At 38.2% G+C, this 57,671-nt stretch carries 49 protein-coding genes and 1 pseudogene (2 of these 50 cut by a window edge); 38 read left to right on the top strand and 12 right to left on the bottom strand.

Features of this window, described 5'->3' with window-relative positions; all coding sequences use genetic code 11:
• The 3 genes from PMI13_RS01430 to PMI13_RS01420 all read right to left on the bottom strand — a co-directional run.
• Positions 1 to 1,095, bottom strand: partial view of a Ca2+-dependent phosphoinositide-specific phospholipase C gene (locus PMI13_RS01430; RefSeq protein WP_007839894.1) — the 5' portion only. It extends 117 nt beyond the left edge of the window; only the first 1,095 of its 1,212 coding nucleotides appear in the window; it begins with the start codon at positions 1,093 to 1,095; the stop codon falls past the left edge of the window.
• A 15-nt stretch (positions 1,096 to 1,110) separates the two neighbouring features.
• Positions 1,111 to 3,960: a TonB-dependent receptor gene (locus PMI13_RS01425; RefSeq protein ID WP_007839893.1), complete on the bottom strand. Its 2,850-nt coding sequence runs from the start codon at positions 3,958 to 3,960 to the stop codon at positions 1,111 to 1,113.
• A 162-nt stretch (positions 3,961 to 4,122) separates the two neighbouring features.
• The gene (locus PMI13_RS01420) at positions 4,123 to 5,226 is read right to left on the bottom strand and encodes an AraC family transcriptional regulator (protein WP_007839891.1); all 1,104 of its coding nucleotides are present in this window, start codon (positions 5,224 to 5,226) and stop codon (positions 4,123 to 4,125) included.
• Between the two features lie 210 nt (positions 5,227 to 5,436).
• On the opposite strand from PMI13_RS01420, the gene PMI13_RS01415 reads away from it, so the two are divergent.
• The gene (locus tag PMI13_RS01415) at positions 5,437 to 6,063 is read left to right on the top strand and encodes a chloramphenicol acetyltransferase (protein ID WP_007839890.1); all 627 of its coding nucleotides are present in this window, start codon (positions 5,437 to 5,439) and stop codon (positions 6,061 to 6,063) included.
• Positions 6,064 to 6,163: 100 nt separating this feature from the next.
• Positions 6,164 to 7,372 (top strand): MFS transporter, encoded by a 1,209-nt coding sequence (locus PMI13_RS01410; protein ID WP_238536256.1) that lies wholly within the window; start codon positions 6,164 to 6,166, stop codon positions 7,370 to 7,372.
• A 41-nt stretch (positions 7,373 to 7,413) separates the two neighbouring features.
• Here PMI13_RS01410 and PMI13_RS01405 read toward each other — a convergent pair whose 3' ends face one another.
• Positions 7,414 to 7,788, bottom strand: coding sequence for a winged helix-turn-helix transcriptional regulator (locus PMI13_RS01405; RefSeq protein ID WP_007839888.1), 375 nt, complete (start codon positions 7,786 to 7,788; stop codon positions 7,414 to 7,416).
• Between the two features lie 168 nt (positions 7,789 to 7,956).
• Between PMI13_RS01405 and PMI13_RS01400 the strand changes: the two genes are divergently transcribed.
• From PMI13_RS01400 to PMI13_RS01385, 4 genes are all read left to right on the top strand, one after another.
• Positions 7,957 to 8,886, top strand: coding sequence for an alpha/beta hydrolase (locus PMI13_RS01400; RefSeq protein ID WP_034669534.1), 930 nt, complete (start codon positions 7,957 to 7,959; stop codon positions 8,884 to 8,886).
• Between the two features lie 2 nt (positions 8,887 to 8,888).
• Positions 8,889 to 10,052: an MFS transporter gene (locus PMI13_RS01395; protein ID WP_007839886.1), complete on the top strand. Its 1,164-nt coding sequence runs from the start codon at positions 8,889 to 8,891 to the stop codon at positions 10,050 to 10,052.
• Between the two features lie 71 nt (positions 10,053 to 10,123).
• Complete coding sequence (locus PMI13_RS01390; protein ID WP_007839885.1) at positions 10,124 to 10,822, top strand: DsbA family oxidoreductase; 699 nt, start codon at positions 10,124 to 10,126, stop codon at positions 10,820 to 10,822.
• A 184-nt stretch (positions 10,823 to 11,006) separates the two neighbouring features.
• Positions 11,007 to 11,528, top strand: coding sequence for a GNAT family N-acetyltransferase (locus PMI13_RS01385; RefSeq protein ID WP_007839883.1), 522 nt, complete (start codon positions 11,007 to 11,009; stop codon positions 11,526 to 11,528).
• Positions 11,529 to 11,607: 79 nt separating this feature from the next.
• On the opposite strand, the gene PMI13_RS01380 is transcribed toward PMI13_RS01385, so the two are convergent.
• Positions 11,608 to 13,008, bottom strand: coding sequence for a serine hydrolase domain-containing protein (locus tag PMI13_RS01380; RefSeq protein ID WP_238536255.1), 1,401 nt, complete (start codon positions 13,006 to 13,008; stop codon positions 11,608 to 11,610).
• Positions 13,009 to 13,201: 193 nt separating this feature from the next.
• On the bottom strand, positions 13,202 to 14,296 hold the full coding sequence (locus PMI13_RS01375) for a Fe(II)-2OG oxygenase family protein (RefSeq protein WP_007839879.1): 1,095 nt from the start codon (positions 14,294 to 14,296) through the stop codon (positions 13,202 to 13,204).
• A gap of 215 nt (positions 14,297 to 14,511) precedes the next feature.
• Here PMI13_RS01375 and PMI13_RS01370 point away from each other — a divergent pair, with 215 nt between their 5' ends.
• From PMI13_RS01370 to PMI13_RS01330, 9 genes are read left to right on the top strand one after another with little or no spacing between them, the layout of a single operon-like run.
• Complete coding sequence (locus tag PMI13_RS01370; protein ID WP_007839878.1) at positions 14,512 to 16,038, top strand: pyridoxal phosphate-dependent decarboxylase family protein; 1,527 nt, start codon at positions 14,512 to 14,514, stop codon at positions 16,036 to 16,038.
• Positions 16,010 to 18,451 carry a GNAT family N-acetyltransferase gene (locus PMI13_RS01365; RefSeq protein ID WP_007839877.1) on the top strand — a complete coding sequence of 814 codons (2,442 nt, stop codon included), beginning with the start codon at positions 16,010 to 16,012 and terminating at the stop codon, positions 18,449 to 18,451. Before PMI13_RS01370 ends, PMI13_RS01365 begins: the two co-directional genes overlap by 29 nt.
• Positions 18,429 to 19,745, top strand: a complete 1,317-nt coding sequence (locus PMI13_RS01360; protein ID WP_007839874.1) for a lysine N(6)-hydroxylase/L-ornithine N(5)-oxygenase family protein — start codon at positions 18,429 to 18,431, stop codon at positions 19,743 to 19,745. The genes PMI13_RS01365 and PMI13_RS01360 overlap by 23 nt, the downstream gene beginning before the upstream one ends.
• Before the next feature lie 7 nt (positions 19,746 to 19,752).
• Positions 19,753 to 21,567, top strand: coding sequence for an IucA/IucC family protein (locus PMI13_RS01355; RefSeq protein WP_007839872.1), 1,815 nt, complete (start codon positions 19,753 to 19,755; stop codon positions 21,565 to 21,567).
• Entirely contained in the window at positions 21,564 to 22,967 is a 1,404-nt protein-coding gene (locus tag PMI13_RS01350) for an MATE family efflux transporter (RefSeq protein WP_007839870.1), read from the top strand. The genes PMI13_RS01355 and PMI13_RS01350 overlap by 4 nt, the downstream gene beginning before the upstream one ends.
• 1 nt (position 22,968) lies before the next feature.
• Positions 22,969 to 23,214: an acyl carrier protein gene (locus tag PMI13_RS01345; RefSeq protein ID WP_007839869.1), complete on the top strand. Its 246-nt coding sequence runs from the start codon at positions 22,969 to 22,971 to the stop codon at positions 23,212 to 23,214.
• A gap of 5 nt (positions 23,215 to 23,219) precedes the next feature.
• On the top strand, positions 23,220 to 24,608 hold the full coding sequence (locus PMI13_RS01340; RefSeq protein WP_007839868.1) for an AMP-binding protein: 1,389 nt from the start codon (positions 23,220 to 23,222) through the stop codon (positions 24,606 to 24,608).
• On the top strand, positions 24,595 to 27,012 hold the full coding sequence (locus tag PMI13_RS01335; RefSeq protein ID WP_007839866.1) for a TonB-dependent receptor: 2,418 nt from the start codon (positions 24,595 to 24,597) through the stop codon (positions 27,010 to 27,012). Before PMI13_RS01340 ends, PMI13_RS01335 begins: the two co-directional genes overlap by 14 nt.
• Before the next feature lie 3 nt (positions 27,013 to 27,015).
• On the top strand, positions 27,016 to 28,221 hold the full coding sequence (locus PMI13_RS01330) for a PepSY-associated TM helix domain-containing protein (protein ID WP_007839859.1): 1,206 nt from the start codon (positions 27,016 to 27,018) through the stop codon (positions 28,219 to 28,221).
• 70 nt (positions 28,222 to 28,291) lie between these two features.
• Here the strand turns inward: PMI13_RS01330 and pdxR are convergent, their stop codons facing one another.
• Positions 28,292 to 29,779 (bottom strand): MocR-like pyridoxine biosynthesis transcription factor PdxR, encoded by a 1,488-nt coding sequence (gene pdxR / locus PMI13_RS01325; RefSeq protein ID WP_007839847.1) that lies wholly within the window; start codon positions 29,777 to 29,779, stop codon positions 28,292 to 28,294.
• 64 nt (positions 29,780 to 29,843) lie between these two features.
• On the opposite strand from pdxR, the gene PMI13_RS01320 reads away from it, so the two are divergent.
• The 5 genes from PMI13_RS01320 (at position 29,844) to bioA (ending at position 34,640) form a co-directional block, all read left to right on the top strand.
• On the top strand, positions 29,844 to 30,461 hold the full coding sequence (locus PMI13_RS01320) for a hypothetical protein (protein WP_007839845.1): 618 nt from the start codon (positions 29,844 to 29,846) through the stop codon (positions 30,459 to 30,461).
• Between the two features lies 1 nt (position 30,462).
• Complete coding sequence (locus PMI13_RS01315; protein WP_007839844.1) at positions 30,463 to 31,578, top strand: aminotransferase class I/II-fold pyridoxal phosphate-dependent enzyme; 1,116 nt, start codon at positions 30,463 to 30,465, stop codon at positions 31,576 to 31,578.
• A gap of 3 nt (positions 31,579 to 31,581) precedes the next feature.
• Positions 31,582 to 32,196: a dethiobiotin synthase gene (gene bioD / locus PMI13_RS01310; RefSeq protein WP_007839843.1), complete on the top strand. Its 615-nt coding sequence runs from the start codon at positions 31,582 to 31,584 to the stop codon at positions 32,194 to 32,196.
• The gene (bioB, locus tag PMI13_RS01305) at positions 32,193 to 33,167 is read left to right on the top strand and encodes a biotin synthase BioB (protein WP_007839842.1); all 975 of its coding nucleotides are present in this window, start codon (positions 32,193 to 32,195) and stop codon (positions 33,165 to 33,167) included. Before bioD ends, bioB begins: the two co-directional genes overlap by 4 nt.
• A gap of 183 nt (positions 33,168 to 33,350) precedes the next feature.
• Positions 33,351 to 34,640, top strand: coding sequence for an adenosylmethionine--8-amino-7-oxononanoate transaminase (bioA, locus tag PMI13_RS01300; protein ID WP_007839841.1), 1,290 nt, complete (start codon positions 33,351 to 33,353; stop codon positions 34,638 to 34,640).
• A gap of 53 nt (positions 34,641 to 34,693) precedes the next feature.
• Here bioA and PMI13_RS01295 read toward each other — a convergent pair whose 3' ends face one another.
• Positions 34,694 to 34,936 (bottom strand): winged helix-turn-helix transcriptional regulator, encoded by a 243-nt coding sequence (locus tag PMI13_RS01295; RefSeq protein WP_007839840.1) that lies wholly within the window; start codon positions 34,934 to 34,936, stop codon positions 34,694 to 34,696.
• A 186-nt stretch (positions 34,937 to 35,122) separates the two neighbouring features.
• On the opposite strand from PMI13_RS01295, the gene PMI13_RS01290 reads away from it, so the two are divergent.
• Positions 35,123 to 35,878 carry an MBL fold metallo-hydrolase gene (locus PMI13_RS01290; protein ID WP_007839839.1) on the top strand — a complete coding sequence of 252 codons (756 nt, stop codon included), beginning with the start codon at positions 35,123 to 35,125 and terminating at the stop codon, positions 35,876 to 35,878.
• A 52-nt stretch (positions 35,879 to 35,930) separates the two neighbouring features.
• On the opposite strand, the pseudogene PMI13_RS01285 reads toward PMI13_RS01290, so the two are convergent.
• A pseudogene (locus PMI13_RS01285) lies at positions 35,931 to 37,133 on the bottom strand (CynX/NimT family MFS transporter).
• A gap of 464 nt (positions 37,134 to 37,597) precedes the next feature.
• Between PMI13_RS01285 and PMI13_RS01280 the strand changes: the two are divergent.
• The 5 genes from PMI13_RS01280 (at position 37,598) to PMI13_RS01260 (ending at position 45,535) form a co-directional block, all read left to right on the top strand.
• The gene (locus PMI13_RS01280) at positions 37,598 to 39,445 is read left to right on the top strand and encodes a chloride channel protein (RefSeq protein ID WP_007839834.1); all 1,848 of its coding nucleotides are present in this window, start codon (positions 37,598 to 37,600) and stop codon (positions 39,443 to 39,445) included.
• Positions 39,446 to 39,884: 439 nt separating this feature from the next.
• Entirely contained in the window at positions 39,885 to 41,063 is a 1,179-nt protein-coding gene (locus tag PMI13_RS01275; RefSeq protein ID WP_007839832.1) for an acetyl-CoA C-acyltransferase, read from the top strand.
• A gap of 1,250 nt (positions 41,064 to 42,313) precedes the next feature.
• The gene (locus PMI13_RS01270) at positions 42,314 to 43,258 is read left to right on the top strand and encodes an aldo/keto reductase (RefSeq protein ID WP_007839830.1); all 945 of its coding nucleotides are present in this window, start codon (positions 42,314 to 42,316) and stop codon (positions 43,256 to 43,258) included.
• Between the two features lie 258 nt (positions 43,259 to 43,516).
• Complete coding sequence (locus PMI13_RS01265) at positions 43,517 to 44,452, top strand: NADP-dependent oxidoreductase (RefSeq protein WP_007839828.1); 936 nt, start codon at positions 43,517 to 43,519, stop codon at positions 44,450 to 44,452.
• Between the two features lie 162 nt (positions 44,453 to 44,614).
• Positions 44,615 to 45,535 carry a DUF3078 domain-containing protein gene (locus PMI13_RS01260; protein ID WP_007839827.1) on the top strand — a complete coding sequence of 307 codons (921 nt, stop codon included), beginning with the start codon at positions 44,615 to 44,617 and terminating at the stop codon, positions 45,533 to 45,535.
• A 148-nt stretch (positions 45,536 to 45,683) separates the two neighbouring features.
• Here the strand turns inward: PMI13_RS01260 and PMI13_RS21655 are convergent, their stop codons facing one another.
• A complete protein-coding gene (locus tag PMI13_RS21655; protein ID WP_007839824.1) occupies positions 45,684 to 45,809 on the bottom strand; it encodes a hypothetical protein in 126 nt (41 codons plus the stop codon).
• A gap of 155 nt (positions 45,810 to 45,964) precedes the next feature.
• Positions 45,965 to 47,233, bottom strand: coding sequence for an NAD(P)/FAD-dependent oxidoreductase (locus tag PMI13_RS01255; protein WP_007839822.1), 1,269 nt, complete (start codon positions 47,231 to 47,233; stop codon positions 45,965 to 45,967).
• Between the two features lie 229 nt (positions 47,234 to 47,462).
• On the opposite strand from PMI13_RS01255, the gene PMI13_RS21375 reads away from it, so the two are divergent.
• From PMI13_RS21375 to PMI13_RS01240, 3 genes are all read left to right on the top strand, one after another.
• Entirely contained in the window at positions 47,463 to 47,678 is a 216-nt protein-coding gene (locus PMI13_RS21375) for an aldo/keto reductase (RefSeq protein WP_007839820.1), read from the top strand.
• A 302-nt stretch (positions 47,679 to 47,980) separates the two neighbouring features.
• Positions 47,981 to 48,670, top strand: coding sequence for a hypothetical protein (locus PMI13_RS01245; RefSeq protein WP_007839818.1), 690 nt, complete (start codon positions 47,981 to 47,983; stop codon positions 48,668 to 48,670).
• A 106-nt stretch (positions 48,671 to 48,776) separates the two neighbouring features.
• The gene (locus PMI13_RS01240) at positions 48,777 to 49,442 is read left to right on the top strand and encodes a hypothetical protein (protein ID WP_007839817.1); all 666 of its coding nucleotides are present in this window, start codon (positions 48,777 to 48,779) and stop codon (positions 49,440 to 49,442) included.
• 32 nt (positions 49,443 to 49,474) lie between these two features.
• Here the strand turns inward: PMI13_RS01240 and PMI13_RS01235 are convergent, their stop codons facing one another.
• Positions 49,475 to 50,707, bottom strand: coding sequence for a hypothetical protein (locus PMI13_RS01235; RefSeq protein WP_156104412.1), 1,233 nt, complete (start codon positions 50,705 to 50,707; stop codon positions 49,475 to 49,477).
• 354 nt (positions 50,708 to 51,061) lie between these two features.
• On the opposite strand from PMI13_RS01235, the gene PMI13_RS01230 reads away from it, so the two are divergent.
• The 9 genes in view from PMI13_RS01230 to PMI13_RS01195 are tightly spaced (at most 26 nt apart) and all read left to right on the top strand, a layout consistent with a single transcriptional unit that may run on beyond the window.
• On the top strand, positions 51,062 to 51,733 hold the full coding sequence (locus PMI13_RS01230; protein WP_007839813.1) for a DUF4255 domain-containing protein: 672 nt from the start codon (positions 51,062 to 51,064) through the stop codon (positions 51,731 to 51,733).
• An 11-nt stretch (positions 51,734 to 51,744) separates the two neighbouring features.
• Positions 51,745 to 53,697 (top strand): phage tail sheath C-terminal domain-containing protein, encoded by a 1,953-nt coding sequence (locus PMI13_RS01225; RefSeq protein WP_007839811.1) that lies wholly within the window; start codon positions 51,745 to 51,747, stop codon positions 53,695 to 53,697.
• Between the two features lie 26 nt (positions 53,698 to 53,723).
• Positions 53,724 to 54,161: a phage tail protein gene (locus PMI13_RS01220; protein ID WP_007839805.1), complete on the top strand. Its 438-nt coding sequence runs from the start codon at positions 53,724 to 53,726 to the stop codon at positions 54,159 to 54,161.
• Between the two features lie 10 nt (positions 54,162 to 54,171).
• Positions 54,172 to 54,630, top strand: coding sequence for a phage tail protein (locus PMI13_RS01215; RefSeq protein WP_007839803.1), 459 nt, complete (start codon positions 54,172 to 54,174; stop codon positions 54,628 to 54,630).
• Positions 54,631 to 54,641: 11 nt separating this feature from the next.
• Entirely contained in the window at positions 54,642 to 54,815 is a 174-nt protein-coding gene (locus PMI13_RS21735) for a DUF5908 family protein (protein ID WP_007839802.1), read from the top strand.
• Positions 54,812 to 55,579 carry a CIS tube protein gene (locus PMI13_RS20480; protein ID WP_007839801.1) on the top strand — a complete coding sequence of 256 codons (768 nt, stop codon included), beginning with the start codon at positions 54,812 to 54,814 and terminating at the stop codon, positions 55,577 to 55,579. The genes PMI13_RS21735 and PMI13_RS20480 overlap by 4 nt, the downstream gene beginning before the upstream one ends.
• A gap of 8 nt (positions 55,580 to 55,587) precedes the next feature.
• Positions 55,588 to 57,252 (top strand): phage baseplate assembly protein V, encoded by a 1,665-nt coding sequence (locus tag PMI13_RS20475; RefSeq protein WP_007839799.1) that lies wholly within the window; start codon positions 55,588 to 55,590, stop codon positions 57,250 to 57,252.
• Between the two features lies 1 nt (position 57,253).
• Entirely contained in the window at positions 57,254 to 57,541 is a 288-nt protein-coding gene (locus PMI13_RS01200; RefSeq protein WP_007839797.1) for a PAAR domain-containing protein, read from the top strand.
• A gap of 14 nt (positions 57,542 to 57,555) precedes the next feature.
• Positions 57,556 to 57,671, top strand: the start of a protein-coding gene (locus tag PMI13_RS01195; protein WP_007839791.1) for a GPW/gp25 family protein. The gene runs 301 nt beyond the window's last position; the window shows 116 of its 417 coding nt (coding positions 1–116); its start codon is at positions 57,556 to 57,558; the stop codon falls past the right edge of the window.

Genomic DNA, 57,671 nt, shown 5'->3' with positions numbered 1-57,671 from the left:
AGAAACCACCTGAGCTCCACTGGAAAATGCTGCTTTTTCCCTGGTCCGGTCATTTACTTTAGCTTCATAGGTTTCTATGTCTGATCGTGTTCTTACAAGATAGCCTTCTTTTACCACCTTTTGGATTTCATTTTGTCTTACAATCGCGTTATCATAAAGGATGAATGCAGAATAGTCTTTTCCGGGAACAGATTCGATAAACATCATCCTTCCTTTAAGCCCCGGATGTTCCGTTAAATAAGGCGATTCGCTGTTACTGATTCCTGCACTGGAAGGTAATAAAATAAAAACAAATTTTCCTCTTGATTCATTTACTGTAGGCCAGTTGTTATGAAGTACGGCTTCATTCAGGGTATTGTATTTACCTTTAACATCATCCGGTGTAATGATTTTATTTCGTCCCAATACTGAAACAACGTTTTTATCCAGGTCATCAAATGCTTTTTTATCAAATTTCAGAACTTCCGCAGCATTTGGGAAAATGGGAAGCCCGGAATCTTTAGCCTCTATCTGGATGAAAATGGGGATATGATCCGGGTTTTTATCAGACCAGTCTTTTAAAGCCTTCAATGCTTTTTTAAAAGTTGTATAATGTGTTCTGAAATCAAGATCCGCCATGTGCAATACCTTAAACCCCGGCTTGTCTAAGTCTTCAGTGGAATAGGGCTCAAGGTCGGTTATTCCCTGTTTCTTCAAAATTTCGTAAGAAGCGGGTTTATTAAATCGGTTTCCTGTAGGATCATAGTAAACATCTATCTCAATGTTTCTCATACCGGCATTGAGCTGTTCATTGAAGTCGGGATGATTATAGTTCAGGGCTTCTGCAAAATCCAATCCGTTAGGGTGATATTCTTTAAATTTAGCTTTTTCATCGGCAGGCATGCTATCAAAAAATGAATCTTTGAATTTAGCCATAATACCGGTTGCCAGTTTAAGGACTTTTGGATCTACTGGCTTTGCATAGCTGTTGTGGGTCCCCAAAACCTGGATCTGATTGATTTTAAGATCTTTTGGATAGCCACTGAATTCTTTTTTGTTCTGGGCAACAGCCATAGCAGATAATAATCCGAATATGGATATTATTATTTTTTTCATGTTGAAATATTTAGATTAAAAGTTTAATGAAACGCCTACCTGTCCACGGAAGCCTGTATAAGAAACACTTTCTGTTCTTGCCTTTTCTCCGTGATAGAATCTGTTGGGTTCATTAAGTAAGTTGTTGAGCTCTACAAACAGTCTTATTTTTTTTGAAAATGCATAAGAAGCCGTAGCATCCAGTGTAAAGTTTTTATCAAACCACTGATAATGTTCAGGACCGGCGAGAGAACGGATGGCATTGAGATATTTTCCTTTATAATTTCCGGCAAGCCTAATCATTAGCCTATCTGTTTCATAAAAAACACTTGCATTAAAAATATGCTTCGCCTGTTTAGGTAGAGTGGTTTCAATTTTATCTACGGTTGTACCGTTCTGATATACCGGAATTTCGGTTTTTGAGTCTACAAAAGTATAGTTTCCTTCAACCCCGAAGTGCTGCAATAAACCGGGCAGTCCTGTAAAACGTTTGCTGAAATTGGCTTCCAGTCCAAACAGCCATCCCTGTTCCAGGTTACTTGGTGAAGTTTTAAGATAAGTGAGACCATTTCTTTGTTCTGTAGTCTGATCCTGGTAAATGATATTGCTGAGGCTCTTGTAAAAACTTCCTACAGAGATGATCCCGAGGTTGGAAAAATATTTTTCGAACATTACATCAAAGCTATTTGCATAAGTAGGTTTCAATCCGGCATTGCCTTCTGTGATGGTCTGGAGAGCATCATTGATCTGTAAACCGGGATTCAGGTCACTGAAATCAGGCCTTGCAAATGACCGGGTATAGGAAGCCCTGAAAATTGTATTTTCATCCAGGTTATACTTCATATTGACCATTGGTAAAAAGGCATTGTATTTATTTTCTTTTTCTACAGGCTCTGCACTTGTGGCATTTCCCTGCTGTACAACCCTGTTTCCTCTGAAATCGGTGACATTATATTCATTTCTCACTCCTCCGATAATGCTAAACTTATCCGTTAGTCTGAAATTCCCCATTACATAAGCCGAATACACATTTTCTTTTCCGGAGTAGGAAGAAGCAAGGTTGCTTGCCGTATTGGCTCCCTGAATATTTAACATTGTATTATTGGCTATAAATTCCGGAGAATAGATCTGGTCAATCTGGCTATTGGTAATCTGATTGATCAAAACATTATTATAAGGATTGTTCAGGGGATTAAGAAACCCTCCGTTGTAAGGGAAATTTTCCGTCTGCAGCTGGTTGAGATAGACAAGAGGTGCAGCTCCGGGAATTCCCAGCAGCTTTGAAGGCATCCATACATAAATGCTGGAAGTAAAATTTTTATCTTTATTGATTAATTTTCCTCCGGCTTTCAGATTGATCCTGTCATTTAGCTTATAATTGAAATTAAGCTGGGCTCTGTAATCTCTTTCGCTGTTTTTATTTCTGCTGATAATGGTTTGATATAGATAAATTTTAGTAGGGTCCATAGCACTTAAGTTATGCGGCAATACAACATCGGAAGCATCTCCGGTACCGTCCGGCGAGTCCATTGCTAAATATTTAAGCCCGTCACTTGAAAGATTTCCATAGGTCATGTCCTGTCTGAAAAGTACGATAGGATAGCCTCTTTCATCTTTACTTAGGTTTTCAGGAGAATTGAATTCAAAGCTTGATCTTGAATTGACCAAAGACCAGTCTAATTTTAATTTATCTGATAATTTATGTTCGCCACCCACGTCAAAAGAATATAGATCAGTAATATAATCTGCATGTCTGGCCTGTAACTGAACATTTTTAGTATTAAAATTAAAATAGGATTCTCTTACAGACTGCCGGTCCATATACTGGCTGTACAACCCCTTGAAATAAAGCTTATTATTTTTATTGATCTGATAATCCAGGGCTCCATTAAAGCCTAATGTCCTTCTCCGGGCAATATAGTCTCTCAATTGTAACTGATTGATTGCAAAAGATTTTACTTTATCCTTATTGTTGAAATCGTACACCATCTGGAAATTATCAATTGCCGTTTCCCGGTTCCAAATAACGGCAGAAGTGATAAATTTAAGTTTATCCGTGATTTTATTCCCGTAAACTACTGAAGCATTATAGCTGGGAGACTGGGATTGGTTGACATAGCCACCTGCCAGATTTACAGAAAATGTTTCTTTATTTACTGCTGTTTTAGTAATGAAATCTATGGATCCGCCAATAGCATCCCCATCCATATCAGGAGTCAGAGTTTTAGATAATTTTACATATTGGATCAGTTCCGAGGGGAAAATATCCATCTGTAAGCCTCTGTTGGCAAAATCTCCACTGGCACTCGGCATCCTGTTTCCATTAAGGGTAGATGAACTCCATTGGATAGGTGTTCCTCTCACGGCAGCAAATCTTCCTTCTCCCATATCCCTTTCAATCGTTACGGCAGGCAGTCTTTGAATTGCTTCAGCAGCATTTCTGTCCGGCAGTTTTCCAATCGCATCTGAAGCCAGTACATCTGAAATAGTTTCAGAGTTCTTTTTAATATTCAGTGCCCTGGCCTGTGATGGTTTATAAGCAGAAGCAATGGTAATCCCTTCAATACTTTTTACTTTTTCTCTGTTTTCCAGAACAATTACACCTACATCTGCAATTTTCAGATTTGCTGAAGGATGTATATCGATAATCTTGTCGGAATAGCCTTCATAAGTTATGGTAATAGAAGTTGAACCTTCAGGAACAGTAATGCTGAAATTCCCCTGGTTGTCTGTGAGAACAAAGATCTTGTTATCATTCGTTAAAACTTTAGCTTGCGGGAGTCTTCCCTGGGAATCTTCCACTTTTCCGCTTACCTGAATCTGGGCATAAGATTGTATGGAAGCAAAGAAAAGGGCAATAGCCAAAGTTGATGTCAGTTTTTTCATTTTTACAGGTACAGTTTGATTTGCTGCAAAACTATTCCGACTTTAATTTTGAAAAGTTCATTTATATTGAGATGAACTTATTTCTATAAAATAAACCTATAACTATTTAATTTAAAATGAATTACATTATTTTAATTATTTATTAACAGACAAGCGGTAGTATTAAATAGATTGTTCCAGTTCTTTTTCCCAAAGTATTTTTTTTCTGTAATCGTTGGGATTTATTCCTGTTTCCTGTTTGAAATATTTATAAAAAGTAGCTTTGGATCTGAATCCGCACTGGTAATAAAGTTCACTGATCTGCAAATCCGGATTTTGATTAATCTGTACAATGAATTCTTCAATTCTGTATTTATTGATGAGGTCATAAAAGGTGGTCTGAAGACCTTCGGAAATACATTGGGACAAATGATTCTTAGAGACATGGATCATATTGGAAATATCTTCCATATTTAAATCTTCCTTTGTATAGATTTTTTTGTTTTTTAGCAGCTCAATCAATTGTCTGTTCGTATTATCAATATAATCTTTGCTTAGTACAGAGGTTTTGTATTTTATATTTTTTTTCTGAACGGTTAAGGTTTCCTGAATTTCATTAATAGCTATATTTTCATTTTTATGATCTGTACCGGACAATTGCCTGTCTATTTGATTGAGCCGGATCAAAAGGGCAAACTGAATAAAAAAAGAGAACGTGTAAATGACCCTTAAAAGCTCTTTGTCTGCTAATTTTCCGAATATGCAGACTGTATATGTAATCACTGAAGCCAGAACAAAGAATAAAAATTTGATAAACAGCATCTGAAATGCATTATCCCGGTTTTTGTGCCTGATCTGCACAGTCAGGGCAGCGATCAGATAGCCACACCAGTATAAAGGATAAATTTTAAAGATCCATAGATAAAACCCGTGAAAGCTCTGAGATTCTGATCCTATAAAAAGAACAATAACATTACAGATGAATACCACAAAGAACAGAAGAAAATGAAGATAATGCTTCCAGTTAATAGGGTACTTTAGCAAACATCTGCCTGCCAAAAATAAAAGAGGGCCTTTCAGAAGCCTGAAACTTGAAGGATAGGCATCTATCAATAAAGTACTTTTATGGTCATAGTTAAAAATAAAGTATTCCCAAAGAAGGTCTAAAGTTACCGTGACAATATAAAGTATTAAAAAGAGGTTTTTCTTTGAATTTTCTTTCTTAATCAGAAAAAAAGAGAGAATGGCTTCTATAATAACGGCTAAAAAAGCCCCGGAAATTTCCATAATAAATTCATAAAATTTTATGAAAAATAATTCTTTTTCGTAAAATTTTAATAGAACATTCAATTAAGATATTGTTAAATATACTTGAAATGATCATCCAGGGTCCTGGCAAAATTCATGATAAAATTTTTATATAATTCAACTTTCTGTTACTGCAATTTTTTAAAACCGGAAAACTTCCGGAAATTTGCAAAAATAAATCAGGATAAAATGAAGATTATAGACCGGGAACAATGGAACCGAAAAGAACATTTTGATTTTTTCTCCAATATGGCAAGTCCGTACTTTGGTTTTACAGCGGAAGTAGACTGTACGGAAGCTTATCATACCGTAAAAACAAAAGGCTATTCTTTTTTTGCATACTACCTTCACAAATCCATGATTGCCATCAATTCTGTTGATGAATTAAAAACACGGATTATTGATGACCAGGTTGTTTTATATGATACCATTCATGCGGGAAGCACTATTGGCCGTGCAGACGGTACTTTTGGTTTCTCCTATATCCCTTTTTCAGAAGACTTTGAAACTTTCAATTCCGAATTACAAAAAGAAATTCAAGCAGTACAAAATTCCACCGGGATCAGAATACATAATGATGATCTGGGGAAAGATTTAATAAGACACTCCACAATCCCCTGGAATTCTTTCAGTGCTTTATTGCATCCAACGAACTTTGATAAAACAGAATCTGTTCCGAAGGTTACCTTCGGTAAATTCAGTATCCGCGACGGAAGAAAACACCTGCCTGTTTCTGTTGAAGCCCATCACGGCCTGGCTGATGGCTTTCATATAGCAAAATATCTTGAGGAATTTCAGAAGCAGCTTAACCTTTGATAATCCGGTAAAACAGTTTATTCCCCATTGATTTAATGAGTTTCATCATCATTGATTGGCAATTTGAACTCTCTCTTAATTTTACAATCCATCTTTAAATTTGAAGCAAAATCCCACCGCCATGCAGATGAACTCTTCCAACAGCATTTCCCGAACCGTAATCTGGCTGATGTCTATTATTTCAGGGCTTGTAGTAGCCAATAATTATTATAATCAGCCTCTGCTGGCTCTTATTGCTGACGATTTGCATGTTTCCGAAAGTGCAGCGAGTAAAATTTCCGTTCTTACGCAGGTAGGATATGCGCTGGGACTGCTGTTAATTGTGCCTTTAGGTGATAAATTCTTCCGTAAAAAACTAATCCTGATCGACTTGTTTCTGGTTTTCGGTTCCTTATTATGGATGACCTTTGCTGACCAGTTATGGATGCTGTATACAGCCAGCTTATTGATCGGAGCCACCTCAGTAATTCCCCAGTTGTTTGTTCCCATTGCAGCCGAACTTTCATCTGATAAGGAAAAATCTTCCAATATCGGGCTGGTAATGTCAGGGTTATTATTAGGAATCCTTTTATCCCGTTTTATCGGTGGAATAGTAGGGGATATCTGGGGCTGGAGAACCATGTTCGGCATAGCAGCAGGATTAATGATTATCGTTTGGCTGGCCATTTATAAAATGCTGCCCGAATTACAGCCCAATTTCAAAGGAACCTATCAAGAGCTGATGCGTTCCGTAGCTCACTTAGCCAGGACACAGCCTGTTTTACGGCTTGCATCATTCCGTGGAGCGATGGCTTTCGGATCAATGTGTGCATTATTTACTACATTGGTTTTTCATATGGAGAAGCCACCGTTTAATGCAGGTTCTTCCATAGTAGGAAGCTTCGGACTGGCCGGAGCTGTAGGCGCTCTGGCTGCTGCTAAAGTCGGGAAACTGCAAAAATTTATGGATCTGAACCGGATTATATTTTATTCACTGCTTATCGTGTTGGGAAGCTGGGCGTTCACCTATTTTGCAGGCGAAACCTATTGGGGATTGATTATCGGGGTTATCCTTGTTGACCTGGGCGTACAGTCGGGCCATATTATGAACCAGACCAACTACTTTTTAATAAAATCCAATGCTGTCAACAGGCTGAATACCGTTTATATGGTTTCTTACTTTATTGGCGGGTCATTGGGAACCTGGCTGGCTTCCATTGCCTGGCAATATGCTCAATGGGACGGGGTTTGCTTTGTAGGAGCAGGTTTCGGTTTATTGGCCCTGATTGCCCATCTATTATTCAGTAAAAAAGGGAATAATATTTCTTAATTATTTTCATTAAAAGGTACCTATTTATTTCGTCAGCAAAATCAATCATCAACCTCGGTACTCTGAATCATTTTACGATGCTTATGTCCCCATTTTTCAAGCTGTTTCCAGATAGGGATAAGCTCCTGTACGATTTCTGTCAATTCATAATCCACTCTTGGCGGTACCTGAGCATGTACTGTTCTTTTCACAAGACCTTCCTTTTCCATTTCTCTTAACTGGAGGGTAAGCATTCTCTCCGTAATCCCGGAAATCCGGTCACGTAGCTCACTGAAGCGTAATTTCCCGTCTTCAAGTTTACATAAGATTAGCAGTTTCCATCTTCCACCAATTTTACAGACAGCATAAGTTAAATCACATTCCGTAAGATATTGTGCATTAATACTGTTCGTTGAGTTTTCTTTCTTTTTCCCCATTACTTACAAATTTGTTAGTACCATACAATTAACCGTGTACTAGGCAAATTTAAGGCTTAAATTTAATTTTGTACTGTAAAAATAATAAACTTGAGAAAAATAATCGGAGTCATCATGATAACAGGAATTGTTTCATGTAAAAATAGTATTAACACAAAAAAAATAACAATGCAGTTAACACCGGAAATAAGTAAAGTTCTAAATCATTTAGAAAAAATAGAAGTATTTGATGGACAGGATCCTTTAGACATAAGTCGTAAAAACTACGAAACGATGACATTTCAGTTAAGTGGCAGGAAAGAAAGTATAGCTATGATTGAAGAACTCAATATTGCATCAGAAGGCCGTCAGATACCTGCCAGATTGTACAGACCTAACGGAAAAACCGTTTCAAAATCACCTGCTATTGTTTATATCCATGGGGGCTGGTTTATTTCAGGAAGTTATGAAACCCATGACGCTATTGTACGGAAACTGGCTAATGCAACGGGTGCTGATATATTATTTACAGATTATCGTCTTGCGCCTGAACATCCTTTTCCCGCAGGCCTTGATGACTGTATGGCAGCTACAAAATGGCTTTTAGATCATGCAGAATCTTTAGGCATTGATCCTCACCAGATAGGCGTGATAGGAGACAGTGCCGGAGCTGCTCTAGCTGTATCTGTAACCCAACAATTAAAAAATCAGTTAAAATTTCAGGTTCTGATTTATCCTGCTGCAGATTCTTCACTTAATACAAAATCCTGGGAAACTTATGCAAAAGGACCTGTATTGAATAAGGAATGGGGAAAACAAGCCTGGAACTGGTACATTACAGAAAAGGATCGGGAAAATCCTCTGGCAGTACCTATTCTTATAAAAGATTTTAAAAACACTCCACCTACATTGATCTTATTGGCCGAACATGATCCTTTACATGACGAAGGTGAACAATTGACACTGAATATGAAAAATGCAGGAGTTTCTGTGCAAACAAAAATGTATAAAGATATGGTTCACGGGTTTATGCATATGGGCAGTTTATTACAGGAAGCTCAATCGGCAGTAGATACAATAGCCGTTTTCACAGATAAAAATTTCAAAACCAAAAAATAAAAATGAAAAAATTCGCATATATAGGATGTTTAGGCTTTATTGCAGTAATTACCACTGAATTTGGAGTCATCGGAATTCTACCGCAAATAGCAGATCACTATAAAATAAGCATTGATAAAGCAGGGTATTTACTTAGTGCTTTTGCTTTGATCATCGCTCTTACCGGACCTTTTATGACATTGTTGACATCAGGGTTTGACCGTAAAAAAGTAATGTTTACAGCTATTTCCATTTTTCTTGTGACCGGAATTGTATCCTCTTTTTCACCTCCGTTCTGGCTGCTGATGCTGGTAAGAATTTTACCTGCATTCCTTCAGCCTGTGTATATTGCTACCGCACTTTCTGTAGCCGTATCCCAGACAGAAAAAAAATACAGAAATCAATTGATGAGTATTGTATTTAGCGGTGTTGCCATTGCTATGGTGACTACAGTTCCGTTTGCAACATGGGTTGCAAGTCTCTGGTCATGGGAATATTCATTTATGATTCAGACTATCATAAGCTTAATTGCATTAATTACAATTTACTTTCTGTTGCCTGCCATGCCTGTTAAAGAAAAAAAATCCTACGATAGCCAGCTTAAAATACTGGTTCAGCCTACATTTATAATCAGTACAGCTATGAATTTTTTCATGATTACGGCCTGGTTTTCTACCTACAGTTACTTTGCAGACTATCTGAATAAAGCCAAAGGTATGGATACTACCATGGTGAGTTATATGCTTTTCCTATTCGGGATTATTGGTGTGTTTTCCAACTGGATCGCCGGGAAAATGCTCAGTAAAAATATCATGCGTACGACTGCATTTTTTCTTTCCGGGACAATTATAATGCCTGTTTTGCTTTACTTCTCTGATGGAAATTTAATTGCAACTATTCTTAGTATAGGGATTTGGGGCTTTTTATATTCTCCAAGCTTTTTGAATGCATCCACCTATATGATTTCATCGGTTCCGGATTCTCTAGAATTTGCCAATAGTCTGGCCACTTCATTTGGAAATTTAGGGGTAACATTAGGGACAACGCTCGGAGGCTGGGTTATAGTTTCCTATGGCGTTCAGTACAATCCCTGGATTGGTTTTATCTTTGGATTACTTGCTTTTCTAATGATGGTACTAAGAAGCAGTATAGAAAGGAGACAGAAGATGACAATCTGTAAGGCCTAATAAAGTGTAATGTATTTTGTTACATTAAAAAACATCTGTAACTTTGTATTTGATAATTAAAAATCAAAACAATGAAAATAGAAATTTGGTCGGATGTCATGTGTCCGTTTTGCTATATAGGAAAAAATAATTTTGAACAGGCTTTAGAAAAGCTTCCCTTTAAAGATCAGATAGAGGTAGAGTGGAAGAGCTTCCAGCTGGATCCCACTTTAGATCCGTCAGAAACCAAAAATACCCTTACTTATTTTAAAGAGAAAAAAGGTTTTCCGGAAGCTCAGGCCAGCCAGATGATCAGCCAGGTAAAGCAGATGGGAAAAGGAGCAGGAATCGATTTTAATTTTGAAACCGCTTTAATTACCAATACATTTCCGGCACACAAGCTGCTTCACTTATCCAAAAAATATAATAAATCTTCAGAAATGGAGGAAGCATTATTTGAAGCTCATTTTGTTGAGGGTAAAAATGTCGGGGATATTGAAACTTTAACTGCTCTTGCCGGGAAACTGGGCATCGATAATGCAGAGGCCAGATTGGTACTAATGTCTGATGAGTTTGATCAGGATGTGAATCATGATATTTCCGAGGCTAAAAGCAATGGGATTTCAGGAGTTCCTTTTTTTGTCCTGAATGGCAAGTATGCTGTTTCAGGAGCTCAGCCTGTAGAAGTTTTTGAAAATGCCCTTCAGCAGACTTACAAGGAAACGGTTTCTCCGTTTAAAGATCTTTACAACGGAGAAAATTCCTGTGACGCTGACGGATGCAGTATATAAAAACAGGTGGCTTCGAGAGCCTCAGCCACCTTTGCCCCACTGATAAAAATACTAAGAAGATGGTTTAAACTCCCGAAACCATTATTGCATTTAGAATCTTATTTTATAAATTAGCGTTACAGCAAATATAAACAACAAAAGGTGGCTGAGGCTCTCGAAGCCGCCTTCCATTTAATTTAAAAGTATGACCTCAATCATCATTAATAAAGCTTCTTCTGAAGATCTTGAAACTTTACAGAGTATCGGAAAACAGACCTTTGCTGAAACCTTTTCGGCAGATAATTCGGAAGAGGCCATGAAAGAATACCTGGAAAAAAGCTTCAATACGGAGAAAATAAAAACCGAATTAAATAATCCCGATTCTTTTTTCTTTATTGCCTGGGAAGAAGACAATCCGGTAGGTTATCTGAAAGTAAATTCCGGGAAAGCACAGACGGAATTGCAGGATGAGACGTCTCTTGAAATTGAACGTATCTATGTAAAGAGCAGCCATCACAGTAAAAAAGTCGGGCAACTGCTGTATGATCAGGCCCTGGAAATCGCTCAGAATTTAAAGAAATCTTATCTCTGGCTGGGTGTATGGGAAAAAAATCTCAGAGCTTTAAACTTTTACAGGAAAAATGGTTTCATTGAATTTGATAAACACATCTTCAGATTAGGCACTGATGAACAGACAGATCTGATGATGAAAAAAGTTTTGGAATAATAGAATCAGCCCTGAAAAAAAGCCTTCTGCAGAACAGGAGGCTTTATATATAATAAGTTTTTGAAAGGAGATCAATCCATCATTCCTTTGTAAATTCCAGTTTCATCATGCTTCCCTGTCTGAAATCTATAATATGTTGTTCCAAATCAAACTCCATTCTTATATCGGCTCCGTCAAACTTAAAAATATGATTTTCATAAGCTGTTAGCTGAAATGCTTTTTGCCCTTCTGCTACCGCTTGTGCATAAAGGGAAGCATCCTGTACAAACACTTTCAGTTTCATAGGAAAATCGGATGAAGAATAAACTCCTGTGTAAGCCTGGAGCTGCTCTTTGTTGAGTTGGACAGCTTTTAGATTTTTAGTTTCAAGCTTTTCGTTATAAAGTATTTTCCGGACATCATCTGACGGAATTTTAGTTATTGGGGTCAGGTTATTCTGTAGAAAAATAAATGTTTTATCATGATCCAGATGACGCTCTATAAAACTTGCGTAACCTGCCCAGCCTCCCGAATGGCTTACTGTTTTCCCATATTTATCATTATTTTTAACAAACCATCCAAATCCGTAAGTTGTCTTTTTTCCGTTCTCCGTAATTATATCGTTAAATATTAATTTCTTATCATTATCATCCACCAGTTTGTTTGTATATAAAGCTCTGTCCCACTTAAAAAGATCTTCAAGGGTAGAATTTACCATGCCATCTCCTACAATTCCATCCAGATAATAAGAATAATATTCTTTTCCATTACTGTCCGGAAGAATTTTGTTGCCGGAATTATCTGCTTCATAGCCTAATGCATAATTGTCTATTGATTGCGGCTTGTATCGGCTTCTGTACACCAGCGTATGATCCATTCCGAGCGGTTTAAAGATATATTCGCTGAGAAAATCCCCGAAAGATTTTTTAGAAACACTCTCAATAATGCTTCCCAACAGTGCATACCCCGTATTACTGTACTCAAACTTTTGATTGGGTTTAAATTCAAGAGAGGGTTTATATTTTGCCAGTTCCTTAATAATATCATCATTCACAGCAAATTTGCTTTTGTCCCAGTTTTTTTCAAATAATTCCATATAATCAGGGAGTCCGCTGGTATGATTCAAAAGATTCCTGATGGTAATTTCATTATAAAAAGAAAGTTCCGGAATATATTTTGAGATCTTGTCATCATAATTCAGTTTTCCCTGTTTCTGCAGCAGTACAATACCCAGTGCCGTAAACTGTTTTGAAACAGAGGCCAGTTCAAATGTGGTTTTTGTATTGAGCAGCCGTCCGGTTTTTTCATCTGCTATACCATAGCTTTTTTCAAAGATAATTTTCCCTTTATCTGCAATAAGAACGTTACCATTAAATTTTTTCTGATTGTAAAGGGATGTAAAAACACTGTCCAGAAGTCTGGATTTATCCTGGGCAAAAACTCCAGTAGAAAACAACATGAAATTCAGGCAGATAGCCATTATTGTTTTTGAGCTGATCATCGTAATTAAGTTTTTTGATTTGATTCCCAAATATAGCGCAAATCCCTGATGTACCGGACATTTATCATTCCTGACAATAATTTTTTTTTAATCATCTGCATTATACAATGCCTTTAAAAAAATAAATCCTTTTCAAGCGTTCTGCTTAAAAAGGATTTATTATTAAAAATCAAATATCAGAGATCCGGATATTTTAAAGATCTTTAAAGTTTTTACCCAGATGTTCCTCTATGACAAAAAACGGATCTTCCGTAAGAGTATGACCTCTCATATCGATCAGGCTTACCTTACTCATCATCCGAAGCATGATCCTTCTTTCGCAATGGTATTCTACACCATCTATATTTCTTATTCCGGCACGGAAAGCAGACCTTCCATGAGCACATAAATGATTGTTGACCAGAATTACATCTCCCGCCTGAGGAATAAAGTCTGAATAGACAAGATGTTTTGCTTCTTCCCAGAACTTATTCAAAGCATGATGAGCCAGATCGGTCTGCTTTATATTGGGATTGAATAACTGTTCTGCAGCATCAAAACGCATAAATGGCAACTCCTGATTGCCGTACAATACCGAATCCAGAGCATCTTCTTCATCTTCCTCATTCTGCAGATTGGCATCTTTAGGAATTTTAAAGATCGGATTGAATAAAGTCCTGAATTCTTCCAACGATTCATGGGAACGGACAGAGTAAAGGGTAGACGGAACCTGCTCTTCGTTGCGGATATACATAAAGCTTAAAAAATCAGCCTGATTTTTAAGAAAAGCATCTTCCGTATGTACATATAAATCTGTTGCTGATCCTGATCCCGTCTGGGTTTCACGCATTTTTTCATCCGGAATAATTGCATGAATCAGCCCTCCGCCTTTACGCTGCGAAAAATATTGTACAGGCTTGGAAGGTAAAGCACCATGCAACAATGCACAAACAAATCCAAATAAATTGAATTTGGAATAATCAGCTGACTGCCAATTCGGTGGAGTACCCCCTATTTTGTCCTGATCAATATCCATCATACCCTTGAAAATTACGGCTCCGTACTGATCTTTAGAAAAATCACTGGCAAAAGCAGCCGCTACACTGAGGATTCTTTCGGGTAAAAAATAAGATGCTAATTGATGAACATGGGTTACAAATTCACGATTTTCAAAGCTTCCGTATTTTTTCTGGAGATGCTCTGCCGCCTCTTTAATCATTTTACGTTCGCTATCGCTGATTTCTATGGAATAAGGGAGCAGTCTTTCTTCTGTAAGACTGTCACTTTCTAAAGTTTTTAGAGAATTCATGAAAAAAAATTTTGTGTTATGATAAAATTATTATATTTGTTTTTAATTATTCTAAATAACAATAACACTGTCAAATTTATGAATTCCTAATTAAAATCCAAATAAAAAAATGAAAAATTTTAAAATTTAACGTATTGAATACGTGATAAATAACCATGAAATTAAATTAAGAATCCAAAACATTTATTTTTCCAATCATCAGTACAAATAGATATATGAATAACGAAATAATACCTCTCGGCGAGGTGATAAATAGTCCTTCACCTCACTTTTCGGGGAAATTTAATAACATTTTCCATCAGAATAATTACGATCATTATCGTTCCGCAATTAATGACACTTTAGACCTGGTAGGAAAATTTCTTCACAGAAATGACAAGCCATTCAGTGGAATAGAAGCTAAAAAAATGAAAACAATGGTTCAGCATATTGATCTGAACCGGAAACTTTCTTCTTATGAAGAACTCCTGAGCGAAGTAGATGATATCTATGTGAAGCATGCAACAGCTTTCCACCTTCCGCAATACGTTGCCCATCTTAACTGTCCGATTGTAATCCCGGCTCTCGCAGGAGAAATCCTGGTCAGTGCCATCAATTCTTCTCAGGATACTTATGATCAAAGCGCAGGCGGTACTTTTATGGAAAGAAAGCTGATCGACTGGACCGCAGAAAAACTGGGCTATAATCCTGATGAAAGCGATGGTGTCTTTACAGCAGGTGGATCACAAAGTAACTTAATGGGGCTGGTAATGATGAGAGATTGCTTCTCCCAAAAAAAATTAAATCACAATATCAAGCTGGACGGACTTCCTTCTGAAGCAGGCCGTTTCAGAATCTTCATTTCAGATAAAGCGCATTTCAGCAACCAGAAAAATGCTTCTATTATGGGACTTGGTGAAAAATCTATTGTAAAAGTTCCTACAGATAAGAGGTTCCGGATGGATATCACTCTGCTTAAAAAGTATATGAAACGTGAAATCCTGATGGGAAATATCCCGATCGGAATTATCGCTACAGCAGGAACCACAGATTTCGGAAATATTGATCCATTGGAAGACATCGCCAATATTGCGGAACAACACAATATCTGGATGCATGTAGATGCTGCTTATGGCTGTGCACTGTTGCTGAGCGACAAATACCGTCATCTCCTTAACGGAATAGAGCGTGCAGACTCAGTAACAATAGATTATCATAAATCTTTTTTCCAGCCTATCAGCAGCAGTGCATTTATTGTTAAAAATAAAAGAGAGCTGCGAATTCTGAAGCATCATGCCGATTACCTGAATCCGGAAGAAATGGATGAAGAAGAAATTCCTGCACAGATCAACAAATCCATTATCCAGAGTACAAGGAGATTTGATGCTTTGAAACTGTGGTTTACCCTGAGAATGATGGGGCAGGAGCAGCTGGCTGAATACACAGACAGGGTAATTGATCTTACCAAAGACATAGCAGAAATGATTACGGAAGATCCTCAGTTTGAACTTTTATCCGATACAGATTTAAGTGTACTGGTATTCAGATATATGAGATCTGACATTAAGGATTTGAATGCCCTTAATCAATTTATTAAAATGAAGTTGTTCTACAGCGGCGAAATCCTTGTGGCAAGTACTAAAGTTGACGGAAACCTCTACCTGAAATTCACTTTCCTCAATCCGATTACGACAACAGAAGATGTTCATCAAATTTTAAACAAAATCAAATCGCATGGAGAAGACTTTAGTACAGACAAGTAAGTTTAAAGAAAGAGCACAGTATATTACTTTCCGTATCTTATTAAACGGAATGTTGAGGGAGCTTGGAAACGGAAAATTCTACGAAGGTGTTCCAAAGTATGATAAACTGACTGCTCAGGCATTACAGAACAGTCATTATCCGCTTCACATCAGGTTTGAATTAAAACGAAGTGAAATCTTTTTATTCGCACCTATTTCTTATCGTTCTGAAAGCGCTTTTCACGACTATGGATTTCCGTTATGGATCGTTGACCATAAAAATGAAAAAGTTTATGAACCTGACATTGATAAGCTGATCCGACTGGTTTATAGAGAATTTTCAGAAAGTTTTAATGAATCCGGATTCCAAAGATTTACAGAAAGAATCCACAGCAGTATAAAAAATCTGGAACTTACCCTTGCAGCTTATGCAAAAGAAAAAAAAACATTATCTTATTCATTTTTAGAATCAGAACAGCAGCTTCCTGTGGGGCATAACCTGCATCCGTTCACGAAATCGAGAATGGGCTTTTCTAAAGAAGAACAATTTCTATTCGGACCGGAATTCAATCAGGAAATTCAGCTGGAATATTTTTTAGCAGATAAGAACTGTATTAAAGAGAGTTCTGTTTTAAAGACACCTCTAAGGGAAATCCTGGAAGATACAGCGTCATTACCCAATGGTTTTGAACAAAATCTGCTGAAAGATAGCGAAAAACTCTCCGATTTTTACTGTATTCCCTGTCATCCGTGGGAAGCTGATTACATTCTGTCAGACAAAGAATATGCTCAAATGATAAAATCGCGGAAGCTGATCTACATCGGGGCATCAGGTGAAAGTTTTTATTCGACTTCTTCAATAAGAACCCTGTACAAAGCTGATCACCCATGGATGCTGAAGTTTTCATTACATGTTCTCTTAACGGGCTCTGTGAGAATCAACAGTGAGAAAGATTTGAAAAGAGGATATGCTTCCTCTCTATGGTGGCAGAATTTTAAAGCTTCTTTTGAAAAGGAATTTACCCACTTTAAATTATTATTAGAACCGGGGGCAGTAAGCGTGTATGATAACGATAAAAATATCGACAGTCTTAATCTGCTGATCCGTGAAAATCCGTTTTTGCCGGAAGATAAAGTATTGCTGCTGGCAAGATTGTGTCAGGATGGGCCTGCTGATGACTATACTTTTATCCAACGATTTTTTAAAGATGTTTCAGACCGGTTGGGAAAAGATCAGGAAGAAGCAATAACGATATGGTTTGAAAAATACATCAAACTGTTGATTGCTCCGTTAAATCATTTGTTCAGCCGCTACGGAATGGCTCCTGAAGTTCATCAGCAGAATTTAATGATCGGGCTCGATGATCACCTTTTGCCTCAAACTGTTTTTGTAAGAGACGGGCAAGGCTATCTGCTGAAAGAAAGCACCAGAGAAGAATATCAGGACCTGATTAAAGAACATAAGGAAATTGAAGAGCTTTTCATCAGGGATGAGCGTCTCCTGGATATTATTTCCCATCATTTGCTTGTAAGTAATCTGTCAGCTCTCATCGCTTCAATAGGGAAAACAGAATGGATAAAAGAGAGAAAGCTCATCAATATCGCCTACAGGGCATTCGGGAAATTGCATGAGTCAAATCCTTCAGATATCACTTATTATGCTTTGAACAGAAGATATTGGGGTACAAAATCAAATCTTAAATCAGCTGTTCTGGATATGGATGGCGGAGCCAATGCAGCTGCACTTTCTTACGTTCAGATCCCGAATCTGTTTCATAAATATTTCTTTTCAGATCAGCTGATACAGCCTAAAGGAAGTGAAGTATTTTTCAAACGTTACTTCCCGAAAGAAGACGTTACCATCAGCATGCGCCCCATCGATCTTGAAAATGACCTTGAAATGCTGCACGAATGGTTTAACCGTGAACATGCAATTAAAATCTGGCAGATGAACTGGCCCCTCGATGAGCTTGAAACTTATTACCGCATCATGTTACCGGGTGATGAAGCCCACAGCTATATCATCCTGAGCAACGGTGAACCTTCATGTAATATTGAAATCTACTGGGCTTCAAGGGATATTGTAGGAGATTATTATGATGTTCTTCCTACTGATTACGGAACCCATCAGTTCATTGCTCCGGTGGACCCCAAAAAGAAATATGTGTCACCTTCTACCCAATCTATGGTAGACTATGTGTTTGCACAGCCTGAAGTCGGTAAAATGGTCGGTGAAGGATCTGTAGATTCATTTGCCTCCATGATGAACAAAGCCCATGTCGGGTTTAAAATCGAGAAAGTAGTCGAAATGCCTCACAAAAAAGCCAATCTCAATTTTTGTTACAGAGAATGGTACTGGGAAAAATTCCCTCAAAACAAAGAAATAAAAATCACCGCCAAAATTACAGAACATGCGCAAGGAACAAGTGTATAATTTAATTGGAATAGGAATCGGCCCTTTTAATCTGGGACTTGCCGCATTGAGTCATCCTATTGCAGAACTGAAAACCCTTTTCCTGGATCAGAGAGACGGTTTTAACTGGCACCCGGGATTGATGATCGATCATGTAACGCTGCAAACGCCGTTTCTGTGTGATTGTGTTTCGATGGCTGATCCTACCAATCCGTTAAGCCTTCTGAATTATCTTAAACAGACAGACAGGCTGTATCAGTTCTTTATCCGGGAAAACTTTTTTATTCCGAGAAAGGAGTATAACCGGTATTGTCAGTGGGTGGTGGAACAGCTTCCGCAATGCCAGTTTTCAACACAGGTGGTTGATATTGAATATGAGGACGGGCTTTACATTATCAAAGCTTATCACACAAAAACTAAAGAAACCCTGGTTTACAAAACTGAAAGACTGGTTTTAGGAACCGGAACGCAACCTTCCGTACCCTCATTTATTCCTAAAGATGATCCGCGTATTCTGCATACCGGAAATTATCTGTACCGTAAAGAAGAACTCTTATCTAAAGGTAAAAAGATAGCGATCATAGGCTCAGGGCAAAGTGCGGCAGAAGTATTTTATGATCTGCTGCAAAGCAGGGGTGGAGATACAGATCTGGGCTGGTACTCCCGTCCGGACCGTTTTTTCCCGATGGAATATTCAAAACTGACGTTGGAGCTTACTTCTCCTGATTATGTAGATTATTTCTATAGCCGGACAGAAACTACACGGAAAGAGATTTTAAGCAAACAGCAAAGTCAGTTTAAAGGAATTAATTACGATCTCATCAATGATATTTATGATTTCATTTATGATTTAAGTATTGACAATGCTGATCCTAAATTAAAAATTATCCCGAACAGCCAGCTAAACAGGGTAGATAATGCCAGCTCCGATTATCTGAATCTTGAATTTACTCAGCTGGAGCAGGATGTGCCTTACAAGCAGGAAGCTGATTACCTGATCTTAGGAACGGGATACCGCTATCATGAACCTTCATTCCTGAAAAATATACAGTCGAGGATTAAAAGAGATTCCGCCGGATTATATGATGTCAACAGGAATTATACGATAGACCTTGACGGAAACGGAATTTATGTGCTTCACGCCGAAGTACACACCCACAGTTATATTTCCACCGACCTGGGGATGGCTGCCTACCGCAATTCTTACATCATCAATGATATCCTCGGAAGAGAGCATTATAAGATCGAAAAGAAAATCGCATTCCAGGATTTCGATGTAGAAAAATACACTTTTTTACCCACCGCAAAAATCTAATATAAAAATGAATACAATTTTGAACAATACCATAATAAGCCATGAACACTGGAAACAGGCCAACAGAAACCTGATGGCAAAAACCATTGCCGAACTCATGCATGAAGAACTGTTAAAACCCGTTATCGATTTCGAAGATGAAGCAGGATATACGGTGTTCAGGCTTGAAACAGGAAATAAAGCTGTAAAATATAGTTTCAGAGGCCAGAAAAGACTGATGGATTATTGGCATATCGATAAATACAGTATTACAAAGATTGAAAATAATGAAGTCAGCTCATCCCTTGATGTTCCGCAGTTCTTTCTGGAAATGCAGCCGGTACTTGATCTGGACTCCAATACACAGGCAAGATATACGGAAGAGTTACTGCATACTTTATATTGCGACGCGCTGATCCTGGCTAAAGGACCATTATCTTCCGGAGAGCTGGCAGAAGCAGGCTATCAGGTGATAGAGCATAATATGACAGGTCATCCGTGGGTAATCGTGAACAAAAGCCGTTTAGGCTTTTCACCTACCGACTTGCAGAATTTTGCTCCTGAAGCAGATCGGCCTTTAAAAGTATTATGGCTGGCTGCCCATCAGGACAGATCGAGTTTCCATGCTTTGGAAAATATTGATAAAGAAGCGTTTTACCGCTCGGAAACAGGAAATGATCTGTATGAGCAATTTAAACAGATTCTTGCAGACGATGGAAAATCTATAGAAAATTATAACCTGATCCCGGTACATCCGTGGCAGTGGGAGAATAAACTCAGAATTCATTTTGCAGGAGATATTGCAGAAGGTCTTTTAGTTTATCTCGGCGAAGGAAATGATATCTACAGTCCGCAGCAAAGCATCCGTACTTTATTTAATACAGAATATCCTGAAAAAAGATATTTAAAAACGGCAGTATCTATCTTAAGCACAGGGAATATCCGTGGGTTATCTCCAAAACAGATGAAGATTGCACCCTCCATTACCGATTGGGTAAAAGGTCTTATCAAAGACGATGAATATCTTGCAGGTAAAGGAACATTATTTTTAGGGGAAGAAGCTTCTACCACTTATCTGCATCCGCAATACAGAGCCATTCAGAATGTACCTTACCAATACAATGAATTTTTGGGTGCCTTATGGCGTGAAAGTGCAGGATCTTATCTGACAAAAGACGAAGAAATGGTGACCATGGCTTCCTTACTTTATGTAGATAACGATGGGGTTTCATTGGTTCAGGCTTTCGCAGAAAAAGCAGGGATCAGTATCAAAGAATGGATTGCTTTATATCTCGATGCTTATCTTACGCCCTTACTGCACATTTATTATACCCATTCTTTATGCGTCACTCCGCACGGAGAAAACATCATGCTGGTATTGAAAAACGGAATTCCCCAAAGAATTGTGATCAAAGATTTTGTGGATGATATCGTACTGACTACAGAAGCAAGGGAAAAGCTGCCTTCCCACTTGGCAGACGGCCTGATCCAGTCTTCCAATAAAGAGAATGTGCCGTTATTTATTCTTTTGGGAGTATTTGACGCCTTCTTCAGATATTTATCAGACGTATTGCACAGCTATTCGGATTTTAAAGAAAATCAATTCTGGACACTTGTTCACAGCTGTATTGAAAGCTATAAAAATGACAACCCGCATTTACAGGAACGATATGAAAAATACGATTTGTATGTGCCGGTATTCAAGAGGTTTTACATCAACAGTCTGCGTCTGAAAAATAACGGATATAATGAAAATAAAGCATTTGCGATCCCGAAAAAAGACGGTGCCTTACCTAATCCGCTATATCATGTAGCTAATAAAAATTCTGTAGCAGCGATATGAAGAATTTCTTGCAGCTTCTGAGAGGAGGAATGGTTTTTGTCTATGGAGCGCTGGCCGGAAAAAAGGTTGACCTGACTTCCGGAAGTATCAACCGTTCTATTTTCAGCCTGGCAATCCCGATGGTGATGGAACTTGTGATGGAATCTGTTTTTGTAAGCATAAACCTTCTGATTATCGCAAAATTAGGAGAAAAAGTTCTTACGCTTGTCGGAGTTACCGATAACTACATCAATTTTGCTTATGCTGTTGCTGTAGGTTTAGGAATTGCAGCAGCCACACTCATCGCAAGGCGGGCAGGGGAGAAAGACAGTGCAGGAATGAGTAAAACAGCACATTACATTATTTTACTCGCCCTGATTTTCGCAATACTGATCGGTGGTTTATCAAGCTGTTTTGCCGCCTATATTGTGGATTTCTTTGGAGTTAAATCTGATATCGTAAACCATGGGCAGCCTTTTTCCCGGTTGGTGTTTATGAGTATCGGACTGGTTATTCTGCGTCTCTCCATCAACGGGCTTTTCCGGGGTGCAGGAGATGCTGATCTGGCCATGAAATCCCTTTGGATCTGTCATATCTCCAATATCCTGTTGGCAGTAATCCTGGTATTCGGACTTGGGCCTGTTCCCGCTTCCGGATTAATGGGATTAGCTTATGCCACAGTTGTATCAAGATTATTGGCCGTAATCTATCAGTTCTTCATTTTATTTTCAAACAGAACAAGCATCAGTATCCTGGTGAAATTTCAAATGGATATGCCGCTGCTAATGAAAATATTAAGAATTGCATTCGGAGGGCTGGTTCAATATATTATCCCTACTTCCAGCTGGCTGATCATGGTAAAAATTATTTCCACTTTCGGTACTACCGCACTGGCAGGATATATCATTGCCCAGCGCATTGCCTCCGTCGCAACAATGCCGGCCTGGGGAATCGGAAATGCAACAGGAGTTTTAACAGGTCAGAATCTGGGTGCCGGAAACTATGACCGTGCCGAGAAAACGGTATGGCGTGCAGGTGCTATCAATATGACCTATCTCATTGCAGTGGCTTTATTCTGGCAACTGGCTGCAGAACATGTGGTAAAAATTTTTACAACGGATCCTGATGTGGCCCATTACGCTATACAATACATTCATGTAGTATCTATGGCATATCTGCTGCTGGGTTTCACCATGGTGATCAGCCGTGCGCTCAATGCAGCCGGAAACATTATGCAGGTGACTTTGCTTTACATCATCATGTTCTATATCATCCAGCTGCCACTGGCATACCTCCTGGGAATACGGTTCCAATGGGAACTAAAAGGAATATTTACAGCTATTGTTTCTTCAGAAATAGTTCTGGCCGTATTATTCTTATTGATTTTTAAAAATGGTAAATGGAAAACTATAAAAATTTAACATGCACACAACAGAAAAATTTTATGAAGTGATTGCAGGAGCAATTGCAGTGAAAAAAGAATTAATTGAAGAAGATCTTGCCTACCAGCAGATTCCGGAGTGGGATTCTATGTCTCATCTCCTGATTGTAGAAGCCCTGGAAAACTCTTACCAGATCAAGTTTGAGTTTGATGACGTACTTGATATGGGAACAGTAGGTAAAATTCGTGAAAAAATGAAAAAATACGATGTAGTCGTAGAAATCTAAGTACTATGAAAATTTTAGAAAATATCATAGCCAACAGAAGCCTCTCTTTTGCAGAGGCTTCCGGTGGTAAAAATATTCCGGCAGGTACATTATACAGGTCACTGGGCTTAAATCCGGTTGAAAAAGGGCTGATCTTTCTTTATAATGATAACCGGCTACCCGGAATTGAGGTTCTTCTCAATTTTTACAGTACCGCTCATGCCATTGCATTGCTGGGACAGAAACTTCACCCGGAATTCAAAACCCGGATGGAAGCGGAATATCGTCCGAAATATATTTTTGATCCTGGCAGGAATGAAATTGACGGTTATGAGTTAAAAAACTTTTCCGAGACCATTGCCATCTTTGTAAGAGAAAATTATCAGTATGAAGTAAGCATTCATCCTGAAATAAAAATCCTGCTGAGCACCTCGGGAACAACAGGGATTCCAAAGCTGGTGAAACTATCCGATGAAAATCTGTACCAGAATGCATTGAGCATCCTTCAGTATATGCCCATCCGTGAAACAGACGTGGTGCCTTTAAATGTTCCCATTAATTTCGTCTACGGATTCTCGATTTTCACCACAAACTCTATGCGTGCAGGGAAAATTATCTGTACAGACAAAGATATCATGCAGAAAGCTTTCTGGGATGAAATGGAAGAACATGGCTACAGTACGTTGGGTGGTGTTCCTTATCTTTATGAAAATCTCAACAGGATCGGATTCTTCAAAAAAGAAAATAAAAGCCTGAGATATATGACTCATACGGGAGGCGTGATCAATGCCGAACTGAGGAAAACTATTTTCTCTTATTGTAATCTGTACGAAAAAGAATTTTTTGCACAATATGGCCAGACCGAGGCAGGCGGAAGAATGGCGTACCTGACGACGGCAGGACTTCTTGAAGAAGAAACTTCCATTGGGATACCCGTTCATGGCGGAAATTTCCAGATTGATCCGGACACGGATGAATTATTGTTCTCACATCCCGGAATTTTCGGTGGTTATGCCAATAGACTGGAAGACCTCGCAACTTATGAGCAGCCCCGGACTCTGCACACCGGAGACACCGCAAGGAAAGGACAAAACGGCCTTTATTACATCACAGGAAGGATCAAGCGGATCATGAAACTTTTCGGGATACGCCTTAATCTGGATGAAGTGGAATTTATCCTTAAAAACGAACTGGAAGGAAACACTTTCGCCTGCCTGAATTTCAATGATAAAAAGATCATTGTTCTTTATGATAACCAGGATTTAGATCCGCAGGTAATTAAAGATATTATTAAGGAAAAGCTTCGCATCAATCCACAATACGTAAATATCGAATATATAACTCATTTCCCCTTATCACAAAACGGTAAAATAAATTATCCACTGTTACAAACCCTACAGCATGAAAACATTTAAAACACTGATCCTCTTTTTTATTCTTGTAAGCTTTCCGGCTTTTGTTTCTGCCCAGCAGCAGGAGCGTGTTCACGGCAAAATTATGCTATCTGAGCAGGTACCTGTAAAAAATGCTGTTTTAAGATTGATAAATACTCCTTATCAGGCAAAAACAAACAGTTCGGGAGATTTTTATTTTGATCATGTCCCTCCCGGAGATTACATTCTTCAGGTCTTGGTGAATGATATTGAACTTTTACAGGAAAAAATCCGGATAGAGAAAGATGTTTTCAAAATTCCTACGATCTATGCAGCGATGCACAGCGATGAGCTGGAAGGAGTAACGGTTTACGCTTACAGCAGGAACAAATTTCTCGATAAAGACAGTACTTCCGTCGCAAAAATGCCCCTTAAAAACCTGGAAAACCCGCAGTCTTATACCAGCATCAATCAACAGATCATAAAGGAACAGCTGACCACCGATCTTTCGGAAGCGCTTAAAAATGTTCCCGGTATCGTAAAAATGCAGGGGAGCCCGGGAAGAGCAGGAGACGGAAGCATTTATTACAGCCTGAGAGGATTTCCTACCAGAGTTTCAATGGTAGATGGCGTTCCTGCCAATACCAACGGAGAAATTGATCCTGCGGATGTTGAGCGTATGGAAGTGATCAGAGGGCCATCCGGAACATTGTACGGCGGAGCGGTAACTTCTTTCGGAGGACTGATTAATATTGTGACCAAAAAACCTAAAGATTATTTCGGTGGTGAGGTATCTTACCTGTTCGGAAGCTATAACCTGAACCGTGTAACTGCCGATGTTTACGGACCGATCACAGATTCGCGTAAAACATTATTCAGATTAAATGCGGCTTACCAGTATCAGAACGGTTTCAGGGATTCTGAATTCAGGAAATCATTCTTTGTAGCCCCTAAATTCAGCTACCAGGTGAATGACCGGTTACAGTTCAACCTCGGAGCACAGATCTATAATTACGAAGGAACCAACACCCCGATTATTTTCCTTTCAAGATCAAGACCGTTTTTTGCACGCACTCCCCAGGAACTCGGATTTGACTGGAAACGTTCTTATTCCAACAATGATATGACACTGAAAGCACCTTCAATCAATGTAAAAGCAGAGATCAATTATAAAATTTCTGACAGCTGGACTTCTCAAACCATCATTTCGAGAAATTTCAAAAAAACCGAAGGGCTTTACCAATACCAGTTTATCAGAGGAAATGCAAGTGATGCTTTACTGGAACGTAATGTTCAGCAGCAGAATTCTGAAGCGGCTTCTACAAGCATTCAGCAGAATTTCAACGGGCAGTTTAACATAGGAAAAGTGAAAAATAAAATATTGATCGGGCTGGATTATTTAAACCAGTCATTACGTAATAACAATTCTCCTATTATTAAATATGATACCATCAACGGGCAGGACCTTAAGAACAGCTACGGAGCCATATCCAGAGATCTGGCAATTGAGAAAATCCAGAAATCAAAGGCAAGCATGGTAAGAGATTACACCTCAAGTAATATCTATGGAGCTTATATCTCTGACGCTGTTTATCTGAGCGACAGATGGATCACTTTATTAAGTTTGCGTGTCGACCATTACGAAAGCAGAGGCCAGCTTAACCTGAATAATAATACCCGTTCAGGAGATTTTACCCAGACTGCATGGTCACCTAAATTAGGAATGGTATACCAGATATTCAAAGATAAATTATCTGCTTATGCCAATTATATGAACGGATTCAGCTATGTAGCTCCGGTAAGCCAGGAACTTCCGGATTACAGCGGAAACCTGAAACCACAGCTGGCCAACCAGTGGGAAGCAGGTATGAAAGCCAATCTGTGGAGAAACAGGTTCAATTTCACTGTTGGATATTATGATATTACAGTCAATAATATGTCCCGCGGAATCGAAGTAATCAGGGATGGGGAAGCTTATAATATCACCATTCAGGATGGAGAGCAGAGAAGCAAAGGAATTGAAATCGAAATGATAACCAATCCTATTCAGGGATTGAATATTATGGCAGGATATACGTATAATGACAGCAGATTTGTAAAAGCAGATGCCACTGTAGAAGGCCGCAGGCCGGGATCTGCCGGTCCTACTAATATATTCAATTCATGGATCAGCTATATATTGCCGATCGAAGGACTACAGGGAATAGGAGTAGGCTTTGGAGTTAACCATGTGGGTGAACAGGTTTCTGAGAATAAAACCACTACAGGTCAGTTCAGGTTTCCTGCATATACTTTGGTCAATGCTTCCGTATCTCTTGAAAAAGAAAAATACAGATTCGGAATTAAAATGAATAATATAGGCAATGCCCTTTATTTTGCAGGACAGGGAGTCGTAGTTGCCCAAATGCCCCGAAATTTTGTAGCAGAACTCAGCCTTAAATTTTAAATCATGGAGTTCAGAAAACTGACCTTTCAATTACATCTATGGCTCGGATTAACGTCCGGGCTTATAGTTGTGATTATGGCTGCTACAGGCTGTATTTTATCTTTTGAAGAAGAATTAAAACTAAAGTTTCACCCTGAAAGGTATTTTGCAGATTCTGTAAAAAAAGAAAAATTATCACTTCCCGACCTTAAAGCTAAAGCTGAAAAGGCTCTGCCTGACAATCTTAAAGTCAGCAGAGTAGAGATCTCATCAGATCCCGGAAGAAACTATGTATTCCGTACTCTGAAAATAGATGATGAAGCACTGACATTCTGGGGATCTTACATTTATTATTACAGGGTGTATATTAATCCGTACACAGGAAAAATAGCTGAAGTCGAAAATGCAAAACAGGATTTTTTTGAAATCGTACAGAATCTTCACCGGAGATTACTGCTTGGTGAAAAGATCGGAAAAAATATTACAGGCTATACCACGCTTTTTTTCCTGATTATTATTTTCTCGGGGCTGGTCATCTGGTATCCGCGTAAAATGAGTAAAAATATGCTGAAGGGAATGTTTATGATTAAAATAACCTCTAATCTTAAAAGACTGAATTACGACCTTCATAATGTATTGGGATTTTATGCAGCCGTTCCATTACTGTTGATCTGCTATTCCGCCGTGATATGGAATTTCAAAGATATCGACAGGTTTGTTCAGGATACGCTGAACGGAAAACACCAGAAAGAAGGAAAAGTTAAAAGCGATCTTTCTGCAGCAGATATCTCAGACCGTAAAAAAGCACTGACTATTGTCGGAAATACTGTAAAAAAAAGCCTTCCCAGTAAAGAATCAGCACTGATCACTTTTCCGAAAAAAGAAGAAGGAACCTACTATGCTGAAATTAAATATGCCCATAAGCAATATCAGAATGATCAGTACAATTTCGATCAATATTCAGGAAAGATTTTAAAATTTCAGTCCTATAAAGATCAGAATATCGGAAACGGAACCGCTTTACGGGAAAGAAACTACGACCTTCATACAGGAGGCATCTTCGGTCTGACCGGTCGGATTTTATATTTATTGGCAGGAATTATAGCCCTTTCACTTCCGGTTACAGGGTTTATCATGTGGCTGAATAAAAAGAAGAAAAGTAAAAATTCAAGGAGGAAGAAAGCCCACCGGATGAGTCATAAAAAGAAAAAAGGTTCTTTGATTAATTAAGAAATCAGGAATAAACAAAAATTGAAAAACAAAATAAAGAAAAGTGTAACTGGGTTTACACTTTTTTTAACTAATGTAGAGCTTTCACACTGTCCGAAAGAATTTCGATACTGCTCTTCATCTCATCAAAATTCAGATGGCCATATCCCAGCCGCATTGCGGAAAGCTCCTTATTCTGATAGAGCAGTGTTTTGGGAATAAATAAATTATTTTTAGCACATTCACGCCCAAGCTGCATCAGGTTGACCGGAGTTTTCCATTCAGCCCAGACCGCAAGGCCTCCTGAAGGTTTACTGAACTCAATAAAATCTCCCACATACTGATCTAAAAGCAAAGCAAAATAATCCCGTCTTTCCCGGTATATTTTCAGTGATTTTTTCAGATAACGGTTGATTTCCCCTTCCGCAATCATTTCCCCTAAAACCTGTTCCATCAGGATATCGCCTTGCCGGTCTATAATTCCTAAATATTTACGCAGTTCTGCCATCAGGTTTTCAGGAGCAACAATAAACCCGGTACGGAAACCGGGTGCCAGGGATTTCCCGAATGACCCGATATACACGACCATTCCGCTTGTATCTGCACTGGCCAGCGGAAGAATCGGGCTTTTATCATAATGGAAATCATAATCGTAATCATCTTCAAGAATAATAAATCCGTACTCATTGGCGAGATTCAGCAGCTCAAGCCTTCTTTGCGCGCTCAAGGTAACTGTAGTAGGATAGTGGTGATGCGGTGTAAGATAAAGCATCCGTATTTTCTGTTTTTTGCAGGCTTCTCTTACACTTTCAACGATAATTCCTTCTTCATCAATGGGAATCGACCGGATATTGACTCCCGCTTTCTGGAAGATCATATTGACGGAAAAATAACTTAAAGCTCCTACCAATACCGTATCACCCTGAGAAAGCAATACCTCCGAAACAATGTAGATACTCATTTCCGTACTCCGCGTAATCAGAAGATTATCTTTAGAAATCGGTAACCCACGGGATAGATTAAGATAATGAGACAGGTTTTTCTTAAAAAATTCACTTCCGTCATGGTTGTAATGCCCCAGCATTTTATGGTGCCCTTTCCGTTTAAGAATCGAACTGTAAATTTTAGAATGCTGATCAATCTGTGTCAGTCTGATGTCCGGAACCCCATCGTTAAAAAGATATTCACAAGCTGAATGTTCAAAAGGGTTATCCAGGATATTGGAAGTTTTAAAAGAAAATCCGGTTATTTTAGGATAATGCTCGAGATGGGTTTTCTCAAAATCTTTAAATGTCAACGGCTTTTCTTCATTCTTCCCGATTACAAAAGTTCCTTTATTCGGTATACTCTCTACCCAGCCCTGCGCAAACAGCTCATCATAAACCGCTACGATTGTATTCCGGTGAACTTCCAGCGTCCTGCTCAACGCTCTCGTTCCGGGAAGCTTGGTCCCGAAAGGAAGATAACCTCTCTGAATGGCATTGATCAACTGATTCGCCACCTGCATATACATCGATGTATCTGAAGCTCTGTTAATTTTCACAAAACTCTGATAAGGAATTTCAACCGGACTATCCATAATATTAAAACTGGCACCATACAACCATCCGACAATATACTACATTTGGTTCAAAATAAAAATAATGGAATTTCACAATCTATTGCAAACCATTGTACAGGATAATGAAACACATGCCAAATGGCTGAATACATTATCCTTTATGGAGAATGCCGGTGCCAGGAAAATATCCGGCTGTGAGCATCCTACACAAGTGACTCAAATCCAGCTGAAACACGCCGCAGAAGAGCACCGCCATGCTTATTACCTGAAAAAGCAGATCGGAAAACTGAACCCTGAACTTTGTAAAACCTACGAGCTGCACGAGCTTTTAGCACCATCAGCTACAAGACAATATCTTCATTCTCTGGATATCAAAACCTGCAAATACCTGCAAAAGACATTTCAGCTAAATAAGGAAGAGCTGAGATATGCCGCCTATCTTTTTGTAACATATGCCATAGAAGTACGTGCCGATGAGCTTTATCCCGTTTATCAGGATATTCTTACCAAAGAATCATCCAAAATCATGGTCAAATCAATTATTCTGGAAGAAGAAGGGCATCTGGAAGAAATGATCAATCAGCTGAATGATTTTTCAGACGACTGGAAGCTGCATGCAGAACATGTTCAGAATATTGAAAAAGAACTTCATCATCAGTGGCTGAATTCTATAGCCAAAGAAATAACACTGCTTAACTGATATGCCGGATCGTTATTTCTCCCATTGGAAAAAAGCATTGGAAAAAAGAAAAACAGAAGGAACATTCAGGTTTTTACGACCAAAATATGAAGGAATTGATTTTTGCTCCAATGATTATCTGGGATTAGCCCGAAACAAAGACTTTCAGCAATTGCTGCTAAAAAAAGTATCAGACCATCCTGAATTATTATCTGGAAGTACCGGTTCAAGGCTTATCAGCGGAAACAGCCCTGTGGTCACAGAAACGGAAGAATATATTGCAAAGCAACATGATTACCCTGCAGCACTTTTGTTTCCATCGGGATACAATGCCAACCTTGCTCTATTTTCAACACTTCCGGGAAGGTTTGATACCATTATCATTGATGAACAGATCCACAGGTCGGTACACGATGCCTGTACGATGTCTAATGCAAAAAAAATAAAATTCAAACATAATGATCTTACAAGTTTGGAAGAAAAGCTTCAAAGACAGAATGGTCAATGTTTTATTGCCATAGAAAGCCTGTATTCCATGGAAGGAGATATCGCCCCGATTCAGGAAATTGCACAGCTTGCCGAAAAATATTCTGCAGGATTATTCGTAGATGAAGCCCATGCATTCGGAGTTTTTGGCTACGGGCTGGTTACAGAATATCAGCTGCAGGATAAGGTGATGGCCACGGTAATCACTTACGGAAAAGCGTTGGGATCGCACGGAGCCACCATTTTAAGTAATGAACTCATCAAATCTTTTCTGATTAATTTTGCAACACCTTTTATTTACACCACTTCAGCACAGGATTTTCAATGGTCAGCTATAAAAACAGGATATGAATTTTTAAATTACCATCCAAAGCTTAAAGAAAATCTACAAAGGAATATAAGCCACTTCACAAAACATGGACTGGACTCTCCATCTGCAGAAAACAGCCCGGTACAGGCGATTATTGTTCCTGATAATCAGCGTTTAAAAGCCTTACAGCAAAATTTATCCGAAAATGGATTCCTGACCTATGCAGTCTATAGTCCGACTGTTAAGGAAGGTACTGAACGTCTCAGGATCTGTCTGCATAGCTTCAATACGCAAGAGGAGATTGAAAAATTATGTGAAACTATTAAAAGATCAGGCAATTAAAAAATGCAGAAGAAATTATTTGTAACAGGAATCGGAACTGAAGTAGGGAAGACGTTTTGCTCGGCAGTATTAGTTCAATATTTTCATGCAGATTACTGGAAGCCCATACAATCGGGAGACCTTCATTATACAGACAGCATGAAAATCAGAGACTGGGCAGGAGATAATGTATTCTGTCATCCTGAAACTTACCGTCTGAAGCTTGCTGCATCACCACACCAGTCTGCAGCCGAAGAAAATAAACTGATCCGGGTAAATGATTTTCAGCTACCACAAACCTCAAAACCTTTAATTGTAGAGGGAGCAGGCGGATTGATGGTCCCGCTTTCGGATAGTGAACTGATGATCGACCTAATCGAAAAACTAAAGCTTCCTGTTGCCCTGGTGGTAAGGAATTATTTAGGATGTATTAATCATAGTTTACTTTCAATAATGGCATTAAAAGAAAGAGGGCTGATAATAGACACCCTGATTCTCAACGGAGTTTTTCCACCCGATACGGAACGGATTATCATTAATTATACAGAAAGAAAAACAAAAATCATCAGGTTTCCTGATATACATTCAATGACAATAGAGAATATTACAGCAATAGCAAAACAATTAACAAACTTATGATAACGGATAAAAAAACAGAAATCAGAAATAACTGGACTAAAGAAGAAATAGAGGCAATTTATCATCAGCCTTTACTGGAATTAATTTATAAAGCAGCTACCATACACCGTGAATGGCACGACCCTTCAGAAGTACAGATCTCAACATTATTATCCATAAAAACCGGTGGCTGCCCGGAAGACTGCTCTTATTGCGGACAGGCAGCACGCTACCACACCAATATCAAAGTACAGGCTTTATTACCCACAGAGACCGTTATTGCCCATGCCCAAAAAGCAAAAGACAGCGGTTCATCACGTTTCTGTATGGCTGCAGCTTGGCGTGAAGTGCGTAACAACCGTGATTTTGACCGTGTAATTGATATGGTAAAAGGGGTGAATGAATTGGGACTGGAAGTCTGCTGTACCCTTGGAATGTTAACTGAGGAACAAGCCGTACGCCTACAGGAAGCAGGATTATATGCTTACAATCACAATCTGGATACCTCAGAGCAGTATTATGAAGAGATTATTTCGACCCGCACTTTTGATAACAGAATCAACACTATCAATAATGTAAGAAAAGCAGGAATCACAGTATGTTCAGGAGGGATTATCGGTCTTGGGGAAACCCACCGGGACCGCATCTCCATGTTGCTGACATTGGCAACCATGCCTAAGCATCCGGAGTCAGTTCCGATCAATGCCCTGGCAAGGGTAGAAGGAACACCGCTTCAGGATAATGAAAAAGTAGATTCCTGGGAAATGGTAAGAATGATTGCAACAGCAAGAATTGTGATGCCTTCCTCAATGGTCCGCCTTAGCGCAGGGCGTATAGAAATGACGGAAACCGAGCAGGCATGGTGTTTTATGGCCGGAGCCAATTCTATTTTCACAGGAGAAAGAGAAACCTTATTGGTGACCCCAAATCCGGGCGTTTCCGAAGATATGCAGATGCTGGAAACATTGGGATTAAAACCTATGAAAGCTTGATAGAAGTTATAAGTTTTGAGTTATGAATTATGAGTTACCTGGAAGCGGGAAGCCTGAGAACCGAAGCCATAAAAAACACTTTTTGCACCTGAAGTCTTTGCTAACAGCTTATAATTATAACTGAAAAAACTCATAACCCATAATTCATAATTCATAATTCATAACTCATAACTCAAAAATCTAATGCACAACGATTTACAAAAACGCGACCGGGCAGTCAACTGGCATCCGTATACCCAGATGAAAACAGCTGATGATGCGATTCCCATTGTTAAAGGAAAGGGTGTTTATCTTTATGACAATAAAGGAAAAAAATACATAGATGCAGTTTCTTCATGGTGGGTTACCCTGCATGGCCACGCCCATCCTTATATTGCCCGGCGTATTTCTGAACAGCTGAATACCCTTGAGCAGGTAATTTTTGCAGGCTTTACCCATGAGCCGGCGATACAGCTTTCTGAAAACTTATTAAGCCTGCTTCCCAAAAACCAACAAAAGGTTTTCTATTCGGATAACGGCTCTACCGCTGTGGAAGTTGCCCTTAAAATGTGTATTCAGTATACCTATAACATCGGAAAATCCAAAACAAAAGTACTGGCTTTTAAAAATGCCTATCATGGTGATACTTTCGGGGCAATGTCTGTAAGTGGCAGAAGTGCCTGGACAAAACCTTTCGGAGATATGCTTTTTGAAGTGGTTTTCATCGATATTCCTGTAAAAGAAAACCTTGAAAATTTAAAAGAGCAGATTGATCATCTCGGTGATGAGATCGCTTGTTTTATTTACGAGCCATTGGTGCAGGGAGCTGCAGGAATGCTGATGCATGATGCAGAAAATTTAAGTGAATTGATGAAATTTTGCAGAAATAAAGAAATACTGATGATTCAGGATGAAGTCTTTACAGGATTCGGAAGAACCGGAAAATTATTTGCTGCCGACCATCTTTCTGAAAAGCCGGATATCATGTGCTTCTCAAAAGGACTGACCGGTGGAACAATGCCTATGGGAATTACCACCTGTTCGGAAGAAATTTATAATGCTTTTTTATCTGATGACAAATATAAAACCTTATTCCATGGCCATTCCTTTACCGCCAATCCGTTAGCCTGTACAGCTGCTTTAGCAAGCATGGAAATTTTATTACAGGAAAAAACTCAGCTTGATATACAACGGATTATGGAACAGCATTCCGGTTTTGCTGAAATACTTAAACAACATCCTATGATGGAAAATGTCCGTCAGACCGGGACTATATTGGCATGGGAACTGAAAACCACTCAACAGACTTCTTATTTTAATGAAACAGGGAAGATGTTTTATGATGAATTTCTGCAACGTGGGATTATCATTCGTCCGCTCGGAAACGTAATGTATCTGGTACCGCCTTATTGCATTACTTCAGAAGAACTTGATTTTGTATACCAGAATATCATAGAAGTTTTAGATCATTTTAAAAATGAGAAAATCAATTAAAATCAGTTCCCCATTGGTGCAGCTGATTAAGAATCGGCCCCAAAACAACAGCTTTATCTGTAAACTTCCGGAGGGAAATTATAGACCTCAATCCTTTGAATGATCTGATCTTCCTCCAGTTGTTTAAGTTGTTCGGCCAGCACTTTCTTTGAAACTCTCGGCATTCTCCGCCACAATTCTACAAAGCGTATTTCTTTATCCTCATAAAGATTAAATAAAATAAGCGGTTTCCATTTCCCGGAAATCATGTCCAGGCTGCGCCTCAATCCACAGTTTTTAAATTCTTCAAAATTCATTGGTTTATTTTTATAGCTATCAGCCTCAATATAGTTTTGCAAATCTAAAGAGAAAAATAAAACCGGTAAGTCTTCCGGATTAATCTTTCAAACCTGTATTTTTCAGCAAAATGGATAACCTTTCGGTAACCATCCATGACCAGGTCTTGTTTAAGCAATAGCTTTGTACAGACAAAAATTTAAAACATGAAATTACAATTATGGCGCAATGCCACCTTACTGCTGGATATTGATGGCATCCGTATTCTCATTGATCCTATGCTTGGCGAAAATCAATTTCCGATGACCGGCAATGAATTATTGAATCCGTTGGTCGACCTTCCTTTTGACCGAAACGAATTAATAGAAAAGCTTGAAAAAACAGATGCTGTTGCCGTTACCCATCTTCATCCCGATCATTGGGATCAGGCAGCTATTGACCTTTTGGATAAAAACCTTCCGATCATCTGTCCTTCTGCCATTTCGGCTCAGATTTCAGAATATGGATTTAAAAATATCATTCCCATTAATGAAAGTATTATCTGGAAGAACATACATATTTCATTAACCAAAGGCCTTCACGGAACGGGTGAAATAGGAGAAAAAATGGGCCTGGTAAATGGATTTGTATTCAAAGTTTCAGACCAAACTGTTTATATCGTTGGTGACAGTATCTGGTATCCGCAAGTGGCAGAAGAGATTACCCGGCATCAACCAAAACACATTATTGTAGCAGGAGGTGCAGCCACATTTTCTGTAGGAAATCCCATTATCATGACCAGTAAAGATATTATCAGTCTCTGCGAATATGCTCCTGAAGCAAGCATATGGATAACCCATCTGGAAGCCGTAAGCCATTGTAAAGAAGACAGAAATTTTATCCTGGCGAGGATCGCCGAAAACGGATTAGAAAAAAGATGCTTTATTTTAAATGACGGTGAAGAAACCGTTCTTAATTTCTAAACTTTTCCACAATCCTTAAATAACAGGGCGGCTGAGGCTCCCGAAGCCGCCATTATTCTTCCACATATTTCATCCTGGCCGCCTTCATTCCGAAATAAAACATCAGCATTACAGAAAAACTTAAAAAATAAAAGGAACTTCTCCATGACTCATCCCAATCATGCAGCTTTCCGAAAACCGGAGGCCCGAAAGCCGCAATCAAATATCCTACAGATTGTGCCATCCCCGAAATTTTAATCGCATTGGCCGTAGATTTCGTCCTTAATGAAAAGAATAAAATGGCAAGACTGAACGATAATCCGTTAGCTAATCCGATCATAATGGCATTTCCATAAATCCATTGAGATTTCAGCCATGCAAACATCAATGTACTGATCAGCATTAACGAGCATATGAAAACAATCAGCAACTTTTGATTTTTCATCTTATTAGCTATAACAGGAGAGCAGAAAGTTACCGGGATCATCGTAATCTGAATGACAAATAAAACCCATCCCGTATCATTTTCCTGCATGTGATAATCTGTAAGTACAGCCGGAAGCCAGGTTACAAGACAATAATAAAACAAAGACTGCAAACCCATAAAAATACTGATATTCTAGGCTTGGGCAGATTTAAACATGTTAAAGTCCGAAACGGCCGCTTTTGTTTTCTTGTTATCAGAATTTCTTTTATTGAAAACTATTTCAAGGATAACTACCAGAAGAGCCAAAAGGGTAATCACCAGCCATATTCCCAAAGAACCACGCCATCCGTAACCTGTCCATTTCCCGATACTCATACTGAAACCTGAAGCCAGTGCCGCTGTAAGATTCATGGCTACAGCAAAAATTCCGGTCATCAGGCCAATCTGCTTCGGAAAGTTATTTTTAATGTATCCCGGTGTTACTACATTCCCGATACAAATTCCAAGACCAATAAAAACAGAACCCAGAAATAAGGTTGTGACTGACCCCAGAATCCGTAAAAATAATCCGAAACCAAGAATAATCAACGAATAAAGCAAAAACCTGTTGAGACTTAATTTATGGGAAAATCGGCTCACTAAAACCGAACATGTTGCAAACATAAACAATGGAATAGAGGTAAGCATACTGCTCTTAAAATTATCCAGATGTAATGCTGTTTTCACATCATTCAGAACAGGAGCTACAGAGATTATAGGTGATCGTAAATTGCCGGAAACCAATATGACCACCAGTACATTAATAATTAATAAAGCGTATGATGTATTTTTTCTTATTTCATTCTTCATCATGATGACAAATTATTTTATGCAAAATTAAGCAAGCAGTTTTGTTTAATTTTGTCAAAAACTTTATCTAAAACGACATTTTACAGTTGACCTGTTTTCCTGGTAGAAATGTAAAAAAAACGAATGGGTATTGGCAGATAATAAAAGACGAATTACTTAGCTTTCTGATTCAGTTGATATGAACCACGGATTGCACAAATTTTCACAGTTGATAACATTATTATTAAACAATAAAAATCTGCTCAGTCTGCAGAATCTGCGAGGATAAATTACAATCTTGCCCTTCAAAATCTAAAAGAATAAAAAGAAAACACATAAAATTTACCTTTATATTTTCCTTACATTTGCTAATATTAGTATCCGTTTTAAAAATAATGAATATATTTTGATACTAAATACAGTCTTTCTTATTCAGCATCAACGCGATACTGTTTTAATCGTAGTCGAATAGTAAATTTTTATCCGTGAAGATTCACAATAAAAGAAAATACCTTAGTTTTCTCAAATTTAAAAGAGATTTTCAACAATACGGCCTTGAAAAAGTACGCAGTTATGAGCTTATCCTGCACTGGCTCAGCAACAGGCTCAGCAGAAACCAGTTCCTTATTCTGTCCGGTATTCTGGTAGGCTGTACAGCAGGATTTGCCGGAGTGGTTTTAAAAACACTGGTACATACCATTCACTATTTTATCGTTAATAAAGTTCATTTCGAATATCAGATCCTTTTTTATATCGTCTTTCCTTTTTTAGGCATCGTCCTTACCACAAGTATAGTGCTCACATTATTCAAAGGCCAGGACAGAAAGGGGATAGGAGCTATTTTATATGAGATAGCCCAGAATTCAAGTATTGTTTCTTCGGTAAAAATGTATTCACAGATTGTTCAGAGTGCCATTACCGTTGGGTTGGGTGGTTCCGCAGGATTAGAAAGTCCCATTGCCGTTACAGGTGCCGCAATCGGGTCCAATTATGCCCAGACCTATAAGCTCGGATATAAAGAACGTACCCTGCTGCTGGCCGCGGGTGCTACGGCAGGGATAGCTTCTGCATTCAATGCACCGATAGCTGGCGTCATGTTTGCTTTTGAAATATTACTTACGGGTGTTGTGTTTTCTGATTTTATTCCCTTAGTGGTTGCTGCTGTATGCGGAAGTCTTTTATCCAGAATACTTCTTCAGGAAGATATTCTTTTCAGGTTTCATGCCAGGGAATCATTCAATTATCATAATGTTCCTTACTATCTTATATTAGGAGTCGTAGCCGGCCTATATGCCCGGTATTTTGTTGTTATTTCCCAAAAGGTAGAACACTTTATTAAAGGCCTTAAAGTTTCAAGAATACGTAAAGCAATGATTGGCGGGGCTGCCTTGTCTTTACTCTGTGTATTATTTCCGCCGTTATTCGGGGAAGGCTATGAAACAGTAAAAGATTTCACCAATGGCAATGCCCATTCAATTATAGAAAACAGCCTTTTCAGGTATTTTGAAATAGGAAACTGGACTGTTATTCTCTTTTTGGTTCTGGTTTGTCTTCTCAAAGCTTTTGCGTCTTCCATTACAATTTTCAGTGGTGGTAACGGAGGAAATTTTGCGCCTTCATTATTTGCAGGAGGCACCCTGGGATTTTTGTTTGCGATGATCTGTAAGCAAATAGGCTTTGAAGATGTGCCGGTCACCAATCTTGTCCTTGTCGGAATGGCCGGGGCAATGAGCGGAGTTTTGTATGCACCGCTTACCGCTATATTTCTTATTGCCGAATCCAGTTTCGGATATGACCTTTTTATTCCGTTAATGATTGTTTCCGTAATATCATATCTTATCGCAAAATGGTTTTCAGTGGTTTCTCCGGAGCTGAAAAGCCTGGCAGAGCAGGGGAAAATATTTACCCATGAGCACGATAAAAATCTGATGTCTGCCCTAAAGATTAAAGATATGATTGATTTCAATTCCCAGACGATCAATGATGATGCACCGGTTACTGATCTTTTTGAACTCATAAAAAACGGGAATAAAAATATCTTTGCCATTACAGATTACGAAAAAAAACTTAAAGGAATTTTAACATTGGATGATGTGCGTCCGTTACTTTTTAACAGGGATAAAGATGCTTCCATCAGTATTCAGCAGCTTATGAAAGCTCCCCCCGCTGTTATTCAGCCCGAAGACGAGCCTTTAAAGATTATTCAGCTTTTTGATGACACCGGAGTATGGAATTTACCTGTTGTTGATCACAATAACCGGTTTATAGGTTTCATATCAAAATCTACAATTCTAACGAGTTACAGGGATCTTTTAAAGGAATACTCTGACTGATCTAGTCAAAAATTCAACTATAAAAAATATGCTTAATCCGCTACATCTTCGAAAATAGAAATTATTTGATAATCTAAGATCAGAGAAATTTAGTTAAGAATCAAGACCATAAAGTTCAAGAAGTAATAATATTCTATAAAATGATCTTATAAAATATACCAATTGGTATATTATTTTTATATCTTTGCCTACCTTTTTAAAGTTGAAAAAGCAAAGTATAATTTTTTATTACAAAATATACCGTTCGGTATATTTTATTGATAAACCTGTTTTAATATGAAAAAAAACATTCTAATCTAAGCTATATCGATGCCTGTTTAGCAATCGGGCTGGCTTTCATATTTGAATTACCTTTATTATTCTTCATTAAAAGGAATAAAAACAAAAAAATGGTTATCGTATCTGCTGATCATTAAAATTAAAATAACAAACAATCACAATGAAAGAAGTATTTATCGTATCTGCAAAGCGTACTCCTATTGGCGGATTACTCGGCAGTTTATCAGAATATACCGCCACACAGCTGGGGGCAGTTGCCATCCGGAATGCATATGAAAGCGTATCATTAGCTCCGGAATGGATCGACAGTGTATACATGGGGAATGTATTGAGTGCAGGGTTGGGACAATCACCGGCAAGACAGGCGGGAATTTTTGCGGGTATTCCTTATGATAAAGATGCCTCCACTATAAATAAAGTTTGCGCATCAGGTATGAAAGCAACCATGATCGGAGCTCAGCAAATCCAGACCGGACTTGAAGATATTGTTGTAACAGGCGGTATGGAAAGCATGAGCAATGTTCCGCATTATGCTTTTTTACGAAACGGAAAGAAGCTGGGTGACCTTACGCTCACAGACGGTATGACAAAAGACGGGCTGTGGGATGTTTACAACGATTTCCATATGGGAAGTGCTGCAGAATCAGGCATCAAAAAATATGGACATACCAGACAGGAGCTCGATGATTATGCTTTATCATCCTACAAAAAAGCCCAGATTGCAACAGCTCAGTACAAATTTAAAAACGAGCTGATCACCATAGAATCCAAAAAAGGGAAAGAAACGGTAACCGTAGATAAGGATGAGGACATTAATAAGCTCATTCCTGAAAAGATTTCCCTGTTACCACCTGCTTTTGAAAAAGATGGGGTACTCACTGCTGCTAATTCCAGCAATCTGAATGACGGTGCAGCAGCATTGATTCTCGCTTCAGAAACCGCTGTTAAAAAATATAATTTAAAGCCGCTTGCAAGGATCATAAGCTATGCAGACAGCGCACAGGCCCCGGAATGGTTTACCACTTCACCATCTCTGGCTATTCCGAAAGCGCTCAGACATGCAAATCTCAATCTATCGGATATAGATTATCTGGAAATTAATGAAGCCTATGCTTCAGTGATTTTATCCAACCAGAAAATTTTAGGTTTCGATCCTGGAAAAGTAAATATCTATGGCGGAGCAGTGGCTTTAGGACATCCGATTGGCGCATCGGGAGCCAGGATCCTGGTAACACTTTTAAACGTACTCCGGCAGGAAAAAGGAAAGTATGGAGTTGCTGCCATTTGCAACGGTGGCGGTGGTGCATCAGCTATGGTGATTCAAAATCTGGATGTTTAACCGGAAAAAAACTTAAAATCACCCAAACCCTCACTATTTGGATATTTATAATTTCAAAAAACTAGTAAAAATAAAAAGTGCCCCCTTGGGAGGAAGGCACTAAAAAACACAAATGATGAAAAAAATTATTTCGTATGCGAATATAACGAAAAAATATGATGCAATGGATTACAAATTATTAATATTTCAAATATAAATTATTAATAATATCTTAATACCAACATAATCAAGACAATAAAATTAATAAATCAAAAATAAAGCTTCAAAATTCATTGAAAATAAATGCCTAATTATTAATCTCGGGGATGCTAATATTCAAAAACAAAATGCTCGTTTCATAGCCTGCATCAAACCGTTTTATAGTGGTTACTACGGCCACAAATATATTATAAAAAGAAGAAAAACAAAACCGTAATAAACACTAAAATAAACATACCGTATTTATACGGATCAGTAAAAAGGCAAAAACTGTAGCAATCAGTAAGTTATAGTTTTCATAAATTATTATAGTCAGTATAAAATCAGGATCCGGTCCAGCAAGAATGCCTTAATTTTTACTGTTTTATTAAGTGCAGAGTTCCATTATTGCCTGAACACCAGCTTAATCATTGGAGCCGTAATAAAATCTAATATTATGAAACCTAAACAGATTCCCGGTGTTCCGGAACAGAAAAAGGTGGATTTCATGATACTAAAAGTAAAAAACAATATAAGGATTTAGCAACTGCTATTCAAAAGTTTGATGTTCTGAAACAACGGTTTCTTTCTGTCAATCAGTGGAAAGATTATACCGGGGAAACGATCAGACCAAAGATCTATTAATGATCTGCAGGCCATCGAAAATCCCCGTCCAACAAAAGAATAATCATATCGTTCATTTTTACTCAGACAAATCGACATCTATTTTTATGGCTTCGCGAAACGGTACCGTAATTCAGGCTTCAGTGTACGGACGGAATGAAGTTTCCAATATGAAAGCCAGATTTTTTGACCGGATAGAGGAAACTTGCCATTGCAATCGGGGGAATAATAGGAGTCGCTAAAATACAATGGAAGGCATTTTCCGATGGTTTACTCAACTTTGACTAAATTGATTTTATGATAATAATTATCCGGCTGTAAAATTTCAATCAATTTTAGCTATGACAACTATAGTTATAATGATCATCAATACCCTGTTTAAAAGCTTTAATCCAGAATAGGATTTCTTACCTTGGTCTGAAAATTATTTTTAAATTTAAATCATTTCTATGAAAAAGAGAAATATAAAAAACACCGACCTGTCTGTTGCACCGGTTAATTTTGGAGGAAATATTTTTGGCTGGACATTAGATGAAAAACAGTCTTTTGAAATTCTGGATAAATTTACATATGCCGGATTTAATTTCATAGATACCGCAGACACTTACTCCTGGTGGGTGAACGGTAAAGGCGGGCAGTCCGAGGAAATTATCGGAAAATGGATGAAAAGCAGAAACAACCGCCATAATCTCATTATTTCAACAAAGGTAGGATCTGAAACCAAAGAACACGGCTTCGACATCAGCCGAAAACATATCCTGAAATCTGTAGATGAATCATTACAAAGGCTGCAGACCGATCATATCGATTTATACTACACCCATTTTGATGATCATAAAACTCCGGTAGAAGAGACCTTGTCAGCGTATGATGAAATTATCAAAGCAGGAAAGGTACGCTATATTGCAGCCTCAAATTTATCTACTGAACGGTTAAAAGCATCTTTTGAAGCAGCAGAAAAAAATAATCTCCCGAAATATGTAGCCTTACAGCCTCATTATAATTTAATGGAACGTGAAGGTTTTGAAAAAAATTATGCACCATTGGTGAAACAATTCGATTTGAGTGTATTCCCATACTGGTCACTGGCTGCTGGATTTTTAACCGGAAAATACCGTAATGAAACCGATTTTACAAAAAGCCAGCGGGGAGAAGGGGTAAGAAAATATCTTAATGAAAAAGGACTCGGTGTTTTACGGGCGTTAGACCAGGTCAGCGCAAAGTACAATACCACGCAAGGCAGCATAGCTTTGGCGTGGCTTCTGGCAAACCCATTAATTACGGCACCGCTTGTAAGTGCAACAAGTGAAAGCCAGCTTGAAACTTTATTTAATGCTCCCAACCTGGAGCTGAGTAGTGATGATATCGATCTTTTAAACAAAGCCAGTCAATAATTCATCACCATTGATAAACATTAAACGGAATCTTATGATTTCGTTTTTTATATCTAAAAAATATTTAAAATTCTGCCACATAATTTTGGGTTATTCTTCTATTGAAATGAGACTAAGATCTTTGTCTGTCTCTGCCATAATTTTGTATTATCGAAATAAAATGTTACCCGGAAAGAAGAAACAACAAAGCAACAGAAAATTTATTATTTTAAACACTGACAGATTATCAGCAATTAACAGTAACACCAATACAATAATATGAAAGCAATCACATTAAAATCCCCGGGTGGAGTAGAAAACCTGGAATATACCGAAATCGGAAAACCTGATCTTAGAGAAGGGGAAGTTCTTATAAGAGTAAAAGCAATAGGCATTAACCCTATCGATGTAAAAACCCGCTCAGGAAAAGGCGCATATGAAAAACTTAAAGACCAAAGCCCATTAATATTAGGTTGGGACGTTGCAGGTATTGTGGAGGAAAGCCAAAGCCCGTTATTTAATACAGGTGATGAAGTTTTCGGAATGATCAATTTTCCGGGGCATGGAAAGGCCTATGCAGAATATGTTGCCGCACCCGCTGATCAGTTGGCGTTGAAACCTTCAAACCTGTCATTTGAAACTGCAGCAGCTAGTGCATTGGTGACTTTAACGGCCTGGCAGGCATTGGTAGACCATGCTAATGTTCAGAAAGGGCAGAATATATTGATCCATGCCGCGGCCGGAGGTGTAGGCCATATCGCTGTACAAATCGCAAAGTATCTCGGGGCAACCGTTACCGGAACTTCATCATTAAAAAACAGAGAATTTGTGCTTAGCCTTGGAGCCGATCAGCATATAAATTATCATGGTTTTGACTGGGATGCAGCACCCCGTAATTTCGATTTTGTTTTAGATACCATTGGTGGTGACAATATCGACAAGTCATTGAAAGTAACAAAGGAAAACGGGACTATTATCAGTATTCCGAGCGGTATGAATGAGAAAGTAACTGAAAAAGCAGCAGCTGAAGGAGTCAAAGGATATCCCACAAAAGTACATTCTGATGGGGAAGACATGAAACAAATCGCTTCACTGCTCGAAAAAGGAATTATTAAACCTTATATTTCCCATGTTTTTCCTTTTGACAAAATGAAAGAAGCCCACCTTGAACAGGAAACCGGAAGAACTGTGGGAAAAATTATCATCAATCTCTGATTCAAAATCTTTAGAATTAAAATTCATAGGACAGATATTTAAAACTTTTAATGGGTATTAAGAAAATAATGAAAATTATTGATTTTAAGTAAATTTAAGTTATTATTTATTATTTTCCAACAAAAATTATATGCCTATTTTTGTATTATAAATCTCTAAACTATGAAAAAAATTTTATTATCCATTTCCATCCTGATGGGAATATGTGCCAATGCACAGGAAGTAAAACCGGAAGCACCTGCAGTAGATACTACAAAAGCATGGAGCATCCAGGGACAAAATACTTTAATGCTTAACCAGGCAGCCTTTTCAAACTGGGTAGGTGGTGGAGCTAACAATGTAGGCTGGCTTGCCGGAGTTAATTATAACCTTACTTATGAAAAAGGAAAAGACCTTTGGGAAAACATTATTATTCTTGGCTATGGACAAAATAATACAAAAGGAATAGGAACCCGCAAAACCCAGGACGTAATCAACCTTTCTACCAATTATGGAAGAGAGTTTGCAAAAAACTGGTACCTGTCCGGCGGACTTGGCTTGCAGACCCAGTTTGCAGCAGGTTATGAAGACGGAAATAATCCTGAAGCTGCTAAAATTTCGAATTTTATGGCGCCCGGATACCTGAATATAGGGGTAGGGGTTACGTACCGTCCCAATGATAATCTCACTGTAACATTACGTCCTGCAAACGCAAGATGGACCTTCGTATTGGATGAAGACCTTCAGAATGCCGGAACTTACGGATTAAAAAATGATGGCGATTCTTCTTTGTTCCAGTTTGGTTTCCTGGGAACAGCAATCTACAAGCTTAAGATCATGGAAAATATCAACCTGACCAATACTGCTTCGGTGTTTTCAAATTATTTAGACCATCCTGAAAGACTGGTACTTTCTTATAGTGGAATTTTAAATATGAAGATCAATAAATTCATTTCTACCAATATCACCCTGGATCTGTTGTATGATCATAACCAGATTCAAAAAACACAGCTGAAACAGACTTTAGGAGTAGGTTTTGCCTATAATATCGATAACGGTAAAAAACGATCTGAAAATAAGAATAACCAATCCTGGTTAAAATAATACAACAAAAAAGAGGCTTAATCGCCTCTTTTTTATTTGGCAGCTTTACTGTTTAAAGCCGTATCTGCAATTTTGGTGAGCAGCTCATCACATTTCTTTTCCTCACTGAACGTTTTTAAAAGTGCTTTTTCTGCCCAATAAATATCCTTTAATGAATCTTCAAAAAGGTGTCTTTCAATTGCTTGGCAGCATCTTTTTTAGCAGGAGTTTTACCCGTGGCTTTTGAAACGGTTGTTTTTTTAGCCGCGCTTTTACGTGGTATTTTAGTTTCCATAATAATATAATTTAGTGATTAGAATTGTGATTAGGTTAGTCTATTACCTATAATTATAAGACAAAAAATAGATATTATGCCGTATTGAAGCCAGATATGGTATGTATTTTTTAAATAAACAAAATTAAACTTCCTTTGATAATTCATCTGAAAAGCTACTCCTTACTTGAATTCCGCTCAGGATAGAGAATCAGTCTGATGGATGGATTATTGGTGATAAATAACCTGAACCAATCCATTGCAAGACGAATTTTATTTCCAAATCCCACCAAAGGAATGATATGAATAAACAGCCACGTCAGCCAGGCGATAAAACCTTCAAAAGAAAATTTCGGAAGATCTACCACCGCATTGAATTTTGAAATAATGGCCATGCTTCCTTTGTCATTATATTCAAACGGAACCAATACTTTTTCGTCTTCTATCCGTTTGAAATTTCTTCCGAGGTTTTTGCCCTGCTGTATGGCAACCTGTGCAAGCTGGGGATGGCCTTTAGGATATGGATCTTCAGTAAGCTGAAGGCACAGATCTCCCAGTACATAGATATTGTTTATCCCTTCTACCTGATTGTAGGCATTCACCAGGATTCTTCTGCCATGTCCCACGCGGTCTTCCGGAATACCGGGAACTTCACGTCCGATTACCCCTGAAGTCCAGATCAGGGTTTCTGTTTCTATTCTCTTTCCGTCAGACAGAATCACTTTTCCATCAACATAATCTTTTACTGAAACATTCAGAATAATTTTCACCCCAAGCTTCTTCAGGGTTTGACAGGCAGTTTCCTGCGCTTTTTTACTCATGGGTGAAAGCAGGGTAGGTAAGGCATCAATAAGGTACAGGTTAGAAAGAGCCAGCTTGATTTCCGGATATTCCTTTTCAGCAATATACCTTCCCATTTCGGCCAGCATTCCTGCCAATTCTACTCCGGTGGGGCCACCACCTGCGATAACTACATTTTGGAGTTTCTGGGCAGTTTTTATATCCTTATTCCGGGCGGCTTCTTCAAGGTTGAGCAGGATATGATTCCTTAAATAAAGTGCTTCTTCAATATTTTTCATAGGAAGTGCATATCTCTGTACGTTTTCCATCCCAAAGAAATTAGATTCTGTACCCAGAGCAAGGACGAGATCATCATAACCCAGGTTTCCCGTATCGGTCTCAATCGTTTTACTTTCAGGAATGACCCTTAAAAATCTTCCCATATGAAAACGTACATTTTTATTGTTGGAAAAGAGCTTCCGGAACGGATAACTGATATTCGATGCCTCAATAAACGAGGTAGCAACCTGGTAGATGAGTGGTGGAAAAAAGTGATAATTATTTTTATCAACCAGTGTAATGAGGAACCTCCCGTCATTCTGTAAGGATTTGATCAGGTTGATTCCTGCAAATCCTCCGCCTACAATAATAATATGCTTTTTCATAATAGATTGATATTGAAGTGGTCAGCATATTCCTTCAATAATAAGACCAAAAATTCAACTGTAAACAATAAAAAATACAACTTTAGTTTTATTTCCGTGTATTGATAAAAGCAGGGGTAAAGCCTGTTTCGGGAGCAGGATATAATTCCGGGCTTATTAATGGGAAGAGACCGCTATAATTACAAAGATATTATTCCCAAAGGAATGACGGAAAAGCGTGACCGGATTAATGAAATTGCAAAAAAAATACAATACTAATGCTGTACACGCCGCTCTTCATTTTGTTTTGGCTGCAGATGAGTTTGCTTCAATTATTCCGGGAGCAAGCAAAGCTGAACAGGTTCAGGGTAATGTAAATGCACTTCATGAAAATATTCCGGCTGATTTCTGGAACGAATTGAAAGCTGAAGGATTGATTTATCAAAAAAACCAGACCCCGGAATAACCTATTGAATTTTAATTAAAAAAGAATGTGAGCCTCTAAAGGGTTCACATTTTTCTTATCTATCGTACTGCCTATCAACGCACATTGGTTTTTGCCCGGGAAATAGACAGAAGATAACCACCTCTGTCTTTTATGAAATATTTTCAACTCATTTTTGCATCATAATTACTCATTTATAGTCAAACAAGCTCATTCTATAACAAATATTTAATAAAAAACAAAAATAAATTTATTTTTTTCATTTACATATTTTTATATTTTTGCCCAAAACTAGACTACATTAAAACTTTTAAATAATTATTATGAGACAAACTTTAAGTATTGTATCTTCAGTAGCAATGGTATTTTTTTTAACAGGATGCCAGAATGAATCTTTTTCAACGTCACCGGACGCTTCAGTATCTAAAAACATAACTACCAGTTCTCAATTGGTAGATCCTAACTTCAGATTCACTGAAACCAGTTTAGCAGTTGCCAACTCGTTAGATGAAAATGGTTTCAAGCCTGATACAGAAATCACACAAGAATTGATTAACAAATCTTTAGCCGGTGTTGAATTCCAGGGTAAAGAATTGGTGACTGTTGATATGGTGAACAAAATTATCAGCTATGTTCCTTTGATGAAACAAAGCGGATTAAAAGGTCTTAGCCTGGAGTTACAGCATTCTGAATATTTTACCGAACAAATGGGATTGCTTGAAAGCGGTCAGGATATTTCATCAAGCCTGGAAAGTACCGGATTCAGTGCTTTATCACAGGAAGAACAAAACCTGTTAAAAGATATCGTGTATTTCCAGCAGGATTATATACAATATTCAATAGCTCATCCAAATTCAGCAAGCAAAGTTCTGGATCCGGTTTTAGGATTTGCAACAGGCTGTTTATATGCTATAGGAGGGGCTGAGATCGGTTCTCTTTTTGGTCCTTGGGGTACTGCTGCAGGGGCTGTTATTGGCTTTGTGGTAGGGTTCTTTGTTGGAGGAAATAAATAATCATCTGAATAAAAAATCATAGGAGGTAATTTTAAAGGAGCTCTGTTCTTCTTAAAATTACCTCCATTTTTAATATTATTAGGGATCAAATAGCTAATCTGTTTTAATGTATAAATATTCTTTACTCTTTTTAATTTTTCTGGGGATAGGCTGCAGCAAGAAAAAAATGTTGGGTGATGATATAAAAAAGATCGTTCCGGAAAAAAATCATATTTATTTATTCTACAGGAAAACGGATTCCAAAAACGGGATTATTGCACAATCCTACAACAAATGGGGCTCTCAAATGTCTCATATTGCAATAGGCCTTACGGACGAAAAAAATAAATTCACGATTTATCATATCCTGGAAAAAGACGTAAAGAAAACCAAAAATGACATCTGGTCTTCCACCATCGAAGATTTTTACCAGGCAAAAAATGAAAAAATAATCGGGGCAGAAGTCTGGAAGAGCCGGGAAAAAATTTCTGACACCCAATTAAATAAATTAAGATCTACCATAGACAGCCTGAAAAAGACAAATACAAAGTTTGATTTCGATTTTGATTTTAATGATCATCATAAAATGTATTGTTCAGAATTTATTTATTACCTTCTCCATTCTGTTCATCAGCTCAAAATAAACCCATCCCTGAGCGAAAAAAAACTGAGCGGAATCAATAAAACCTTTCTGGGCAGGTCAGCTTTACATTATTTACCGGTAGATTTTTTACGTCAAAATAAAAATTTTGTAGAAATTTATTCTGAATTTGATGTGGAAAGTAAAAAATAATAATGAAAATAGGAACAGATCTTTTAAAATCTCTATCTTACAAATTTCCCGAAAATATATCCTACACTTATTCCTACGACGTGTACTTTGTTTATTTCATGCCACTGCATTTCAAAATTCAGGCTTGGCTTTTTGTCTTTATCTTTCAAACTTACAGGAATTCCCAGCTTCCAGTTTAAAGCATCATAAGTTCCGAAGTTTTTTTCAAGGGCAGCACTTACCCCAATGGTATTATTAAAAAATAAAGATGCTCCTTCCAGTTTTAAAGCAGTTGTGGCAAATCTCTCATAATCTCCAATAAATACCAGATCGGCAGGATTTAAAATTTGTTGGATTGAATTCTGGTCAGCTATTGTTTGAAAGGTCACTGCGCTTGTGTTGTTGGCTATGAAATTATTATTGTTAAAAACCGAACCTGATATCCTTCCATTCAATGTGGTTCCGTTCAGATAACCCGGTATATTGTATAAGCCGTTAAAAAACAGTTCTGCTTTCCAGCTGTAGAATTCTTTGTTCTCAAAGCTTCCTACTGTTTTCGTTGACTTTACATTGATCACTTTTTTCGTCAATGGTATGTTCACATTTACACCCCACCAGCTTAATTTATAACTGTTGAATAAGATATTATCTTTTACATTTTTGATTTCTTTGTCTGCTATCTTTTTATAATATTCATAATATTTTTTTCCAGGATCAACATTTGAAGGATCTTTTAATTCTTCATCTTTATCAAACTCAGATTTTAAATACTTTTCAATTTTTTCATTTCTGAGACTTTTAATCTGAGCTCTATGCTTTTCATAAGTCCCGATAATATTGTTATTGATATGGGTAAACTTGAAATTTAAACTGATTTCACTGGCAAAATCATATTCATTGGTCTTATTGTTCTTAGAATAGATTTTGGAAAAATTCTTATCTATACTTGAAATTGCGCTTACAGAAAGAATATTGGAAATCTTTCTTAAATCTTTATCCGGCCTGTTTTTGTTATTCTGTAAATTGATATTTCTTCCAACGGTAAGGGTTTTATTATCTGTATTTACACTTACAATATTCGGATCTAAAGAAAGATCCTTCATCGTTACTGCAAAAGAATTGATTTCATTGTTGAAAAAGAGGGCTAGCATCTGATTATTAAAAACCTTCTTCTTTTTTTCATCCTGTATATTTAATTTTTCATTCAAACGATCAATATCTTTTTTATAATAGATAAACGTACTGTCTTTAAGCTCTTTTATACTTGAAGGCAGGTAGTTGCTCACATAATTATTTTTGTCTTTTTGAGAAAACAAAACAGAATAAAAGGTCAAACTACAGATAGTAAAGGTTAATTTAAAAATTTTCATGGTATCAGGTTTTAGTTTATTACAAAATTTCAATTTTTTCTTCCCGATATCAATACCCCATAAGGGTGATTTTTTCACTTCATAAAAAGAGACTGGACCGAGTAAAACCAAGCCATTTTCCAATTTAAATATATTTTAAAATAAACATTTATAACAGGCTATTTATTAATGAAACTTAAAAAATGGGGTTTTCCCCATACCACATATGGGGATTTTACTATGATTTAAGTAATTGATATACAGCAAATTTGTTTATATAAAACTACTACCATGAAAGTCACAGATTTTCTTTCCAAAATAGTTTCTGTAGTCAATGCCGAAATAGTGGGAGCTCCGATTGTTGAATTAGCCAATATTGCAACGCTTAATGATGGTGATGAATTTCTGTCTTCCAAATCATCCATTATTTTGTCTGTCGTCAATATAGAAGAAGATAAAGTACTTAAAAACCAGTCTTTATACAAAAATTACATTTCACCGGACGATGGCATAGAAAGGTATAAAAACCCTACCCAGAATTTAATTTTATCACTCTTATTTGCGTCTTACAATATAGACCAGTCTAAATATGCTGAAGGAATCGACAAGCTGGAGGTGGTGATCTGGTATTTCCAGAATCAACGTGTCTTCTACTGGCAGTCTCCGAATTTATCAGAAACCATCCCTGCCAGCGGCTCTTATGATAAACTGATATTTGAAATGGTAAGCTTAAAAACCGACCAGCTCAACCAGATGTGGTCTTACCTCGGAGCGAAATACATGCCTTCAGTCCTCTACCAGGTACAGATGATCTCTATCCAGGTCAACGAAACTTCTACAGACGGAATCATTAAAAAAGCTAAAATCCAGCTTTGGGAAAATAATCCCCATGATTCTACCGGACATCTTGAATCCGGGACTTTTACTAAAAATGAAAACAATGAAATTATAGAAACTAATTAAAATTAATTATCATGAATATTAGTGCCATTAAAACCCCGGGAGTATATATCAATGAAATTGATGCATTTCCCCCATCTATCGCTCAGGTAGCGACTGCCATTCCTGCATTTGTGGGCTATACTCAAAAAGCCTCCGCTTTGAATGTTCCTACAAGAATTTCTTCTTTATTGGAATATGAACAAAGTTTTGGCGGAGCTCCCGCACCTGCAGGTATTACCGTAGATCTTGACAGCAATTTATTACCTACAGACAACAGCTCTGTTACGGAAAGTAAATTTAAGCTTTACAACAGCCTCCGCTTATTTTATGCCAATGGAGGCGGAGAATGTTATATCGTTTCCGTCGGGCTTTATACGGATAATCCCGCTTTTGATGCCGGAACAAAAACCAAATTTACAGACGGAATTGATACGTTAAACAAATTTGATGAGCCGACCCTGATCTTATTTCCCGATGCGGTCAATTTATCCGCTTCTAATTTAGGTGCAGTACAGGTACACTCTTTAATGCAGTGTGAAAAACTGATGGACAGATTTACCATTATGGATGTAAAACAAACTGCAAACCTGAAGGATGACAGTGAAGATTTCAGGGATGAAGTGGGAAACCAGAACCTTAAATATGGTGCTGCCTATTATCCTTATTTACAGGCAAATTTCCCTTATCAGTTCAGGTTCGGCGATATCAGCGGAAGCACTCCCGGCAAGGTAGATTTTGCCTCCATTTATGCTACAGATCTGGCAATAAAACCATTATTGGACAGCTTTGATGTTACTTATAAAAAAGTTCATCAGAATATTGCCCTCAATGATGTCAATAACGGATTCAGTGTAAAATGGAATGAAAAAAATAAAGATAAAGTAGCGATTGCCAATGATTTCAGCAATACGGGTACTTATGTAAATAAATTATTGGGTTTCCTTGGAGTTATGGGACAAACCACTTCTCTTGTTAACCCTTTTAAAACCTATGTACAGGGGCTTATCTCCGTATCTCTTAAACAGTACGCTCAGAAATTAATTGATTTTACAGATGTCTATAAGGATTTAAAAACTGCTGACGGAGCAGATGCCGATTTACTTCCTGATGATCTGGCAGATATTAGTCTTAGCCCGGATCCTAATACAACATTTGAAGATACTGTCTGGAGGAATGGTGCTTTTGCAGCTACAAACCCAAATCCGTACACCGGAACATTATCGACAGCAAACCTCGCCGACAAAGCAAAAATACAGGCAGCCCTGGATAAATTACATGCCCAGATTATAGCAGCAATGAATTCTGCGGTGAGCGCTTTGGAAAACTATGTATCAACGGAAGAAAATAATCTTACCTCTAACATTCCTATCTATTCAGCGATCGTCTCCAAACTTTCCCAGTCTATGAATACTGTTCCGCCTTCAGGAGCCGTTGCAGGGATTTATGCTCAAACCGATGCCACACGCGGCGTATGGAAAGCTCCGGCTAATGTGAGTGTAAACGGAATTATCGGACTCGCAGATGATATCAATGATAAAGACCAGGAAGAGATGAACATCCATGAAACAGGAAAATCCATCAATGCCATCAGAAAATTTACAGGCAGGGGGAATCTTGTATGGGGAGCCAGAACTTTAGCAGGAAACAGCAACGATTGGCGCTACATCAATGTAAGACGGCTTGCCAACATGATTGAAGAATCTGTGAAAAAAGCGTGCATGCAGTTTGTGTTCGAGCCGAATGTTGCCCAGACCTGGGTTAATGTAAAAGGAATGATCGAAAACTATCTGACCACCCTTTGGAATGATGGTGCCCTGGCAGGAGCCAAACCGGAACATGCCTTTTTTGTAGCCGTAGGGCTTAACCAGACCATGTCTGCACAGGATATTTTAGAAGGCAGAATGATCGTGAAAATAGGATACGCACCTTCAAGGCCTGCAGAATTCATCATTCTTGAATTCAAACAAATGCAACAAAAATCTTAATTATTTAACCTTAAAAACTATACATCATGCCAAATACAGATTTTCCGCTACCCAAGTTTCATTTCAGTGTAGAATGGGGCGGTAGTAAAATAGCTTTTACAGAAGTCTCCGGATTGAATAAAGAAATGGATGTCATTGAGCACCGCGTAGGGTCGAGCCCTGAATTCTTTAAAAAGAAAATGCCGGGAATGCTTAAACTGAGCAATATTACCCTTAAAAGAGGCGTATTTGCAGGTGATAATGAATTCTATGACTGGTACAATACCGTTGCCCTGAATACCGTAGAACGCAGAAATATCACCATTTCATTACTGGATGAAAATCACGAACCCAAAGTGGTATGGAAAGTAAAAGACTGTTTCATTGTTTCTTTAAAATGCACCGATATGAAATCTGATGCGAATGAAGCCGCGATAGATTCAGTGGAAATTGCCAATCATGGGTTTACCGTAGAACACATTTAAACCGAATACCATGCCTGACAGCAATCCCATACCCGGTTTTTACTTTTCCGTCATCTTTGAATTGTTGCCGCAGTTTAGTATTGATACAAAATTTCAAAGTGTAAACGGATTAAAAGTGACCATGGAAACCGAATCCTATACCGAAGGAGGGCAGAATAAATTCAAACACCAGCTGCCGCTCCGTTCCGGGTATCAGGATCTGGTTCTGAAACGAGGATTAACTTCAGATATGTCCGGTTTATCGATGTGGTGCAATCAGGCATTGGAAGACTTTGTTTTTTACCCGGCCAATCTGGTGGTTTCTTTATTAAACGAAAAGGGAAACCCGCTAAAGGTCTGGTATGTATCACACGCGATTCCCTTGAGCTATGAATTCAGTGATTTCAATGCTGAAGAAAACAAGGTGGTTATTGAAACCATCACATTGAAATACAATTTTTTCAAAGAGCTCCCGGTACCCAACTTTTAATACATACTGAAATGCCTATCCAGATCAAAGAACTACATATCAAGGTAAAAATAGAGGAGGAGCCGGTAAATTCTGCCCGCTCCCAGCCAATCAGTCCTTTAAAATTACAGGAATTAAGATCGCAGCTCATTAAAGAGTGTACCCGTGAAGTATTAGAAAAACTTAAAGAAAAAAATGAACGATGATACAGGCAGCATTAGGGATTATAGATAAAATGAGGATTGAAGTATATGAAAACAATAAATATACAATGCCTAAGAAAACCATTTTTGTTCAGCTTAACCCTGAAAAGTATACACTTAAGCATAACGTGGTTTTTTGTGAAGGCCAGCCTATGGGAGCATCTTCCAATGATTTAAGTTTTAACAGGATTGAAGGGGAAGAAGTAACATTTGACTTTGTTTTTGACAGCTCAGGCGTTGTACCACCCGGAAAAATAAAAGACGGGAAAGGGGAAATGTCTTTACTGGATAAAGCAGGAGACGTTCTCGATGCCCTGAAGCCTGCCATTGTAAATCCTTTTGCAGAGGTAAAATCTGTAGAAGAAGATGTGGAAGCGTTTAAGAACCTCATCATGGGATACAACGGAAGTACCCATCAGACAGCTTATCTTCAGCTTCTCTGGGGCGGATACAAGCTGCAGTGCCGGTTAAAAAGCATGGATATTGAATACATGCTTTTCAGAAAAGACGGTCGCCCCATCAGGGCCAAAGTAAAATGTGTTTTCAAAGGGACTGCCACCTATGAAGTAATGGTTGCCCAGCAAAATAAAACATCACCTGACCTTACCCATGTAAGAACCGTCAGTATGAATGACAGGCTGACCCTTATGGCAGAAAACATCTATGAAAACCCATCATACTATGTAGACGTTGCCCAGACCAACCGATTGTTAAGCTTCAGAAAAATAAATACCGGACAAAACATATCATTTCCACCTGTAAAATAACTAAAATCATGCCTGTTCAACCTTACATATCAACTGATGACCTGCTAAAACTAGAGTTTTTGACAGACGGTGTCAATAATGGTCTTGATTCTTTATTAACAGAAGGACAGGTAACTTTTGAACTGAACAAAATACCTTTTGCAAAATTTACTTTTACAGCATCCAATCCAGGTGTAGATTCACAGACAACCTTACCTTCGGATCAGCTGAAAAAAGGGCAAAAAATAGAAATAAAGGTAACCGTCAGCAAAAAGCCTCAAACCCTGTTTAAAGGATTTATCAAGTCTATTGAAAAAACGATCAGCGAAAGCTCCGTAACCGTAAAAATAGAATGTAAGGATGATGCTTATCAACTCACCACTCCTTCAGAAGAAAGAGAAAATAATAACCAGACCTTTGAAGATAAGCTGAAATCATTTACCCGGCCTCTTATATTGGGTAATACACTTACCGGACAGGAGTGGGGCCAGGAAAATATTTCCCATAACCTTCATACCATCCCGTGGGATTATCTGATCGGATTCTTAGACTCCATCGGAATGATCGTAGTCGTAAGGAATGGGGAATTTAATGCTTTAGATCTCTTAAAACCCGCTCCTGATGAAAAGTATGTGGCTGAGAATGGAATTAATGTCTTTCGTTTTTCAGGAAGGGAAGATGAATCCAAAAAACTGAGCAAAGCCTCTATTGAGTATTGGGATGCATCTTCCCAGGCCCTGGAAAAAATAGAAGCTGAACAGGAAGCTGAAAAGAATGTCAAAGTTCTTACACTGAATGAAAGCCGGCTTTTAGCATCAACCATGACGAGAATGGTAAAAGCTTCTCTTCAGCGAAGCAATCATGCAGTGATACAGGCCCAGGTAACCACTTTCGGAAATTTAGAGGCCAAAATAGGTGATTTTCTCAGCTGTAACAAAGTGAATCAGGAGATAGACCATAAAAAATTACTGATTAGTAAAGAGCTTCATACCATTGAGAACGCCTGCTGGAAAACCGAATATACGCTGGGGATGGAAACGGAACAGACCTTTGCAGAAAACAGTTCACCCTCAATTCCGGCTCAACAGGCACAGACAGGACAAACCAATTTTGTGAGCGGATTACAGATCGGGATAGTTACCCAGATCGAAGAAGACCCGGACAACCAGTTCAGGATAAAAGTAAGAATTCCCACACTTTCGGAAAGCGGAGAAGGGGTCTGGGCAAGACTGGCAACATTATTTGCAGGCAATGAAATGGGAGGTTATTTTATTCCTAATGTGAATGATGAAGTGATTATTGGATGCCTTGGAAATAATCCGGATACCCCGGTGATACTGGGAAGCCTGCACAGCTCACAAAACCCGATGCCGTTTCCTGTTGAAAAAGAAAATTATACCAAAGGAATTGTGACGAAAGAGGGTACAAAAATACAATTGGATGATCAAAAAAAATCCATTGAATTAAGTACCAAAAAAGGCAATAAGCTTTTGATCAGCGATGACGAAAAAGGCTTCATACTCGAAGATGAAAACGGAAACAAGCTGATCATGAATGCGGACGGAATTACTTTGGATAGCAGCAAAGATATGATCCTGAAGGCAAAAAAAGATTTTAAAATGGAATCGGCAAAAGCGGAGCTCACAGCTTCTGCAACGCTCGATGTAAAAGGTTCAATCATAAAACTTAACTGATATGCCCGCAGCAGCAAGAACAGGTGACATGCATGTATGTCCCATGACCACAGGAACGGTGCCTCATGTAGGAGGCCCGCTATTACCAGGAGGAGCCACCGTACTGATCGGCGGAATGCCCGCATCGGTAGTAGGAGACAGCTGTGTCTGCACAGGGCCTCCCGATACCATCGTAAAAGGCTCATCTACTGTATTGATAGGAGGTAAGCCGGCCGCAAGAATGGGAGACTCCACAGCACACGGAGGCAGTATCGTAGCCGGTTGCCCTACAGTAATTATAGGTGGCTAACAAAAAATAACAGCATGAAAACAGATGATTTTTTAGGAACGGGATGGGGATTTCCACCCACATTCAATCCTGTTACAAGAACGGTTGAGACGGTTTCCGATGAACAGGACATCCATCAAAGCCTGCAGAT

Origin of the sequence: Chryseobacterium populi (assembly GCF_000282115.1) — a bacterium.
GTDB lineage: Bacteria > Bacteroidota > Bacteroidia > Flavobacteriales > Weeksellaceae > Chryseobacterium > Chryseobacterium populi.
This window is presented reverse-complemented; position numbering and strand designations above follow the sequence as displayed.

Bases quoted from the DNA above. Each gene is read 5' to 3' on its own strand.
- PMI13_RS01340 (WP_007839868.1), top strand. From the start codon at position 23,220: ATGAAAATTTTAGAAAATATCATAGCCAACAGAAGCCTCTCTTTTGCA.
- PMI13_RS01400 (WP_034669534.1), top strand. From the start codon at position 7,957: ATGCAGTTAACACCGGAAATAAGTAAAGTTCTAAATCATTTAGAAAAA.
- PMI13_RS01420 (WP_007839891.1), bottom strand. From the start codon at position 5,226: ATGGAAATTTCCGGGGCTTTTTTAGCCGTTATTATAGAAGCCATTCTC.
- PMI13_RS01415 (WP_007839890.1), top strand. From the start codon at position 5,437: ATGAAGATTATAGACCGGGAACAATGGAACCGAAAAGAACATTTTGAT.
- PMI13_RS21735 (WP_007839802.1), top strand. From the start codon at position 54,642: ATGCCTATCCAGATCAAAGAACTACATATCAAGGTAAAAATAGAGGAG.
- PMI13_RS01320 (WP_007839845.1), top strand. From the start codon at position 29,844: ATGGAATTTCACAATCTATTGCAAACCATTGTACAGGATAATGAAACA.
- PMI13_RS01240 (WP_007839817.1), top strand. From the start codon at position 48,777: ATGTATAAATATTCTTTACTCTTTTTAATTTTTCTGGGGATAGGCTGC.
- PMI13_RS20475 (WP_007839799.1), top strand. From the start codon at position 55,588: ATGCCTGTTCAACCTTACATATCAACTGATGACCTGCTAAAACTAGAG.
- PMI13_RS01330 (WP_007839859.1), top strand. From the start codon at position 27,016: ATGGAGTTCAGAAAACTGACCTTTCAATTACATCTATGGCTCGGATTA.
- PMI13_RS01270 (WP_007839830.1), top strand. From the start codon at position 42,314: ATGAAAAAGAGAAATATAAAAAACACCGACCTGTCTGTTGCACCGGTT.
- PMI13_RS01405 (WP_007839888.1), bottom strand. From the start codon at position 7,788: ATGGGGAAAAAGAAAGAAAACTCAACGAACAGTATTAATGCACAATAT.
- PMI13_RS01295 (WP_007839840.1), bottom strand. From the start codon at position 34,936: ATGAATTTTGAAGAATTTAAAAACTGTGGATTGAGGCGCAGCCTGGAC.
- PMI13_RS01385 (WP_007839883.1), top strand. From the start codon at position 11,007: ATGACCTCAATCATCATTAATAAAGCTTCTTCTGAAGATCTTGAAACT.
- PMI13_RS01345 (WP_007839869.1), top strand. From the start codon at position 22,969: ATGCACACAACAGAAAAATTTTATGAAGTGATTGCAGGAGCAATTGCA.
- bioB (WP_007839842.1), top strand. From the start codon at position 32,193: ATGATAACGGATAAAAAAACAGAAATCAGAAATAACTGGACTAAAGAA.
- PMI13_RS01220 (WP_007839805.1), top strand. From the start codon at position 53,724: ATGCCAAATACAGATTTTCCGCTACCCAAGTTTCATTTCAGTGTAGAA.
- PMI13_RS01355 (WP_007839872.1), top strand. From the start codon at position 19,753: ATGAATACAATTTTGAACAATACCATAATAAGCCATGAACACTGGAAA.
- PMI13_RS01245 (WP_007839818.1), top strand. From the start codon at position 47,981: ATGAGACAAACTTTAAGTATTGTATCTTCAGTAGCAATGGTATTTTTT.
- PMI13_RS21655 (WP_007839824.1), bottom strand. From the start codon at position 45,809: ATGGAAACTAAAATACCACGTAAAAGCGCGGCTAAAAAAACAACCGTT.
- PMI13_RS01350 (WP_007839870.1), top strand. From the start codon at position 21,564: ATGAAGAATTTCTTGCAGCTTCTGAGAGGAGGAATGGTTTTTGTCTAT.
- pdxR (WP_007839847.1), bottom strand. From the start codon at position 29,779: ATGGATAGTCCGGTTGAAATTCCTTATCAGAGTTTTGTGAAAATTAAC.
- PMI13_RS01265 (WP_007839828.1), top strand. From the start codon at position 43,517: ATGAAAGCAATCACATTAAAATCCCCGGGTGGAGTAGAAAACCTGGAA.
- PMI13_RS01275 (WP_007839832.1), top strand. From the start codon at position 39,885: ATGAAAGAAGTATTTATCGTATCTGCAAAGCGTACTCCTATTGGCGGA.
- PMI13_RS21375 (WP_007839820.1), top strand. From the start codon at position 47,463: ATGAAATTGCAAAAAAAATACAATACTAATGCTGTACACGCCGCTCTT.
- PMI13_RS20480 (WP_007839801.1), top strand. From the start codon at position 54,812: ATGATACAGGCAGCATTAGGGATTATAGATAAAATGAGGATTGAAGTA.
- PMI13_RS01395 (WP_007839886.1), top strand. From the start codon at position 8,889: ATGAAAAAATTCGCATATATAGGATGTTTAGGCTTTATTGCAGTAATT.
- PMI13_RS01215 (WP_007839803.1), top strand. From the start codon at position 54,172: ATGCCTGACAGCAATCCCATACCCGGTTTTTACTTTTCCGTCATCTTT.
- PMI13_RS01260 (WP_007839827.1), top strand. From the start codon at position 44,615: ATGAAAAAAATTTTATTATCCATTTCCATCCTGATGGGAATATGTGCC.
- PMI13_RS01255 (WP_007839822.1), bottom strand. From the start codon at position 47,233: ATGAAAAAGCATATTATTATTGTAGGCGGAGGATTTGCAGGAATCAAC.
- PMI13_RS01290 (WP_007839839.1), top strand. From the start codon at position 35,123: ATGAAATTACAATTATGGCGCAATGCCACCTTACTGCTGGATATTGAT.
- PMI13_RS01380 (WP_238536255.1), bottom strand. From the start codon at position 13,008: ATGATCAGCTCAAAAACAATAATGGCTATCTGCCTGAATTTCATGTTG.
- PMI13_RS01365 (WP_007839877.1), top strand. From the start codon at position 16,010: ATGGAGAAGACTTTAGTACAGACAAGTAAGTTTAAAGAAAGAGCACAG.
- PMI13_RS01370 (WP_007839878.1), top strand. From the start codon at position 14,512: ATGAATAACGAAATAATACCTCTCGGCGAGGTGATAAATAGTCCTTCA.
- PMI13_RS01335 (WP_007839866.1), top strand. From the start codon at position 24,595: ATGAAAACATTTAAAACACTGATCCTCTTTTTTATTCTTGTAAGCTTT.
- PMI13_RS01425 (WP_007839893.1), bottom strand. From the start codon at position 3,960: ATGAAAAAACTGACATCAACTTTGGCTATTGCCCTTTTCTTTGCTTCC.
- PMI13_RS01315 (WP_007839844.1), top strand. From the start codon at position 30,463: ATGCCGGATCGTTATTTCTCCCATTGGAAAAAAGCATTGGAAAAAAGA.
- bioD (WP_007839843.1), top strand. From the start codon at position 31,582: ATGCAGAAGAAATTATTTGTAACAGGAATCGGAACTGAAGTAGGGAAG.
- PMI13_RS01225 (WP_007839811.1), top strand. From the start codon at position 51,745: ATGAATATTAGTGCCATTAAAACCCCGGGAGTATATATCAATGAAATT.
- PMI13_RS01390 (WP_007839885.1), top strand. From the start codon at position 10,124: ATGAAAATAGAAATTTGGTCGGATGTCATGTGTCCGTTTTGCTATATA.
- PMI13_RS01200 (WP_007839797.1), top strand. From the start codon at position 57,254: ATGCCCGCAGCAGCAAGAACAGGTGACATGCATGTATGTCCCATGACC.
- PMI13_RS01375 (WP_007839879.1), bottom strand. From the start codon at position 14,296: ATGAATTCTCTAAAAACTTTAGAAAGTGACAGTCTTACAGAAGAAAGA.
- PMI13_RS01360 (WP_007839874.1), top strand. From the start codon at position 18,429: ATGCGCAAGGAACAAGTGTATAATTTAATTGGAATAGGAATCGGCCCT.
- PMI13_RS01230 (WP_007839813.1), top strand. From the start codon at position 51,062: ATGAAAGTCACAGATTTTCTTTCCAAAATAGTTTCTGTAGTCAATGCC.
- bioA (WP_007839841.1), top strand. From the start codon at position 33,351: ATGCACAACGATTTACAAAAACGCGACCGGGCAGTCAACTGGCATCCG.